This window comes from Sphingobacterium tenebrionis, assembly GCF_037126265.1.
Taxonomy (GTDB): domain Bacteria; phylum Bacteroidota; class Bacteroidia; order Sphingobacteriales; family Sphingobacteriaceae; genus Sphingobacterium; species Sphingobacterium tenebrionis.
Genome location: NZ_JAYLLN010000030.1, coordinates 1 through 51,884 on the forward strand (window position 1 = coordinate 1; position 51,884 = coordinate 51,884).

The following is a 51,884-nucleotide window of genomic DNA, read 5'->3' on the forward strand; positions in this document are numbered from 1 at the left end:
CAATGACGATTAAAAATCTTACTCCCTCTCTCGCTGTATCCTAAATGAAATACAAAATTATATTCTGTTTCTTTAATTCCTATAACTTCCCTACAAACTTACGATGACGAACCTTGTCAAGCTGTTTTTTGTTTCTCCTTACTATTCTTAACGATCAGCATCATTCCATTCTCAATTTCCAGAAAACCATATTCATAGCTAAAGTAATAGGTTTGCCCTTTATTCGTATTTAATATATGAGTGTGGTAATCAATAGAAAACCCTTCCGATAATAATTTCACTTTATTCACCTTTACCATTTTTTCTTCCCCCAGGTAGGTTTCCAAAATCCTCCTGTTCCTTTTCAATTTTCGGTTTATTTTTCGGAGTACATCCTCATCGTTACTGTTTTTCCGGTTATTGAACACATTACGGCAATTATCATCACAGAACTTTTTATCCGACCTTCCTCTAATGATCCGATGACATTCTGAACAGGTTTTCTCTTCCATATGGGTTTGTATAAGCTAATTAAACGATTTTAAACATTTATATCCAGCTATAATTAATTGATATCCGAGTGTTGCTGGCCATACGATGCAACTTTGAACTGTGTAATCAAGCCTTCTGGCAGTTAATATATAAAAACAAGTTAAAGTTATGATTATGAGTTCATTAAAAAATTCAGTACAATTATTAGGTAGATTAGGAAGAGATGCGCAGGTAAAGGTTAGTCAAAACGGGGTCCAATATTGCCATATCAGTTTTGTGACCAATTTAACCTACCTGGATAAAGATAAAAATGAGGTTTCCACCGTGCAATGGCACTCGTTGAGTATCTGGGGGAGCCTGACCAGGGTCTTGGAGAAAAAAGGGCAGAAGGGAAGCCTTTGGATTGTCCAAGGCAAGCTGGTCAATAACACCTACCTCGATAGAAATGGTATGGAGCAACGGAAAACCGAAGTTCGGGTAGACCGATTATTGTTCCTATCCAGCCCCAATGAAACCAACCTGCCTATAACAGAGGCCATGGCTGCGTCGGCAAAATCATAATAGACAAAATCATATTATAATATAATTCATTAGATAATATAATTCATAAGATAATATAAATCATAGAATAGCTTTTAAAGCACAAAAAAGGTGGGCCATTTCCGAATGGCCCACCTTTTTCATTTAACTGTTACAGTTACTTTTCTACTATAGTCATAGCAATTATTCTGGTAAATTCCAGCCGGCAATCTTTGCTACCGTTTTAGGAATATCGATATTATCCATTTTATTCTTGAACTGCTCCGCACCTACACCGATAGCAAATACCGGAATATAAGCCGCAGAATGGCTTCCAGATGCCCAACTCAACGAAGATGCTTTGTTCAACGCGTTTACCGCTAAAGAAGCAATCTTATCATTGGATGCATATAAGCTTTTTTGCGTTTCGTTCTGGTGGTTCACAAAACTTTTCTCGTAAGCTGCAAAGATTTCTTTTTCGTCTTTCTCTGCTACTTTAACATCTTTCCAAAGTCCAGTATGTTCTGTTAGGAAAGCTTTCACCTGATCCCAAGATGCTGATGCATTCTTAGTACGGAAGTCGTTGATCAATGTAGACATCACTTCCTGAGAGATCTTTTGGTTAGCAATGGTTTTCAAACGTAAGGTAGAACTTCCATTACCCAAAGCCAATCCTCCAGTTTCATGATCCGCTGTAACCACGATCAATGTTTCTTCTGGGTGTTTTTGGTAAAATTCGTAAGCCTTTGCTACCGCCGAATTGAAATCCAAAACCTCCTGAATCGTTGCGGCACCATCATTAGCATGACAAGCCCAATCGATCTTTCCACCTTCAACCATTAAGAAGAAACCGTTCTTTCCTTTGCTCAAGGATTCGATAGCTGCAGATGTGATTTCCGCCAACTTAAGATCACCAGGCTTTTGGTCGATCGCATACTTTAAGGATACATTATTTGCACCTTTATTGTTCATTAAAATGATCTTATCAGAAGAAGCTTTTGCCTGGTTGTATTCGGCAATACCATTCACCAATTTATAACCTGCTTTTTCCAATTGTGGCAACAAGGAAGGAACTTCCTCTTTTTTGGCATTGGTAGTTGGTTTTAGGAAACCTGAACCGCCAAAGAAATCAAATTTAGATTTGATGATATCCAAACCGATCTCATGATACATGTCGCGATCCGGTTGGTTTGCATAAAAAGAAGCCGGAGTAGCATGGTCGATACTCACGCTAGAAGTAATACCCACTTTCATACCTTTTTCTTTGGCAAGGTAAGCAATGCTTTTATAAGGTTTCACACCGGCACTATCCATACCGATCACTCCATTTTTAGTTTTATGGCCAACCGCCAAAGCCGTACCACCAGCTCCTGAATCCGTAACCCCATGCGATAGGGAATGGGATGTCGCGAAAGCAACATGAGGAAACTTACTGAAAACCAAAGGTAGGGTACCATTCTTATTCTGTTGAGCAGCTAAAAATGCTTCCGCTACATTTACTTGGCTAAGACCCATTCCGTCTCCAATCAAGAAAAAGATATACTTCGGTTGCTTTTGGGCATTGGCTATACCCGTGAAAAGAATTAATGCTAAAAATAAATTAAATAGTCTTTTATTCATGTCGTATTTCGAATATGTATAATATGTTTACAAAAATAGGGTTCAGAAGTTAAGTTAATATTAATTTAATAATGAAATCCCATGCAAACAAATTGTTACATGGTTTGTTACTGCATTATCACTAATCGTATTTATTATGGAAAACCGATTGCTAAATGCAGCCCGCTCTCTTTTTGATGGAGATACCATCAATGGATTAGCTCAACGCGAAGGGTTGACTTCAGAACAAGTAAATAAAGGATTGGATGCTTCGCTTCCAGCTTTATTTTTGGGCCTACAACAGCAACCAGAAGGTGCTTTGCAGGGAATTTTAGACAAATTTAAAGGAATGTTCACCGGAACAAATGAACCCGGGCAGGACATCAATGTTCCTATAGACCGCCCAGATTCCGGATTTGGAAATGAGACCCAAGGATTGATCGGCCAATTATTTGGCGGAAAACTAGACCTCGTTCTAGAGAAATTATCAGGGTTTTTGGGGATGAACGGAGGTTCGGTCATGAACTTATTAAAAGCTGCAGTACCATCTGTTATTTCAGCCTTGACCATGAACGGGGTGAATTGGAATGCTAGCCGTATTTCCAGCGACCTAAACGAAAACAAAGCCGGATTTTTGAGTGCATTACCAGCTGGCCTTTCCTTAGGCCTATTCGGAGATGGAATTTCCCGTACGGAGCCAATCGTAGATCCTGTAAAAGATGTATTGGTAGAAGAACCAGTAGTGCCTGTAAGAGAACGCGTTGAACCAGTTACGCCGGTAAGAAACATCAATGAACCGGTGGTGGTAGAAGAAGAACGTAAGCGCGGGGGTGGTCTTTGGTGGCTTCTGATTCCATTATTGTTATTGGCACTATGGTTCCTGTTTGGTAAAAACTTCCGCAATGATGACAAAGCGGCGACCACTGATACCACGGTTGTTGTTAATCCTGTGGAGCCAGATACCATCACAACAACGGTTCCAGCTCGTGAATCGATCATGGTTACCCTTCCTGATGGAAGTACGTTGAACGCTTACAAAGGCGGAATCGAAGATCAGTTGGTTCAGTTCTTGACCGCTGGTTACAGCACCATGTCGGATGATGACCTGAAAAACCGTTGGTTCGATTTTGATAACCTTAATTTCGAAACCGGTACATCGACCATCGTTCCGGAAAGCCAAGATCAGGTAAATAACATTGCTGCCATCTTGAAAGCATTCCCCGATACCAAAATCAAAATCGGTGGATATACCGACAAGACTGGTGATGAAGATCTTAACAAGAAATTATCTAATGATCGTGCCGTTGCAGTGAAAAATGCATTGGATGCGAAAGGGGTAGGAGCTCAAGTTATTGAGACCGAAGGTTATGGTTCTGAATTTGCGAAGTATGATGCTTCAGCACCAGAGTCTGACCGTATCCTAGACAGAAGAGTTTCTGTGAGTGTTCGTAAGTAATTTTGCTCAACATTAATTAAGCAAGAGAACGCTTATATACAACCATACCGTTCTATGCTTGCATAGAACAAAACGGGGATAGTAAAGATTATCTAATCTTTTTACTATCCCTATTTTTATTTAATTATTTTTGGGACATGCTAACAACGACCCAGAAAAACATGATTCAGGATGATTTTGAAAAATTCATCAAGCATTTAGGTGCCGAAAGAAGGGGATTGGATTTTCAATTGTTTGGCGAATATGCCGGATCCATATTGAACTTCTATGTGGGGAGTTCTTTGCTCAGCCTAGCTGAAAAGCCTGAGGCGGCCCTTCAGCTAAGTAAGCTATTCAATGCGGGCATGAAGAACATCATTTCCGCTACAGACCTGCAAGAAATAGCCGAGGCGATCTCACAGGATACTACCTTAAATTATTCCGTTATTCAGCCAGTATTTGGCTAGTTTGATCCACAAGATCTTCTTGATTGGTCCAAACGAGGTTCTGGATCTGGTAGCCATAAGCTAGGGCATAATCCAAATAGATTTTCTTTCTATCTTCCGAAAGCTCCTTGCTGCGGGATAAAATCCACATATAATCCAGATTTTCGCCAAAGATCAATACATCCTCGTAATTTGGATTTAATTGAACGATGTTATACCCGGAATAGAACGGTCCGAAAAAGGAAACCTTTAATGCACCTTCCGTCTCACTGTCAATAAATTTCGCTTTTCCTGTCCTTTGCTTTAATTCTCCGGTACGCATATCTATACCTTGATTAAGTACCTTGATACTGCCATCTTCATTGAATTCATAGGTCGCACTTACATTCCTTAAGTTCTTTTCATGCTTGAAATCCAATCGGGCAATTTCATACCATAAACCTAAATATTTGTTGATATCGAAATTGCGAACAACTTCCACGTTAGAGCGGATGGGTTTCAGGTAGTTGTATAGCACAGACCCTAATGCAACGGCAGATAATGCGATAAGTGATTTTTTCTTGTTCATTGTAATTTTTTAATAATAAACAACCTAAAGTGGATAAAAGTTTAGGGAGATTCCTAGCTTTGCCTAAAATTAACGATTTGTACTCAAGAGAAGAAGCGAAGAAGATAAAAGAAAACTTTTGGACCAGTTTCGGCCAATATATGTCCGTGGTTCCTAATGTAGATGGGGAGAAGGTCACTTGGGTAAACTATAAAACCGGTATCAAACACCTGTTTTTCAGGATGGACGCCGATAATAAACACGCGACAATTGCTATTGAAATCGCTAATCCTGACGAAGGCATCAGGGCATTGATTTGGGAGCAGTTCAAGGAATATGAACAAATGCTTTTAGAGGAACTCCAAGAAGAATGGATCTGGGATTTTGATTATTACGATGAGTACGGAAAAGCAAAGTCCAGGATATTCATTGATATAAGGGGTGTTAGTGTTTTCAAACAGGAAGATTGGCCACAGCTGATTTCCTTTTTCAAACCAAGGATCATGGCATTGGATAGTTTTTGGTCTTCCGCGCAGTATGGTTTTGAACTCTTTAAATAATATCAATAAATAATAACAGTATATATGAAACTAGTAGGTAGAATTCTAGTGTTTTTTATGATCCTGACAAGCAGCCAGGATGTGATGGCTTGGGGAATGACCGGGCACCGGGTGATTGCAGAGATTGCCGAAAAACACCTCAACCGCAAAGCTAAGCGAAACATAGAGAAATTGATTGGTCACCAAAAACTGGCCTATTGGTCCAATTGGGCAGACTTCATCAAATCATCTCCGGATACCCTGATCAATCGTACCGGATCTTGGCATTTTTTGAATACAGCCGGAAACCTGACCTACGAGCAGTTTTTAGTTGCCTTGCAGAATTCACCAGAAGAGAACCTGTACAAAGCCTACAACCGGGTCAGAAAACAGGTGGTCAATAAGGAGTTGACCTTGGAACAAAGGCAGCAAGCTTTTTATTTTTTGGTGCATCTCTTGGGCGATGCGCACCAGCCGATGCATGTCAGTCGGGCGGAAGATTTAGGTGGAAATCGGATCTCCATTACCTTTTTTGGTCGTGAGGGCAATATTCATCGCGTTTGGGACAGCGACCTTGTTGACAATGAAAAATGGTCCTATACCGAGTTTGCTCGGGTATTGGACTATGAGAAATATTTCTATAAGCAATACACCAATTCCACATTGGAGGAATGGCTATATGAATCGCATAAGCTTGCGAATATCATCTATGATGATGTAGCAAAAAACAACAAACTTTCCTATGACTATATCTTTAAGTTCAAGAGTCCAATGGAAGAGTGTTTATTGAAAGCTGGCTTGCGTTTGGCCAAGGAACTGAACAGTATCTTTGGTTAAAAGCGTAACAAACCTTAAAGAAAAATGCCCTGAGGAGTTAATCCTTCAGGGCATTTTTTATTTCAACATTTCATTCATGCTCTAGAACACATGGGAATCATTCATCTGCTTGGTCAATGTAATATTCTTCTTATTGAACGTAATGCTTTTTTCAGTTTTATCAACTACATACGGACTGCTTTTTAACTTTCTGAAAGAGATCTGTGAAATCAAAAAGCCAAGTTCCTCTTCCCAGTGGGAGACCCTGTTCAATATAAACTGTTCAAATATTTTTCCGGCTATTTTCTCCTGGAGTTTTTCTTCGTTTATGATTTCATTCTTTTTGATCTGGCAATAAACCATATCACCCTTTTCAAAACAGTCGAACTTGTTTCCTCGGGTGATTTTTACAGCTGTTTTTTTATCAAAAAGTTCCATGTGCATGAATTCCAGGGCGATACCACTTTTTTCATTCGCTGGGAACCTGAAAGATTGCTGCCGGATATAGGTTTTAACCTCTTCCATGGAGATCAGGGGATGTGCATAGATTGTTGGTAAGGCAGGGTTCTTCAGATCCAGGATGATCCCTTCCTCCGTTGAACTGACCAATTCATAGCCTTTACCGTCGATTTCTAAATACATAGCGCAAATTAACCATTTTGGGTTAGAATTCTTATGTTTGTAATAAGAACGTTCTTCGTTCTATTACTATAAAACAAAAGGTTTAATTATGAAACAATATGTATTTATGGCGGCTTTGATGGCCAGCACAGGATTCTCCTATGCACAGCAACATCAAGCGATCAATCCGTCGTACATGGACAAAACTGTCCGCCCACAAGATGATCTGTACAATTACGTAAATGGTAATTGGATGAAAACGGTTCAGATCCCTTCCGATAAAGCGCGTTGGGGTTCTTTCGACGAGCTTAGAGAAAATACGGATAAGGCGTCTTTAAAGATCCTAAAGGAATCTCTGGACCAGAAGTTCGAGAAAGGTTCGGATGGACAGAAAATCGCTGACCTTTACCGTTCCTATGTGGATTTCGAAACCAGAAATAAATTAGGATACGAGCCAATCCGCCAACAATTAGCGGATATCGATAAGGTGAACAACCTGAACGACCTGTATAATTACTTCGTGAAATATGGTGCTACCGGCGGAAACCCATTCTTTGGGGCATATGTTTATGCGCACATGAAAAACAGTAAAATGAATGCTGTTTATCTTGGTGGTGGAGGTTTAGGCCTTGGGCGTAACTATTACCAAAAGGTAGATGAGAAAAACACCGAAACGTTGGGTAACTATAATCAATACATCAATACCCTATACAACAAGATCGACCCAAGAACTAGAGATCTGAAAGGTCCTAAAGTAATCGAGTTCGAAAAGTTGATCGCTGCTAACCTAAAAACGGTAGAAGAATCCAGAGATGCACAGAAACGATATAACCCAGTTGCGGTGAAGGATCTAGGCAAAATGGTGAAGAACATCGATGTAGCGAAATATGTGAAAACCTTAGGTTTCCAAGCTGACACGGTGATCATTGGCGAAATTAAATATTACCAGAATCTGGATAAGATCGTCAATCAGGAAAACCTACCGGTGATCAAGGAATATCTGAAATTCCATGTAATGGATGATGCTACAGGCTACCTGACCAAAGAACTGGATGAACTTTCCTTTAATTTCTATGGTCGTACCTTAAAAGGTCAGCAAGAACAACGTGCCTTGGATATGCGCGGATTGGAGTTTGTGAATGGTACAGTGGGTGAGCTTTTGGGAAAAATCTATGTGAAGGATAATTTCCCGGCAGAAGCGAAACAGGCCTGTGAGGAATTGGTTCAATACCTGATCAAATCATTTGATCTACATATCAAGAACTTGGCTTGGATGTCGCCAACTACGAAAGAAAAAGCATTGGAGAAATTGTCAAAATTCAATGTGAAGATCGGTTACCCGGACAAGTGGAAAGATTATTCTTCTTTAACGATCGGTACTTCGTTGGTAGAGAATGTAAATAATGCGAAATTATGGTCATTTAAGGAGAACTTGGCGAAACAAGGAAAGCCAGTGGATAAGTCGGAGTGGGGTATGACACCTCAAACGGTAAATGCGTACTACAATCCAATGTTCAACGAGATTGTATTCCCGGCAGCTATCCTTCAGCCGCCTTTCTATGATTACAAAGCAGATCCTGCAGTAAACTTTGGCGGAATTGGTGCCGTAATAGGTCACGAATTATCCCATGGTTTTGATGATTCAGGTTCGCAATATGATGGTAATGGAAACCTGAGCAACTGGTGGACCAATGAAGACCGTGCTAAATTTGAAAAAGCAGCAGATGCCTTGGTTGCACAGTTCGAGTCTTATGAACCGGTACCAGGTGTATTTGTAAATGGTAGATTTACCTTGGGCGAGAATATCGGTGACCTTGGTGGATCATCGGTTGCTTTTGATGCTATGCAAGCTTACCTAAAAGATAAAGGGAACCCAGGTCTGATCGATGGTTATACCCAAGATCAGCGTTTCTTCCTTTCATGGGCAACCATCTGGAGAGCGAAAACCACGGATGAATTTGTGGTGAACCAAGTGAAAACAGATCCACATTCGCCAGCGCAATACCGTGCGATTGGACCAACCATCAACTTGGACGCATTCCATAAGGCATTTGGAACCAAAGAAGGCGATAAGCTTTATGTTCCTAAAGATAAAAGGATTGTTATTTGGTAATCAGACCAAATGAATATAAAAACAAAAGGTCCTGATCTCACATCAGAACCTTTTGATTATACAGGAGCTGCCTCAGGGCGGCTCTTTGTATTAATGAGTTGTTGTATCATCTACAGGCCCATCTGGAGCATTCTCCATAACAGATTTAATACCGTTTGAGCGACCTGCTTCACTTTCGTACATTTCACTTGTACCGATGATCTGACCATTTCCAGCTTTCAGATTGAAATAGAACTTACCGTTCTTCGCTGTCAATTTGTCGAACTTACTTTCATCTGCAGCATTCTTCTTTACTGATGCAATGCCATTTTCACAAGCTGCTTTGGTGGTGTAGCCTTCGCTACTTAAAATAACCTGGCCGTTGGAAGCCTTTAGGTTGAATTGAAATTCTCCGTTTTTCCTAGTAGAGATTACAAACTTTCCCATAATCGATTTTGTTGTTTATAACCTAATTTACTAAATTTCAATAAATAGTAGATAGGCTTAAAAAACTTTTTTCTTAAGCAAGGAGCTTTCCATCTACATAATACCATATTCCTTGCAGTTTTTTGAAATTGGATTTCTCGTGATGCTCCTGCAAAACCATATTCCTATCCAAATAAATGGCTTTGAATTCAACTGTTGATGGGGTGGTTTTCAGGATGTTAAGTTCCTGCCAATTAGATTCGCGACTCCATTGTTCAATTTCTTTTTTGTTCTGAAACCTTCGGGTCTGGGGATGGAAAGTTTCATAGATAAAATCTATCTTTTGTAACACAAATGCTGTATACCGAGCACGCATCAATTGCTCGCATGTTTCGGCATTCTTAAGATTCGAGTGCACCAATTCACAACATTGCCCATAAGGTAGGGCAGACCCACAAAAACAATTTTCGCTCATCATCAGCGAAGATAAAAAGGAAATTTTGCTATCGAAAATTTGTATATAAAGAATGTTACAAACTATTAATGAATTTTCACCGTTATTCACATAAACAATAATACCCTAAATGACAACATTGAAAAATGAGTTAGTTGGCACTTGGTCACTACTTTCCTATATAGAAGTCCCATTGAATGGTCTCGATTCCACTTTTCCCATGGGCAAAAATCCGAAAGGATCCCTAATTTATGGTCCAGATGGACATATGTCTGTCCAGATTTCCAGTTCCGAACGAGGTCTGTTCAGTTCCAATGATCGTTTCATTGTGAACGAAGAGGAATTGCTTTCCTGCGTAAAAGGTTTTATTGCTTTTGCCGGATCCTATCAGATTGATAATAATACAGCGACGGTTACCTATGCTATTCAGACTTCTTCCTTCCCCAATTGGGAAGGACAATTGCAGGTGCGAAAAATAGATTTCGAAGGCGATATCCTTTATCTGAAATCAGTTGAACCTATTTTGTCCGGAGGGAGTTATGTGAACAGTTACATGACCTGGCAGCGATTGGAGAAAATGGAATTACAGTCCCGTAGGGAGAGATTTGTGGAATACAATGCCTTAAAACGCGAAAAAACAGCTTTTGAAGACTAATATAATCTATTTGTAAAAAGCAGATTTTTCACGACATTTTTTACCCCTTTATGTATAGGAGATTTTTTCAAAAATCCGTACCTTTGCAGCATCAATTCAAGCTATGAGTGACGCTATAAAACACGAGTGCGGGATCGCATTTATCCGACTGTTAAAACCCCTATCTTATTATCAAGAAAAATATGGTACGCCCTACTACGGGATCAACAAGTTGTACCTGCTTATGGAAAAGCAGCACAACCGTGGTCAGGATGGGGCAGGGATCGCGACGATTAAATTCGACGTGCCTCCCGGCAACCGTTATATTTCCAGATACCGAGCGATGGGTTCATCTGCAGTAGCTGAGATCTTTGAATATGTTCAGAAGAAATTTGCAGCTGTACAAAAGGCTTATCCAGAGGAGTCGAAAGACACTCAATGGTTAAAAGAGAACGTAAGTTTTACGGGCGAGGTTTTACTTGGTCACTTACGTTATGGAACCCATGGTAAAAACAGCATCGAAAGCTGTCACCCATTCCTTCGTCAGAACAACTGGATGTCCAGAAACTTGGTAGTTGCTGGTAACTTCAATATGACCAATGTTGATGAGCTTTTACAACAGCTTTACGACCTGGGCCAGCATCCAAAGGAACAAGCCGATACCGTTACGGTATTGGAAAAAATCGGACACTTCCTGGACGAAGAAAACCAACAATTGTTCGATAAGTTCAAAAAAGATGGCCTGTCGAACATTGAGATTTCTGCGCAGATTGCCAAAAACATTGATGTTTCCAATATATTGACCCGTTCAGCCAAAACCTGGGATGGTGGTTATACCATTGCTGGGATCTTTGGACATGGGGATGCATTCGTGATGCGTGACCCAGCGGGGATCCGTCCGGCATTCTATTACCAGGACGATGAAGTTCTTGTGGTAGCATCGGAAAGACCGGTGATTCAAACAGCCTTCAATATTCCATTGAATGCGGTGAAAGAGATCAAACCAGGTCATGCCTTGATCGCGAAAAAAGATGGAACGGTTTCAGAAGAAATGTTCCGTGAGCCCGTTGAACAGAAATCCTGTTCTTTCGAGCGTATCTATTTCTCGAGAGGTTCGGATGCGGATATCTATCAGGAACGTAAATCCTTAGGACGTTTGCTTTGTCCGCAGGTGTTGAAGTCCATCGACAACGATATCAAGAATACGGTATTCTCTTTCATTCCAAATACGGCTGAAGTGTCTTATTATGGGATGATGGATGGTATCAATGCCTATGTGAGAAATTGCCAAAAGGATATCCTTTTAAATAGAGACGATAAGATCACCGACGAGGAAATGGAAGAGGTATTGAGCATGAAACCACGCTTCGAGAAATTGAACGTGAAAGATGCTAAATTACGTACGTTCATCACGCAAGATGCAGATCGCCAGGATATGGTTCAACATGTCTATGATACCACATATGGTATCGTTCGTGACCATGAAGATACCATTGTTGCCATCGATGACTCCATCGTACGGGGAACGACCTTAAAACAAAGTATTTTAACCATCTTGGATCGTTTGCATCCTAAGAAGATCGTAATCGTTTCTTCAGCCCCTCAGATCCGTTACCCGGACTGTTATGGTATTGATATGTCCCGCATGGGTGAGTTTGTTGCTTTTGAAGCTGCGATCTCCCTATTGCGTAAAAAAGGATTGGCACATATTATTGAGGAGGTTTACCAGAAATGTCTGGCATCGACGACGCTTCCAAGAGAAAAGGTGCAGAATTATGTGAAAGCGATCTATGAACCATTCACCGATGAGGAGATATCTCAAGAGATTGCTAGGATTATTAAACCACATAGCCTAAAAGCAGAGGTTGAAGTGATCTTCCAAACATTGGAGAATTTACATGAAGCATGTCCGAACCATAAAGGGGATTGGTACTTCTCCGGTAATTATCCGACTCCAGGAGGAAATAAGGTGGTGAACAAAGCCTTTATGAACTGGATGGAAGGAAAGAATGTAAGGGCTTATTTTAGTAGTTAGGTATTGTTTAGTATCAAGTAGATAGTATTTAGTAGTTAGACACTACAAGCGCTTAAACAGGCTGAATCATGATAAATGGTTCAGCCTTTTTTTGTTTGTAATGTTTTTTTTGCCTCACCGCGTCATTGCGAGATGTCCTCCACGTCATTGCAAGATGTCCTCCGCGTCATTGCGAGGAGTTCTACACGTCATTGCGAGGAGTTCTACACGTCATTGCGAGGAGTTCTACACGTCATTGCGAGGAGGCACGACGAAGCAAACTTTGAACACTGTCATCCTGAGCATCGTCGAAGGATCTGTACGCTGATAAACGAACAGATGGTTCGACTACGCTCACCATGACATATCGAAAGATTGCTTCGTTCCTCGCAATGACGTGGGTGTCGCAATGACGTGGGTGTCGCAATGACGTGGGAAGTTCAAGACATAGGAAGAGCCCCTATGAACCGATATTGTCAGTAGGCTGCAAGTAGTATGTAAGTGCCTAAAGTCACTTACAACTCACTTACAGGGCACTTACATGGCGCTTGCACCTCGAAGCAGGTAATGATAAAATATGTATTGTCCTATTATAACAATAAAGCTTTTAAAACAGCAGAGGCTGTATCGGTATATTGATACAGCCTCTGCTATGATATTTTATTGTTATGTTCTTAATCTTAGTTCAGAACGCCTTTACCTTTATCCAATTCTGCGTCGTGTTGTGTCGCAATCATAGTATTGGTAGGTTGGTTCAATTTCGGCGCTTTGATGATTTTTGTACTGGCCAAGTATTCTTTGTTCTGCGAATAGATGAACAATAAGCTGCCGTCTTTGATGGTGTTGATGATCGGTTTGTTCAATTCTCTTGGTAGGGCAGGGCAGCCATAGCTTCTTCCTAACCTTCCAGTGGATTTGATGACGTCTGTGCTGCAGTAATCTGCACCGTGGATAACGATCGCACGTGGTCTAGCCTGATCATTGATTCCTCTTTCCAAACCGTTCAAGCGTAAGGAAAATCCGTTTCCGCCGTTGTAGGTTTCCTGTGTTTCATAGAATCCTAAGGAGCTTTGGAAAGATCCATGTTTGTTGGAGAAAGAAGTAGCGTATTTTTCGCCACTGTTTCTTCCGTGGGATACGATGTTATGGAATAATAATTTTTTCGCTTTCAGATCGATCACATACATCCGCTTTTCGGTAGATGGTAAGGTGAAGTCGATCACGGTAATGATGTCTTTGTTCTTTGCTCGGAGTTGGTTGTATCCTTGCATGGCCTGCTCGAAAGCTTCCCATTTTAAAATCGATGAAAGTTTCATTTCATCATAAAGTCCTCTGATAGGGTCTTTGCTAACCTCAGTAGTTTTAACAATTTCTGATGTCGATTCCTGAATAATGTTGGAATGGTTTTGGTTTACGTTGAATCCTGAAGTTGCGATTGCCCACAGGGATAATAGCAATAATTTGTTCATAAGCACTTTTCCTAATCTTCGGGTACAAAATTAGGAAAAAATTGACAATCAAAATGTTAAATAGTATTAATCAATCACCACCACCAAGGATTGGAAGGGCTTAAAATTGTCGTACACATACTTGGCATGAGAGGACGCATTCCGCACACACATATGCGATCGTGGCGTGGTTCCCAAGGACCAACTATACTCAATGATTTTTCCTTTCGGATTATTGACCGGAACACCGTGAATATAGCCTCCATTCGTGAATCGGGACGCATATGGGGCATATCCCTCGATCGATTTCGTGCCGTCTTTGAAGTAGAACATCTTGGCTTTTTGCTCCTGAACGAAGAAGATTCCTAGCGGAGTTTCCATCGCATGAGGAGGCTTATGACGGCCCGAAGTTGCCGGGTTCATCGACCTGATTTTCCATTCATTTTCACCCGTTCTTTCCAGCACACAAATATTTTGGTTTGTAACATCTACCACCGCAACATGGGCAATTTTCACCGAATCTCCCTTCGATTTGACATATCTTTTCGGCACATACCAAGTACCTTCAAAGGATAAACCGGTCACTTTAACCATGTCCAAGGTATCACTGCTTTCAATGGCCACTAAGGAACCATCGCGCCCATATCTACTCGGTTTCTTACTGTTTTCTGATTGATATAAAGGAGCAGATTGGTACTTTTCATTCCCCAAGGTGTCGGAAACCCGTTTATAGGCGTTCCTTACAAAATTCTCTACAACCGCAGCTTCGCCATTCCGGTTTTTATAATTGTCCAGGACACCATAGACATGAGGCATCCTCATGAAATTCTCGATATGGGCTAGTTTTTCTTTTATCTTATCAAACTGAAATATCCGGGTAGTATCCTCATAAGGATAAACATCTTCCAAAGTATATTTTTCAAACTGGATGTCCTTGTCCAGTTTGATGTCCGCAGCTGTACGAGGCTTTTCTCTTTCAGCCTTTTCAGCTGCTTCTTTAGCTTCCTTTACTTTTTCTAGGGAATCTTTTCTCCGAAGTTCCGCAGCACTGCTGTTTTTAGATGAATTTTTACAGGCAGCTGTTGCTATAATAACAAAAAGAAAGATAAAGAAAATCGTATTTCTCATTCGAATAGTTTGGTAATGTTTAGTGTTTTTGTCAATTTTAGTAAAAATATCAAAACTTTTGATACTAAAACTGTTTCTTAAGCTTTAGAGCCTAAAAATCATTCCAAGTTTGCGGATTTCGAAAAATTTAGCTTTTTTTTGTAGTTATGGAGCCAAATGGATTTATAAAGATTGCTGTTGCCATCATCATCAATAAAAAGAATGAGCTGCTAACGGTGCGTAAATTCGGATCGACCTATTATCAACTTCCTGGTGGAAAGATCGAGAGCAATGAACGACCAGTGGATACCCTGATCCGCGAATTGGAAGAGGAGATAGGTCTAAGCCTTAGAGAGGAGCAGTGTTCCTTTTTGACCGTGCATGAAGCCCAAGCGGTGAATGAAAAAGGAAAGACGGTAAGGGGGTTTGTATTCCGATGCCAATTAGCTGATTCGGATAAAGTGTGGCTTGCGCAAGCAGAAATTGAAGAGGTCAGGTGGGTGAAACCGGAGGAGAGCTCAACAGTTAACCTCGCCAATCTCCTCAAGCAGATCGCCCTACCTATCTGGATTTCTTAATACAGTCCGGAAACCTAAAAGGAGAATTAAATAATGTTAATTAACAAAAGTTAACATATTGATATACAAATTGTTAATCTAAGTTAAAAATATTAATATCTACGAGTGGTAACCTATTTTTGATGTATTCTATTACATGTTTAACGCATTAAATAATCATCAAAATGAAAAAATTTACATTAATTTTTGTTTTTGGCGCTGTTTGTTTAACAAGCCATCTTAAAGCTCAAACCTTAGATCTTCCCGAAAAGCATCGATTAGGTCTGGGACCAATTGCTGGATATGACTTCAAATTAAAGGGGCCATCCTATGGAGCGGGGTTGATGTATGAGTATAAACCTTTCCGATCAGTAGGTTTTACTGCAGGCCTAAGTTATGAACAGACCAGAAAAGAACTGACCGGTTCGGATTTTTCCAGTGATGATGAAGGCCTGCTCAAACACCATCTGTACTCGGCCAGTTTAGGCGCAAGGTATTATGTGGGTTCCTTTTATTTAGGAGGTGCGTTGGGCTACGCTTACGAGTATGGTGAATCCCAAATGGATAATGGCACAATCATTAAAGGAGGAAGTATCAATAGCCTGTATAGCTCCTTGGGAGTCGGCTATCAAGCGCCCTTGAGAAATGGCGACTTATTAGAAATGGAACTGGGTTCATTTGGAACCAAAAACTCCATGAAATTAGGGGGAACCGTAAAATATAAGTTCCTGAAATAGTCTATATAAAAAGGGTTGGTCCAATTGGAACCAACCCTTTTCTATTCACATTTATCTCTATTTGCTATTAAAAGTGGAAAGTAACACCTACAGATGGAGCGAATGAATCAGCATTTAAGCCGTATTTATTCACTGTTGTAGAGGTATTTGTAGCATCCACTTCACTTTTTTCAGAGTTGAAGTAAAGACCTTTTACTTTAAAATCGATACCGATGTTGCTAGTTGGGAAATAAGCGATACCTGGAGCCAATTCTACACCATAGCTTGATGTATTTCCAATTTTAGTACCATCTATTTCATGATTACCCCATGCCATAGGAACTGATAATTGTCCGAAGAATTTAACAGGACCTTGGTTAGCGGAGTACATTCTACCAAAAGGTGCTAAAGTGAAGGCATTGTTTGTGTTTTTTACACCAGCTTCAGTTTCAGTTTCTGACCAGCTGTAACCAATACCAGTACCTACCGCGATATTATCTGCTACGAAATAACCCACTTGTGGAGCAATTCCAAACTTGTTATCTTTTGCATCGTTATCTTTAATGCTTGTTCCTTCGTAATTAACTGTACCACCTAATAAGAATTTTCCTTTTTCAGTTTGTGCGTTTGCTGCTAATGATAATGCTGAAACAGCTGTTAAAGTAAGTAATAATTTTTTCATGATTATTTATTTTAATATTTGACTTAATTGTCATGTACGGTCAATTATTCAATACCTGTGCCAAAGTGATAGGATGTATGTTTCTGCCATTGTCATTAAATTTTTATGATTTTGTAAGCGATTGATTGATAGCGCAAAAAGAAAAAGTCTCTCCAAGGAGAGCCAGATTTCGTGACAATAGGACTACAATAGCTTTAAAGCATGATTTTATGCCAAAACTGACAAACACCTTAAAAAGGTCAGTTTGTCAGTGCACATTTGTCTGCTTTTATTTATATAGGTAAATTTTACTTTTCCAAGTTCAGCGCATTCAATCGTAAAGAATTTAAAATTACGGAAACCGAACTCAAACTCATGGCGGCTGCTGCGATCATTGGCGACATCAGCAAACCTGTTGCGGCGTATAATACACCCGCTGCAATAGGAATTCCAATTACATTATATAAGAAAGCAAATAAAAGGTTCTGTTTGATGTTGCTCAACATAGCCTTACTCAATCGATAGGCTTTATGCACGCCTGTAAGATCGCCTTTCACCAAGGTGATTTCAGAACTTTGGATAGCAACATCCGTTCCTGTTCCCATGGCAATGCCGATATCGGCTTGGGTCAAGGCAGGGGCATCGTTGATTCCATCGCCCACCATAATGACCTTTTTACCTTCCGCCTGCAGTTTCTTTATGCCCTTCAATTTATCTTCAGGCAATAGGCCTGCTTGTACATGCTTTATACCGGCTTCTTTAGCCACGATTTCTGCGGTATTTTTATTATCCCCGGTGAACATATAAACTTCAATGCCCTCTTCCTGAAACTTCTTCAAGGTTTCGACACTGCTCTCCTTTAGTGCATCGAAGGCAGCAACAATACCGGCAAACTGCTTGTCAATCGCTAATACCGATACCGAGTTACCTTTTTTCTGTAATTCTTCGATCTGCGCTTCTTGCTCTGCGCTAAGCGATACATGCTGTTCCTTCATCAATCGAGGTGTACCCAACAGGGCCGAAAGGTGGTGGATTTTTCCAGAAACTCCTTTTCCGGCAATGTTTTCAAATTGGACCACATCCAATACCTGTAATCCTTTTTCATTGGCTTTATCAAGCATGGCCTGTGCAAGGGGATGGGTACTGTTTTTATTTACGGATGCTGCAATCTGAAGGATATCGTCTTCCTTGAACTTTGGATTTCCAGATATCACTTCCGAAACAGAAGGTTTACCTTTTGTGATCGTACCGGTCTTATCGACGATCAGCACATCTGCTTTTTCCAGTTTTTCCAATGCTTCGGAATTCTTGATCAGAATTCCTGATTTCGCACCTTTTCCGATCCCCACCATGACAGACATTGGAGTTGCCAAACCCAGTGCACATGGACAGGCTACGATCAGAACAGCCAGCATATTGGAGAATGCCATGGCTGTACTGTTCGGAATGTCCATAAAATTCCAGACCAAGAAGGTAAGGATCGCAATAACGATCACCGTTGGTACAAATATTTTAGAGATCCTATCCGTTAACTTTTGGATGGGTGGTTGACTTCTACTGGCGTCATTCACCAATTGGATGATCTGGGATAACAAGGTTTCGCTACCCACCCGATTGGCTTTCATCAATATTTCATGGTTACCATTAATGGTACCTGCTATTACTTGGTCTTCGGCATTCTTTTCTACCGGGATAGGCTCACCGGTGATCATGGATTCATCGATGGAAGTAGAACCTTCAGTTACCAAGCCATCTACCGGTATCTTATCACCCGCACGTACGCGAAGCACATCACCCACTTTCACATCATGAATGGAAACCTTTCTTTCTTTTCCATTTTCTACCAGAATAGCTTCTGCAGGGCTCAATTTGATCAATTCCTTGATGGCTGAATTTGTCCGGGAATGGGCTTTAGCTTCCATGACCTGGCCGAGAAGGACTAAAGTCAGGATAACGGCTACCGATTCAAAATAGAGATGCACCTCGCCATGATGGCCTTTCAGTTCTGCTGGGAAAATCTGCGGAAAGAAAAATGCCAATAGACTGAAGATAAAGGCAGCGGCAGCACCCAGTCCGATTAAGCTGAACATATTCAGGTTCCAGGTTTTAAAGGAAGTCCATGCACGTTCAAAAAACATCCAACAGGTATAGAATACGACTGGAAGCGTCAGGATCAATTGGATCCAGGCATTGATATGATAGGGGATGATCTTGCTGATGGGTTGTCCAGGAAGCATGTCGCCCATGGAAAGGATGAAAATCGGAACGGTACAAGCTACACTGATCCAGAATTTCGTTAATAGACTTTTATAATGTTCGTCGTCGGCCTCCGATACTTGGTTTGCCACCAGGTCCATCCCACAGATGGGGCAATTGCCCGGATGGTCCTGCACTATCTCTGGGTGCATGGGACAAGTATATTCCACCTTAAGGGTTATTTCTGGAATCTTTTCCAGGTTCATCCCGCAGACCGGACAGGAGCCAAATTTATCATAGACCTTGTCGCCTTCGCACATCATCGGACAATAATATTTCCCCGCATTACTTGCAGTCGTTTTCGGTTTTTCGCTGGTTGCTTGATGGGATGGGGCATTAAAGTCCACCTTTTCGATAGGGCGTAAATGCATATTACAAACAGGACAACGCCCTGGTTCCGTATAGATCTTATCTTTTCCTTCACAGAACATCGGACAGATATATTGCCCACTTTCGGACAATTCCGGCTCTTTGTGCTGATGCGCTCCATGATGCTGATGGGCATGTGCATCCGAATGTATCTGGTAGGCGCCGCCTAGTTCATCTAATTTTTCCTGGAGCGCGTTTTCATCCAGCTCCTCCTCCGAATGGATTTTTGCTTCCCCTTTCGAAAGATTTACTTCGGCATGTACTCCCTCCAATTCATTGAGTTTTTTCTCCACGTTTGTCCTGCAACCATTACAGGTCATGCCTGACACTTTATATGTTTTTTCCTTGTTCATGGTTTATCCCTGTTAATATAGTAACAAAGGTCGCTAGAAAGGGGTTTGAAATTGTTACACAATTTCCAGTTAAAGTTATATTATTATTGGATTAGGCTCATTATTTTAGTATTTCAGAAAAAACCTAAACATTATGACGCTTTCCAGAAGAGATTTTATCCAAAAGTCCGTTTTGTTGATACCTGCTTTACAGTTATCTTCCCTTTATGCCAAGAATTTGGGTTACGCAGGGAAAATAAGAGTTGCTGCAATCGGCATCAAAGGGATGGGTTGGTCTAATCTGAATTCCTTGTTGAAACATCCGGATGTCGTTTGTACAGCCATTTGTGATATCGATGATCAGGTCATCAGTGACCGATTGGCCCAGTTGAAAAAGCTTGGTCAGAACCCCAAAGTCTATAAAAAACACGAGGACCTGTTGAAGGATAAGGAGGTGGATGCGGTGATGATAGGTACACCAGATCATTGGCATTGCTTACAGATGATTGACGCGGTGAAGGCGGGTAAAGATGTATATGTCGAAAAGCCTATTGGGAATTCCATTGTGGAATGCAATACCATGCTGGCTGCCAGGGATAAATACCAGCGGATTGTGCAGGTAGGCCAGTGGCAGCGATCGCAGCAGCATTTCCGGGACGCCATAGACTTTGTGCATTCCGGTAAATTGGGAAAGATCAGGTTGGTGAAGGCTTGGGCTTATCTTGGCTGGAAGCAGCGTGTTCCTGCGATGGCAGACAGCGAGGTGCCTCAAGGGGTTGATTACCAACGCTGGATCGGTCCTGCAAAATCAAGACCCTTTAATGCCAATAGGTTCCATTATAATTTTAGGTGGTATTGGGATTATGCCGGCGGCCTGATGACCGACTGGGGGGTGCATCTATTGGATTATGCCCTGATTGGAATGAAAGTCTCCGATCCAAAATCCATCATGGCGGCGGGAGGTAAATTTGCCTATCCCGATGATGCAGGAGAAACTCCTGATACCTTGACTACTGTTTATGAGTTCGACGGATTTAACCTCCTGTGGGAACATGCTGCAAGTATTTCCGGAGGACCATATAACAGGGAACATGGTATTGCCTTTATCGGTAATAATGGTACGTTAGTGGTCGATCGGAATGGCTGGGAGGTGATTCCGGAAGGAAAGAAAATGGAGCCTGTACCTTTGCAGAAGAAAGTGGATAATGGATTGGATCTGCATACCTATAATTTCATTGAAGCGGTGAAGGCCAAGAATCCAAGCTTATTAAATGCACCCTTGGAAATCGGGAGCCATATTGCCAAATTATCCCAAATGGGAAATATTGCCTACCGGACCGGTAAGAAAATCTATTGGAACAAAGAGCGACAGCAATTTAAAGAAGCGGAAGCGAATAGACTGCTTGCAGCTCCATACCATAATGGCTATAAGCTCCCAAAGATCTAAAAGATAGCCGAAGCCATTAGATCATGGGGAAGAGGGAAGACTTTTGCGCGATGGTGTAGTTATCCTTTATGGATTGAAAGAATCGTTTATTAAGTGGGTTTTCCTCCAATAGAAAGGGAATATACAAGGGGTTGTTCTGGACGATGAGTTCATAATAACCAAACAACACCTTATTATTTTTTTGGATAGCTTTCACAGATCGTATGCCTTGAATATCCCTTAGAAGGTTGAAGCGGATCTGATTGCCGCTTGTCCATTCCACTAATACATCACTATTTTGCGGGTTGAACCAGATCTCCTGTTCTTTGGCATACTTGAGGTGGTTGTTCAGGATCAGGATCTGCCCGATCAGGTATAAGCTGATCGGAAGCATCAACAATAGGATTTTGACCTTCATCGCCAAAAATAACGTAATGGCCAAAAGGATTACACCAATACCCACACTATATAAACAGCTTTTTATGACTTTATTGATCAATTGCTCATTGCTGTCTACCAATACATAACCTTGTTTGGCCTGTCTTTTTATGGCCATGGATTTCCCAGCCTTTATGATTTTATTGGAGATAAAATATAAAAGGATTCCCAACAGGGCGATGATCAATAAGAACTTTTGCATGGATTAATACTGTTCAGACTCGTTCGGGTAATCGCCAGCCTTCACATCAGCCACATAAGCTTTCGCCGCATTCCCGATCTGCTCTGCCAGGTTCACATATTGTCTTAAGAACTTAGGTTTGAATTCCTGGGTAATGCCCAACATGTCGTTTACGACCAATACCTGTCCGTCACAACCGTTACCCGCACCAATACCAATTGTTGGGATATCGAGCATTTTGGAAACCTCTGTAGCTAATTCGGCAGGGATTTTTTCCAAGACGATGGCAAAACAACCGGCTTCCTGAAGCGCAAGGGCATCCGATTTCAGTCGTGCAGCTTCTGCTTCTTCTTTTGCCCGAACACCAAAATCTCCGAATTTATAGATGGATTGCGGTGTTAAGCCCAAGTGTCCACATACCGGAATCCCCGATTGAACGATCTTTTTGATGTTATCGATGATTTCCTCGCCACCTTCCATCTTCAGGGCATGGACTCCAGATTCCTTCATCATACGGACCGCTGCTTTATAGGCATCATCCGTAGCACCCTGGTATTCGCCGAAAGGCATATCTGCGATGACCATTGCGCGGGAAGCCCCTCTAGCAACGGCAGCAGCATGATAGATCATATTATCCAAAGTAATGGGTAGGGTCGTTTCAAATCCTGCAAAAACATTGGCTGCCGAATCGCCAACCAATAATACTTCCACACCGGCCTGATCCAAGATCTTGGCCGTAGAATAATCGTAGGAGGTCAACATACTGATTTTCTCTCCCCGGTGTTTCATATCGCGCAAGGCGGATGTGGTAACTCTCTTGATTACTTTATTAACTGACATATGCTCTATCGTTTCCTGCAAAATTAGCTTTTTTTATAGGAATAGAAAATTACCGTTTAATTCTTATTTTTGCGGGATGATTCCACAAGAACAAAATCACTTTAAATATCCAAAATTTCAGGACCTGATCATTCACGAAGATGATAATCTGATCGTCATCAACAAACCTCCTTTTATTCCATCCTTGGATGCTCGCGAAGGGGGAGAGGTGAATATTTTACGTTTGGCGAAGAAATACCATCCCGATGCGCAGGTTTGCCATCGCTTGGATAAAGATACTTCCGGTATCTTATTGATCGCCAAGAATCCAGAAACGTACCGATTGATGTCCATTGAATTTGAAAAAAGAAGAGTGGATAAAATTTACCATGCCATTATCGATGGTACCCATGTTTTTGAAAACCTATTGGTGGATCTTCCGATCCTCAATCAGGGAAACAAGAATGTTACCATTGATCGGTATAATGGAAAACCTTCAGAAACAATCTTTAATAGCTTGAAGTTTTTCAAGCATTATACCTTGGTTGAATGCAAGCCGATCACTGGTCGCATGCACCAGATCCGGATCCATTTGGCGACACAACATGCTGCCATTGTAGGGGATAGCATGTATAGGGGGAAGCCGGTATATCTTTCGCAGATCAAGAAAAGGGGATATACCCTATCCAAAGACCAGCAGGAACAACCGATCATGAAGAGGTTTGCCCTTCATTCCAAGTCAGTGAAATTCGTACTTGACGGTAAAGAATACAGTTTTGAGGCGGAATACCCTAAAGATTTTGCTACCTTACTGAAGCAATTGGAGAAATTTGATGCTTAATTATGGAAAAAAAGAAGGTTTCTAAGAAAGATATTACCTATTATGTGGTTTTTGCCATTTTAATAGGCTTAATGATATGGCCTACAAGTCGTACCTATATGCAACAGGGTCTGATGAAGATCGGCTTGTTCAAACCTAATATTGAAAAGGGCCAGGTGAATACCGAGGGCTCTGCAAGTCCGATGGTCCTGACGGAGACGATGAGTATTTCGGATCAACAAGGGAATCGCCTGAGTACGCATGACCTGCGCGGAAAAGTAGTGTTCATCAACCTTTGGGCTACCTGGTGTGGTCCCTGTCGAGCAGAAATGCCTTCCATCCAAAAATTGTATGATAAGTACAAGGATAACGATAAGATCGCTTTCCTTTTGGTGGAGATCGAACATGATCAAGAAGGTGCCATAAAGTTTTTAGAGAAAGAGAACCTGAACCTTCCGATCTATTTTCCGGAAAGCCAGATCCCTGATACCTGGATGAGCGGTGCGATCCCAAGTACGGTCGTGCTGAATAAAAATGGAACCCGGGTTTTTGAGCATAAGGGTATGGCCGATTACTCGACCAAAGAATTTGAAGATTATATTATTTCGCTTATCAACGAATAAAAATGACCAAGCAAGAGCTAATTGAACAGATAAAACGTAAGAAGAGTTTTTTATGTGTAGGATTGGATACTGATCTCAGCAAGATCCCTTCACATCTATTGGAAGAAGAAGATCCGATCTTCGCCTTTAATAAAGCGATCATCGAGGCAACGGCTGATCTATGTGTGGCCTACAAACCCAACATCGCTTTTTATGAAAGTTATGGGGTGAAAGGTTGGGAAGCTTTAAGGAAGACCAGCGAGGTACTCCCAAAGGATTGTTTCAGCATTGCTGATGCGAAGCGTGGGGATATCGGTAATACCTCAAAGATGTATGCGCAGGCATTTTTTAATCCGGAGGTTTCGGGTTTGGATTTCGATTCCATTACGATTGCACCTTATATGGGCGAAGATTCTGTTACGCCATTTTTGGATTTTAAAGGGAAATGGGCGATCGTACTGGCGCTTACCTCTAATCAAGGAAGTCTTGATTTTCAGAATTTCAACAATGCGGATGGAAAGCAGTTGTTTGAGGAGGTGATCGATAAGGTGAATACCTGGGGTACATCAGAAAACATCATGTATGTGGTGGGAGCTACCCGTGGGGAAGCTTTTCTTAAGATAAGGGAACATGCTCCAGATCATTTCTTATTGGTTCCTGGAGTGGGTGCGCAGGGCGGTTCATTGGCTGATGTTTGCCAATATGGTATGAACAAGGATTGTGGTTTATTGGTGAACAGTACGCGCGGGATCATCTATGCTTCTCAAGGGAAGGATTTTGCGGAAAGAGCGCGTCAGGAGGCTATCATCCTTCAAAAGGAGATGCAGCAACAGCTTGAATTGCACGGTATTATTTAAGCTTTCGCCAATAAAATCTTACTTTTTGTTAAAATTGTAAGATTTGGCATAATAATTTGTAGAGTAGGGAGACTATTTTCAACTATGAATATTAAAAGATCTCCAATAAAGGCATTGGCGTTGTTATGCGGGGTAGGGTTTCTGAGCAGTTGTAGTTCAGTTTATCTACCGAACGTTCCAGCAACGCCGATGTTCAATAATAAGGGTGAGGGTTATTTAGCAGCTCATGTTAACCTCAAGGGCAATCTTAGCGGAAATGCGGGTGTTGCCATCATAGATAACCTAGCGATCATCGCCAATGGTTCCTACAGCGATTATAAATCCAGTAATCATGATTTTAATCAATACCTCTATGAAGGGGGGCTGGGCTATTATACCTTGGTCGGAAAGTCCAAACGTAGTGTGTTGGAATTTTATGGCGGTTATGGTCTGGGATCTACGTTGGATGTGGATAAAAGAGCCAGTACTACAGGGGCTGATCCGGTGGAATCCAGGGACCTGGATTTCAACAAGATCTTTGTTCAGGCGAATTTTTCATCGACTCGGAAAAACAAGATTAATCTTTTTGGTAAGAAGCGGAGTCTGAATTATGGGACGGCCATTCGTTTGAGCAGAATTAAAATGGATAGTTTTAAGCTGAATGGTGTTGATCATGCTCTGGAGGAGAATGTGTTCGTGGAACCGGTGTTCTTTACACGGATGGAATTGAGCAAGGGACTGCAATTGCAATATACCAATGGCTGGAATATTGGCTTGATGAGCAATGAGTTTTTAAAACCGGGAAATGCGGTTTTTACCTTGGGGCTGATCTATAATTTTGGCAGGAAATAGTATTTAGGAATTATATTAACTAGTTTGGATATGAAAAAAATAGCAGGTTTAATTGTTTTATGTTCGGTATTGTTGCTTTCGGGCTGTCAGGTGAACAAGAAGGCGCAGATAAAAGCCTTGGCTGATTGTGAATATGATGTAGCTTCGGTGGAGCAGGTGAAGTTCAATGGAAAGAACCTTTCGTCGTATAAGGGGGCAGATGGGAATTATAATATCTCTTCTTTGGCAGGATTGGCAGTGGCATTGTTCAGTAAGGAACTGCCTTTGGAAGGAAAGGTGAATTTGAAGATTACCAATCCGGAGGTAAAGAAAGCGGCTTTTAATTCTTTTAAGTATATTATTGAGGTGCAAGGATCGCCTTTGTTTGAGGGAAAGGTGGATCAGAATGTGAATTTAGGGCAGGGGGAGAGTGCTATTGTACCGATGACCTTTAAGGCTAATATTTTTAATAAGGCGAAAGAGAATGGTTTTGAGAATTTCTTTGATGAATTGTTTAATAAGAAGTCGGAAGGGTTTATTGCGCTGAAGATTAAGCCTTCGATTAATATTGCCGGGCAGAATATTTATTATCCTTCTTATATTACGGTGGATAAGAATTTCGGAAAGAAATTATTTGATTTATTTGGGAAGTAGAACGTCATTGCGAGGCCCCCGTCATTGCGAGGAACGAAGCAATCTTTAATCATTGCGAGGCCCACGTCATTGGGAGAAACGAAGCAATCTTAACTCGTCATTGCGAGGAACGAAGCAATCTTCCTTCATGTCATCCTGAGCGCAGTCGAAGGATCTGTTCGGGTACCAAATGTAGATGCTTCGACTTCGCTCAGCATGACAAGTGGAAAGAAAGATTGCTTCGTCGTACCTCCTCGCAATGACGGACCGACCTCCTCGCAATGACGGACCGACCTCCTTGCAATGACGCGGACCCCTCACTCAATCCTACTTATAATCCCTATTAAACGTATACCCCAGCGTCCATTCTATAAAGTCTGCTTTTCCCATATGCGCCTTAATAGAAACCCCCGCATTTAAATTCTTATACACATAATACCTCGCGCCAGCCCTCAAGAAAAACTTCTTAATTTCCCCATTAAACCGTTGGTTGTGAATATAATACCCCACATTCCCATTCAACACCAATCGTTCATTCAATACATGCGCCACATAAAACGAAGGCCCTCCCGACAACTTGGATGCTAATTCCCCCGACTTATCCCCAGCAATCTCTTCATCATTTCCAGACGAAGAATAAAAGAGATCCACCCCCGCACCCAATCGCCACTTATAGGAAACAAACCTACTCGCATACCCACTCAAGGTCGTTTTGAAAAAACGATGATCCAAATCATCCCGCAGTTGCTTAAAACCAACCCCATAATTCAAATGATAATAGATTTTCTTGCTGAAAGGCTCCAGGACAGAATCCCTATGGATCTTCACATCCGGATTAAATTGATAATTAACCGATACCGTAGCCGGTATCAAATTCACGCCTTTATTGGGCAGTGCAAGTGCCCCATTTGAAAAGTGATGAAATGCCAATCCAGCTCCCACTTTTAAATGGTCTGTCAAGCGGTATTGCGCCCGTATCCCCAAATCAATAAACACATTGTTCTTCGATCCAATAACTAGATTCAGAGGGTTTTCCTGTGCGTTATAAGGTTTAAAATTTCCAGAAAGCCCCAACCCCAAACGATAGTCATAGCTCCATTTGCTGTTTTCCTTCGGATAGATAGGTGTTTGTACAAAACCATAAATCGCATAGGGACTTCCGATAATAGGAGAGTTGAACGTGCTGGAATAAATTCCGATACCGTAGATCGGATAATTATATACCTGATAATATTGATCTCTTTTTGCCCTTGATTTAAAACCTACTTTAAGGTTCAAACCGTTATAATATGCCCCCTCATAGGTGGTGTTTTTTAATCCTTTTTGCTGCAATATCCCACCGTTCTCCATCTCAAATTCCAATACCAACGGGCTTTTTACAATTTTTTCTTTGATTTCCTCTACTTGAGCAAAAAGAAAAGAGGGGATTAGGAATGATGATAGGAATAAGAAAAATAGCCTCACGTAGTAAAACAATAACAGTTAATGATAAAGAGCCCAAAAATAGTAATAACTTTGGCTGTGTCCAATTTTATACTCATCATATTTTGTTTGGCTGCTGGCGTGCTCAGTAGGCGGATGAATTGGGTGGCCAAGGATGGATTTAAGGCGTTGAATGCCTGGGTGCTCTATTTTGGTCTACCAGCCTTGTCATTTCGATTTTTACCTCATCTGAAATGGGATAATAACTTGTTGTTTACCATGTTATGTCCATTAATTGTGTTATTAGGCAGTGTTGGATTTTTCTATTTGCTGAGCAGGCAACTTCAATTGTCAAAGCGGTCTAGCCATACCCTGATGTTGGTGGGAGGGCTTAGTAATACCTCCTTTGTTGGCTTTCCATTGATCACAGCCTATTTTGGGGTAGAGGGTTTACCCATCGGCATCGTCAGTGACCAGATGACCTTTTTTCTCTTGTCGACCATTGGGATCATACTGGCCACAAAAGGCGCGCTCAAGCCTAAGAAGAAAGTGGGGGCAGCATTTATTTTAAAACGTGTCTTAACCTTCCCACCGCTGATCGGCTGTTTGTTGGCTTTGACCATTCCCAAATTGATCGATATCAGTCCCTTGGATGACTTCTTTTCTGTTTTAGCATCTACAGTATCTCCCGTGGCCCTATTTTCCATTGGGCTTCAATTGAACTTTGCCATACAAAAAAGTGAGGTTCTCCAGATCTGTTATGCCCTAATCTATAAATTGCTCCTTGCACCAGCTATTGTCTTTGGGCTGGCCATGGCCTTGTCGGCAAAAGGGGAGATCATCAGCATCTCTATTTTTGAAATGGCGATGCCGAGTTTGGTAGCCACCAGTATCGTGATCAACCAATTCAAATTGAATGCTAAATTAGGCAACAGTGTGATCGGCTTGAGTATCCCAATTAGTTTGCTAAGCACCTATTTTTGGTATCAAATTTTGAATTCTTTCTTACTGTAACCGAATTGTTATCAATAATTATATGATATTACTTATCTTTATTGCAATTTAATCAAGCTAGACTTAGTCATTTTTTATTTTAAGGATTATTCATTACAGTTTATGAAAAAAGTACTATTCTTTGCCTTATTGGCAGGAATGCAGATTTCTCAGGCTCAAACTAAACATGAGCGTTTCACACAAAAAATTAATGGAACTAGTCTGGAGTTCACGATGGAAGCCATCCCTGGCGGTGAATTTGAAATGGGGAGTGCAACATCAGCTAAAGCTGACGAAAAGCCTGTTCACAAAGTAAAAATTGACCCATTCTGGATGGGTACCTATGAAGTTACCTGGAATATTTTCGAACCATTTTTATATAAAGATTACGAAGTTACCAAATCGGATGGTGGAAAGGTGCCTGCCAACGTAGATGCAGTGACCAGACCGACCAAACCGTATTTGGATATGACTTTTGGCTATGGCAAGGATGGACAACCAGCCTTGGCGATGACCCATTATAATGCTATTCAATTCTGTAAATGGCTTTACGTTAGGACAGGGGTGTTCTATCGCCTTCCAACAGAAGCGGAATGGGAGTATGCTGCGAGAGCAGGAAGTAAAACGGCCTATTTCTTTGGCGATGATGCCAGCAAGTTAGGTGAATTTGCCGTATACAAAGACAACAGTGGCGGCAAAACAGCGAAAGTAGGACAGAAGAAGGCAAATCCATGGGGATTATTCGATATCTATGGCAATGTAGGCGAATGGACCTATGATCAATATCAAGAAGATTATTACAAGCAATTTGAAGGGAAAGTTGCGGATAATCCGGTGAATGTGCCAACTACTTTATACGCACATTCCGTTCGTGGCGGTTCTTATGAAAGTGAAGCGGTTGATCTACGGTCTGCTGCCCGTCACTTTTCAGATCCTTTCTGGAAGCAGTTGGATCCTCAGATCCCAAAATCGAATTGGTGGTTCCCAGAGGCGCCATTTGTAGGGATGCGTTTAGTAAGACCTGTTAAGCAGCCTAGCCATGAGGAGATTATGGCTTATTACGATAAGGCTCCAATCAAGGATTTTTAATCAACCTAATATATTTCATTAACTCAATTTAAACCTTAAATGGAAAGTTTAAAACGTAGAGATTTTATAAAATCTTCTTCAGCACTGGCAGGCGCAACAGTTTTAACTGCAAGTTCTGTGGGACAAGTGTTCGCTGCGGGAAGCGATGTGATCAAAGTGGCATTAATTGGTTGTGGAGGTCGCGGGACAGGCGCAACATTTGATGCTTTCAATTCAGGCCAAAATATCCAGTTGGTAGCGATGGCAGATGCCTTCAAAGACAACTTGGATGCTACTCATAAAACCTTAGTAGAGAAATTTGGGGACAAGATCAATGTTCCGGATAGCCGCAAATATGTAGGCTTTGACGGCTATAAAGCCGCCATCAAAGATGCCGATGTGGTAATCTTGACGACTCCTCCGGGATTCCGTCCGGACCATTTTGCTGCAGCTGTAAAAGCAGGAAAACATGTTTTCATGGAAAAACCTGTTGCTACTGATATTCCAGGTATCCGTAAGGTGTTGGAAGCTGCCAAAGAAGCGAAAGCGAAGAAATTGAACGTTGTTGTTGGACTTCAACGCCGTTACCAAACAAACTATCGGGAAGCAATCAAACGCATTCAGGATGGCGCTATTGGCGATGTGGTGTCGGGGCAGGTATATTGGAATTCAGGTGGTGTATGGGTAAGACCACGCAAACCTGGACAAACAGAGATGGAATACCAGATGCGTAACTGGTATTATTTCAACTGGTTGTGTGGCGATCATATTGTAGAACAGCATGTTCACAATATCGATATTGCCAACTGGATCAAAGGAAAATATCCGGTTTCCATCCAGGGAACAGGAAGCAGGGCCCATCGTGATGGAAAGGATTATGGAGAGATCTATGATAATTTCGCGATTGAAATGACCTATGATGATGGCGCCGTGGTTTACAGTCAGTGTAGACACTTCGAGGGAATTTCCAACCGAGTGGATGAGACCTTCCAGGCAACAAAAGGGCGGGTTTACCTTTCTGCAGGAAACCAAGCTGTCCTTTGGGATGCGCAAGGAAAGGAAATCTATCGTCATGATCCTAAAGGCAATCCGAATGCCTACCAACAAGAGCATAAAGAGTTATTTGCTGCTATTGCCAACGGAGAATATAAATTTGATAATGCAGAGTATGGCGCATACAGTACTTTAACAGGTATTATTGGTCGTATTGCTTGTTATACCGGAAAGGTAATCAAATGGGATGAGGCAATGCAATCCAATATCGATATCATGCCGGCACAATATTCATTTGATGCGCAGCCGAAGATTGTTCCGAATGCGGATGGTCTTTATCCAGTAGCGGTACCTGGTATCAACGTGGAAAAATATATTTAATAGTGTTGAGGATTTTAGGTTCGATCCTATTGATGGTAATTGGTTGTTCGGCTTATGGCCAACAACCAATTTCTGATTTAGAGCGTTTTGAACTTTTTGGCAAGGCGCAGGGGACAACCTATACGATCAGCTATTATGCCGATGCAGCACGGGTGAAGGTGGAATCGATCGACAGTATTTTCCGGGTGATCGATGCTTCCATGTCCCTTTATCAGCAGGATTCCAAGATATCCAGCTTTAATCTTGCTTCCAGCAGCAAGATCGACATGGACAAGCACTTGCTTCAGGTCATTAAAAAATCATTCAAAATCAATAAGGAATCCAAGGGGCGGTTTGATATAACGGTTAAGCCTTTGGTTGCTTTGTGGGGTTTTGGAACGGAGAAACAGGATGGTCTTCCGGATAGCACTTTGGTTCAACAAACGCTTCAGGTGGTTGGGATGGACAAGCTGAAAAGGAGAGGGAATACATTGATTAAAAAGCTACCAAGTGTTGAAATCGACCTGAATGGAATTGCCCAAGGATATACCGTTGATGTACTTTACGATTTCTTGAAGGGCAAAAAGATCAGCAGTTTTATCATCGAGGTAGGCGGGGAGATTAGGACTTTCGGAAAGAAGCCAGACGATTCATCCTACCGGGTATTGGTTGCTCGACCAGAACAGGCCAGCGCTGTTCCTGATTATGTGATCAATCTCCAGGATAAAGCCATTACCACTTCTGGGAGCTATGAAAAATACCGAACGGTAGACAAGTATCGTTTTTCCCACCATATGGATCCTAAAACAGGTTATCCACTGCAATCGAATATTATTTCCGTGACGGTGATTGCTGAAAATGCGATGGATGCCGATGCCTATGACAATGTATTCATGGCCATGAAACCTTCCGATGCTATTGCATTTGCGAATAAAAAAAATAAAATGGATATTTATTTAATCTACGAAGAGGCCGGGCAAGTAAAAGAAGCCTTTTCTTCTGGATTTAAGAGCTATCTTATAACCGATTAATAAGAAAAAAATTATAAACTAAACCTTACATGAAACGATCAGACTTTTTGAAAAATGGATCACTATTAGTGGGCGGATCATTATTGTCAAGTAAATTAGCAGCGAACGAATCAACTACATCAACTCAAACCATGACGTCAGCCAATCAGCCTTTTAAATTGGATTATGCTCCACATCAGGGCATGTTCAGCGCTACTGCAGGAAAAAATTTCTTAGATGAAATTAAGTATATGCACGAATTGGGTTTCCGTAGCATCGAGGATAATGGGATGCCGGGTCGTTCGGTGGAGGACCAGAAAAAAGCCGGTGATCTGTTGGCGAAATTAGGCATGCGTATGGGTGTTTTTGTAGTCCCTAAGGGCGGAAATGGTGCGAATACATTAGCCGCGGGAAAACAGGAACATATTGATGTTTTCTTGAAGGGATGTCGTGATTCGGTGGAGATTGCCAAACGCTGTAATGCCAAGTGGGTGACCGTGGTACCAGGTGATTACGCTAGGAACCTACCTTTGGGTGTACAAACGGCCAATGTGATCGAAGGATTGAAGCGTGGAGCTGAGATATTTGAACCACATGGTATTACGATGGTCCTAGAACCTCTTAGCGATACCCCAGACCTTTTCCTACGTTTTACCGATCAAACTTATGAAATCTGTAAAGCGGTAGACAGCCCATCCTGTAAAATCCTTTACGATGCTTATCATCAACAGAAGAACGAAGGGAATTTGATCAATCTGATGAACCTTTGTTGGAGTGAGATCGCGTACATACAGGTAGGGGACAACCCAGGCCGAAAAGAACCAACTACCGGAGAGATCAACTATAAAAATGTGTTCAAATGGTTGTATGAAAAAGGTTACAAAGGGATTGTGGGCATGGAACATGGCATGTCCAAAGGCGGGAAAGAAGGCGAAACTGCCCTTGTGAAAGCCTACAGAGAGGTAGACTCCTTCTAATGCTAAAGGGTTTTAGTATTGAAACAAATTCGTTATTAAATTTTGATATTGATTTTATATCGCTATCTTTAATTAGTTACTTTTTAATAAACCTTAAATAATGACTTCATCTATAAAGTTTAAATTGTCCTTCATGATGTTCTTGGAGTTTTTCATCTGGGGATCATGGTTTGTAACGTTGGGTACTTTCTTGGGAAATACCCTTAAAGCATCTGGATTGGAAATATCCAATGTGTTCTCTACCCAATCTTGGGGAGCGATCATTGCACCATTCATCATCGGTATGATTGCCGATCGTTATTTTAATGCTGAGCGCATTTTGGGTATTCTACACCTGATAGGCGCTTTTTTAATGTGGCAATTATATAATAGCGACTCCATTGCCAACTTTTTCCCGTATGTATTGGGCTATATGATCCTCTATATGCCGACCCTATCCTTGGTCAATTCCATTTCCTTCCGACAGATGAAGAATCCTGAAAAGGAATTTTCCGTTATCCGGATGTTTGGAACCATCGGTTGGATCGTGGCCGGATTATCCATTTCCTACTTATTTAAATGGGATTCAGAGGCTGGAATTCAAGAAGGTTTATTAAAAAATACATTTCTGATGGCTGCTGTTGCCTCCTTAATCTTAGGTCTGTTCAGTTTTATCCTGCCTAAGACGCCACCTGCAAAAGTGGAGGCTGGTCAAGGCAAGGAGAGCATCAGTAAAATGCTTGGCTTTGATGCCATCAAACTATTGAAAGATAGAAACTTCTTTATATTCTTTGTTTGTTCTATTCTAATCTGTATTCCATTAGCATTCTATTATCAATATGCCAACCCATTCCTTACGGAAATCGGCTTGGAGAATGCGACAGGAAAGATGACCATCGGACAGATCTCCGAGGCTTTATGTCTTTTGTTATTGCCGGTGTTCTTTACCCGTTTTGGATTTAAGAATACCATCTTATTGGGTATGCTTTGTTGGGTATTGCGTTATCTGTTGTTCGCATTTGGTGATGCAGGCGAGCTTACCTTTATGCTGTTGTTAGGTATTGCCCTGCACGGTATCTGTTATGATTTCTTCTTTGTATCCGGACAGATCTATACCGATTCGAAAGCAGGAAAAGAATATAAGAGTGCGGCGCAAGGATTGATCACTTTGGCAACCTATGGGGTTGGTCAATTGATCGGATTCTGGGTTGCGGGTTATGTAAGTGATATGTATGTAGATCTGAAAGCCACTGATCTTCCACAATTCTGGAACCAATTATGGATCGTTCCTGCGGTAATCGCATTTGTGGTATTCGTTATCTTCTTGATCTTCTTCAAGAAAGAAACCGTGAAAAATCAATCTGAAACTATATAAAACTAAACAATAATGGTAGAGAATAATGTATATGATGCTATTGTTATTGGATCTGGAATCAGTGGCGGTTGGGCTGCCAAAGAATTAACTGAAAAGGGTCTGAAAACAATCATGTTAGAACGTGGAAGAAACGTTGAACATGTAAAGGATTATCATGCAAATAAGGACACTTGGGAATACCCACACCGTGGCGGAAGGACCAAGCAGATGGAAGAAGATTATCCTGTCCTTAAGCGTGATTATCCATTGAATGAAAAGAATCTTGATTTTTGGGTGAATGAGAAGGAAAGTCCATACACCGAAGTAAAAAGATTCGATTGGTTCCGCGGATACCATGTAGGTGGTCGTTCTTTAATGTGGGGCCGCCAGTCTTACCGTTTTGGGGATCTGGATTTTGAAGCGAATTTAAAGGATGGACATGGCGTAGATTGGCCAATCCGTTATGCTGATATTGCACCTTGGTACAGTTATGCTGAAAAGTGGGCTGGTATTTCTGGAAACCGTGATGGTTTGGATGTATTGCCGGATGGCGATTTCCAACCCGCTATGGAATTCAATGTGGTGGAAAAGGATCTTGCAGAACGCCTTAAAAAGCAATATGGTGGTAATCGCCACTTTATCATGGGTCGTACCGCAAATATTACGAAACCACATACCGGGCGTATCAATTGTCAGTACCAAAACCAATGTTGGTTGGGATGTAATTTCGGAGGATACTTCAGTACGCAGTCTTCGACTTTGCCACCAGCCATGAAAACTGGTAATTTGACCTTACGTCCTTTTTCCATCGTGACCAAGATCATTTACGATAAGGATACCCAAAAAGCAAAAGGGGTAGAGATTGTGGATGCGGAAACAAATAAAACCTATGAGTTCTATGCCAAGGTTATTTTCGTTTGTGCATCGGCTTTCAATTCCACTTGGGTATTGATGAACTCGGCAACCGATGTTTGGGAAGGTGGATTGGGAAGTAGCTCGGGCGAATTGGGCCACAATGCGATGGACCACCACTTCCGTTTGGGAGCAGGAGGAAAGGTAGAAGGCTTTGAAGATAAATATACCTTCGGAAGAAGACCTACAGGATTATATGTTCCGCGTTTTGTGAATGTTCCTGGAGATACCAAAAAGCGTGATTATGTGCGTGGATTTGGATACCAAGGATCGGGAAGCCGTGGCCGCTGGTCGGGTGAGATTGCGGAGATGGCTGTTGGTGGTGCTTGGAAAGATGCGATGTGTGAGCCAGGAAACTGGGGGGTTGGTTTTACCGCCTTTGGTGAGATCCTTCCCTACCATGAAAACCGGATCTTCTTGGATAAAACCGTGAAGGATAAATGGGGCTTACCTGTCTTATCGATGGACATGGAGATCAAGGACAATGAGCACAAGATGCGTAAAGACATGACCGAAGAAATGAAGGAAATGTTGGAATCCATTGGTGTGAAGGATGTGTATACCTACGATAGTGGTTACAACTTCGGTATGGGTATCCATGAAATGGGAACTGCACGTATGGGTCGTGATCCAAAAACATCCGTACTGAATGGTAACAACCAGGTTTGGGATGCTAAAAACGTATTCGTTACGGATGGTGCTTCCATGACTTCGGCAGGCTGTGTGAACCCTTCATTGACCTATATGGCATTGACGGCAAGAGCTGTTGATTTTGCTGTCAGTGAGCTTAAAAAAGGAAATCTATAAACAACTAAACCGTAAAATATGAGTAATTCAAATTCTAGAAGAACGTTCCTAAAGAACACAGCGATTGCTGCTGCTGGAATCAGCATTGTCCCAAGACATGTTTTGGGGGGTACTGGATTTACAGCACCAAGTGATAAATTGGTGGTTGCAGGTATTGGTGTAGGTGGAAAAGGGGAGAGTGATATCAACGAATTCTATAAAAGTGGAAAGGCTGACATCGCTTATCTATGTGATGTGGATGACCGTCGTGCTGCAAATTCTGTAAAACGTTTCCCGAAAGCGAAATATTATAAGGACTTCCGTACGATGTTGGATAAGGAACACAAACACATTGATGCGGTTTCTGTTTCTGGTCCAGACCATAACCATGCTTTACATGCTTTACCTGCTATGCAATTGGGTAAGCACGTATATGTTCAAAAGCCATTGGCACATGATGTATGGGAAGCACGTGTATTGACACATGCAGCTAAAAAATATAAAGTTGTAACCCAAATGGGTAACCAAGGCGCATCAAATGATGGCCCTCGATTGGTCAAAGAATGGTACGAAGCTGGTTTGATCGGTGATGTGCATACAGTTTACTGTTGGACTGACCGTCCGGTATGGCCTCAAGGTATTGCTTGGCCATCCCAAAAGGCGGAGATTCCGAAGGAATTGGCTTGGGATCTTTGGTTAGGAACTGCTCCTAAAAAGGATTTTGTGGATAAATTGGTTCCATTCAACTGGCGTGGCTGGTGGGATTACGGAACAGGTGCATTGGGCGACATGGGATGTCACTTATTGGAAGTTCCATTCTCGGTATTGGGCCTAACGTATGTGCAGGATGTACAGGCATCTGTAGGTTCGGTATATGTGGATGAGTTCAAACGCGGATACTTCCCTGAAAGTGCGCCACCTTCGAGCCATGCGACCATGACTTTCCCGAAAACTGCCAAAACAGCTGGACCGGTTACTTTACACTGGATGGACGGTGGTATTCAGCCTGCTCGTCCGGAAGAATTGGGTGCAAACGAAATCTTTGGTGATGGTGGAAATGGTATCTTGATGGTCGGTACGAAAGGAAAGATCCTTGCGGATACCTATGGTGATAAGGCTCGTTTGTTACCAACATCCAGAACAGAACAAGTAGCACAGAAATATGCACGTGTACCGGGACAATCTGGTGGACACTATGCACAATGGGTGGATGCTTGTATCGCTGGATATGGTAAGAAAGAAGTTTCTGCTCCATTCGAGATTTCAGGTCCATTGACTGAAGCTTTATTGATGGCTAACCTTGCTATTCGTGGTGCTGATCTAAGAATTGATGGTGGATATCCTGGACGTAACTTGAAGTTGTTATGGGATAACGATAATATGAAAGTGACGAACTTTGATATTGTTAATCAGTTTGTGAAACGTGAGTACCCTCAAGGTTGGGAAGTTAAATATACGTTATAATTTTTAAAGAGATGATGAATAGAAGAGAAGCATTAAGACGCGTAGCTTTTATTGTCGGCGGAACGGTGATTGGCTCCAAATTGTTTTTGGAGGGCTGTTCTAGACCTGCATCTAAAGATGTTGCGGCATTGTTCGAAGGTGATTCACCTGCATTTTTAGGTGAGTTGGCGGAGGCTATTCTACCCAAGACATCCACACCTGGAGCTAAGGAAGCTGGCGTAGGTGATTTCATTCCGGTAATGATCCGTGATTGTTACGATGAGAAGGATCAAAAGGCATTTTTAGATGGCTTTAACGGAGTGGATAAACGTGCGCAGGATGAGTTCAAAAAAGGTTTCAATGAATTGACTGCGGATGAAAAGCTGAAATTTGTTGATAAGTGGGATAAAGAGGCGAAAGAATACCAAAAGAATAAGAAGGAAGAGGAAGCTAATCATTTCTTTACGATGATGAAGCAATTGACCTTAACTGGTTTCTTTACTTCGGAGGTAGGCATGAAGCAGGCTTTACGCTTTGTGAAGATCCCTGGAAAATATGATGGGGCTTATCCTTATAAAAAAGGGGATAAAGCCTGGGCTTTATAAGGAAAGGTTTTTGGTAAAGCGATAAGGCTTAAACACCGTCATTGCTAGGCCATACGTCATTGCGAGGAGGTTTTTCCGTCATTGCGAGGAGGTACGACGAAGCAATCTTTGAACTTTCTCATCCTGAGCGTTGTCTTTTTGTAAACCTGAGCGGAGTCTTATTGTCATACTGAGCGGAGTCTTTTTGTCATCCTGAGCGTAGTCGAAGGATCTGTACGGTTACTCACGAACAGATGCTTCGACTCCGCTCAGCATGACATGTGGGAAGATTACTTCGTTCCTCGCAATGACGTTTGGCCTCGCAATGACGGATTTATAGATTGCTTCGTTCCTCGCAATGATGTTTGGCCTCGCAATGACGTTTGGCCTCGCAATGACGTTTAAATTTTCCTTCTACCCACCTTCATTAAAAAATGAATCCTACCTTCCTTTTCAATATTAAAGGTCGTATAACCATCTTTCTCCTCACTTTTATTAATATCCACAACCTCCCCAAACTTCAACTCCTTCAAAAAATTCATTTCCAACGATTTGATCGATCCATCCAAAACCTCCTTCGGATTCATCGCATCAAAACACCATTCCATATATTTCACATTATTCGCATGATTCACAATATCCAGATCCGATAATTTAATCTGATGCTCTGCAATCTTCTCAAAATCAATATTTCCATCTATTTTCGCAACCTGCTCCCTAGTACTATACCTATCCCCTAATACATGATCATAATCCGTCTTAATAGCGATATGATCAGCTCTTCTGGTAGCCATATTAAATACTACCCATAAACTGGATGCTCTAACCAATACCTTATCATGCTGGATCACCTCAAAATTCCTTAAAGACCTGGTTCCAGTAAATTCCTGTATCCAGGTACGGATGGTAATTTTCTCCATATATCTCGGCAAGGCATCCACTTCGATCAACATCCTGCTCAATACCCAAGACTGCTTGATCTTCAGCATCTCCCGGTATCCAAAGCCAATTTCCTCCGCGTGTTCACTCGCTGCTAATTGTAAAAGGTTATTCAATTCACTAAACTTTACCTGCCCATTGGAATAGCATTGGGTAAAGTTCATCCAATTCTCCTTTTCGAAAATTCCCATAATTATTTTTATTATAATGCGAATGTAACTAATTTAATATTCTGCTTTAAAATCTTGTCTAAATATATTTAAATGGCTAAATTAACGTTAACCTTAATAAACATAAATAATAATGATTGGAACATTGATACAAAAAGAAGACGTCGATAAATTTAGATTTATCCCCGCCGAAATCGACAACAGCGCACCATTCATGAGTAAATTGCAGAATGCCTTGCGATTAGGTAATGAGTTTAAGTCGAAGACTTCTATTGTTTTTAATACGGAGGATGGACCAAAACGCATTGAGACTACTGTCTGGTCGTTAACCGATCGATATATCCAGATCAAAAATGGAATTCTGATTCCTTTGAGATCGCTTATTGAAATTGACTACTAAAAAAGAGAGGTTCAACCTCTCTTTTTTCTTTCCCCATAAAAGCTCGTATTTTTGATCCATTGAGCCAGAACCTTAATCATGAAAAAAATTCTTTCTACATCTGCTTTAAAACAACTTGATCTGGCCACTATCCATAATCAAGAAATCAGTTCATGGGAATTGATGGAACGGGCGGCCTTTGCTGCTTTTCAAGCAATATTCCATGATTATCCGGATATTCTTCAAGCGGAAGTTAGTATCCTCTGTGGAAAGGGCAATAATGGGGGCGATGGATTGGCGATGGCAAGGATGATGCGAGGAGTAGGAATTAAGGTACAGGTATTTCTATTGGAATCAGTGGACTATTCAGCGGATAATCAAGAGAACCAAAAGCTTTTGGATGAATTCCAAAAGGTTACTCTAAATGAACACCTAGTCCTAAACACATCTACCTATCTTATCGATTGCCTGTTTGGTTTTGGTCTAAACAAAGGCCTGGATCATTCCTGGAAATATCTCATCGAACAGATCAATGCATTTGAAGGAACTGTCCTTTCTATCGATATGCCCTCGGGGTTGCCGGTTGATTTTCCATTGGAAGAAAATCCTATTGTTGTAGAAGCGGATCGGGTCTATAGCTTTGAACTTCCCAAACTTTCTTTTTTCATGCCGCAAAATGGACGTTACGTCCTGGATTTTACCTTGATTCCCATCCAATCAGACCAAGCAACCTTAGAAGATTTAAGCAGCAACTACTACTACCTAGAAAAGGAAGACATCAGGAAATTGCTGAAAAATAGATCCAAATTCTCTCATAAAGGGATTTATGGACATGGCTGTATTATTGGAGGAAGTCTTGGAAAAATGGGAGCAGTGATACTTGCTAGCCGTGCAGCGCTGAGAACCGGATGCGGTTTGGTCAGTAATCTCACCCCTACATGCGGCCATCAGATCCTGCAGATAAGCCATCCAGAAACCATGGTCATAATGGACTCCGGAGAAGAAAACCTTCGTGATTTTCAGCTCCCACAGTCCTACCAAGCCATTGCCGTCGGTATCGGAATGGGGACCTCAGAAGAAACAGAAAGGGGGTTAGGTTTGTTCCTGCAATCTCTGGATAAAGATCAGGCTTTGGTATTGGATGCTGATGCATTGAACCTATTGGCTCTAAATCCCCATTGGTTGGGTCATTTGCCTGAAAATAGTATTTTATCACCTCATCCTAAAGAATTGAAACGCTTGATCGGCGAATGGGATTCTGATGAAGATAAGTTAATGAAGGCGGTAGATTTTGCTATTGCACATAAGGTTGTATTGCTTATCAAAGGAGCAAATACGGCCGTCATCAATAGTGAGGGGACTGTGTATTTTAATAGCAGTGGAAATCCTGGAATGGCCACGGGTGGAACTGGAGATGTGCTCACGGGAATTTTAGCGGGTTTAAAAGCACAGGGCTACACCGCTTTAGAAGCGGCATTGATAGGTGTTTATGCACATGGTCTGGCCGGAGATCTTGCAAGTACGGAATTAAGTGAAGAAGGCATGATCGCTGGCGATCTGATAAACTACTTGCCAAAGGTCTGGAACATTGTCCGACAGGATTAGATGTCCAAACCTTTCTGTTCTTCCATTTCAAAAACAGAGTCAATTTTCCAATTTGCCTTGTCCTTGGATGCTTTAACCGCCAATTGATCACACCGTTCATTCAGCGGATGTCCGGCATGCCCCTTTACCCATACCAATTTGATCTGGTGATGCTTGTATAGATTCATCAGCCTTAACCAGAGATCCTTATTTTTCTTGCCCTGGAATCCTTTCTGCATCCAGCCGTATACCCAACGCTTATCAATGGCATCGATCACATATTTGGAATCTGAAAAAATAGTGACTGTTTGGTTCAGGTTTTTTAATGCTTCCAAGCCAACGATGACCGCCAGAAGTTCCATTCGGTTGTTGGTTGTTCTACGAAATCCTCCATAAAATTCCTTTTCCAAAAGTTTTCCTTGAAATTCTGGGTTTGCACCTTGATAAACTGCTCTTAAAATGGTTCCATAACCACCCGGTCCGGGGTTACCACTTGAAGCGCCATCAGTATATAGTTCAATCATTGCTGTTCGGATTTTGTTGGATATGGTATTTTTCTTTTAAATAATGGATGATTCCTGAAGTGATGATCACAATGGCCAAGCCTATGAAACAGCCCAATCCTGTCGCTAATGCACGATAGATAGGGGTGAAGGTCAATTGGGTATGATGCGGTTCGATCATGATGATCAACAATGCGACGATGGCTACCCTCGCCATGTTCATGATCTTAAATATTCGACAGAAGATAATCGTGATCACTATCCCCACCATGATGGTATAAACTGATTTGGGCATGAGCCAAACACAACCCATCGCTACAATGGAGCCCACAAAATTAGATTTAAAACGTTCGATGGATAATCTCTTGGAATCCTTTTCTTCGGGAGATATCACTAGGATTATCGATAACAAGGCCCAGAAAACTTCGAATTGTTTAAACTTTAGGTATAGTAAATACCCAATTGCAAAGCCAATTAAGCATCGAATGATATAAATCAAAAGGGCAGAGCTGACCGCTCGTTTAATGAATTGAACCTGTTTGTCCGATACTGTCATCAGCGCAAAAATACGGCTTATAAATTATTAAGGGAATATTAAATGTAAAAACTGGGTTTTCTATGGGAGAAGCACCCAGTTTTAAGTGGAATGATTATTTATTACTATAAATAGTGGGTGGGCAATTTCAGGTTCTGTTAGTCTGTTTCAGGTTAGTGTTTTACTTTGTTTAAATCTAAGTTAAATAAAAAAAGTGAGCAATGGTTTGAACCAGCTCACTTTTTTTAAAATTTTTATTGTAATTATTCTCGAATTAAATCTTTCGGATTTTTTACCTTACTACTCAATAAAGCAAGTTGTATCACTTCCCTCATCTCCGTTACATAATGGAAGGTAAGGTCTTTAACATAATCTTCCTTGATCTCTTGGATATCCTTCTGATTGGCTTTACAAAGAATAATTTCCTTGATGTTGGCTCGCTTAGCGGCAAGGATTTTCTCTTTGATACCCCCAACAGGTAAAACTTTCCCTCTCAAGGTAATTTCTCCCGTCATAGCTAACTTTTGTTTCACCTTGCGTTGTGTAAATAAGGAAGCCAGCGCCGTCAGCATGGTGATACCTGCTGAAGGACCATCCTTAGGTGTTGCACCTGCAGGTACATGCACATTCACATCCCATTGGTCAAAAACTTTATAGTCAATGCCGAATTCATCAGCATGCGAACGTAAATAAGCCATGGCGATCAAGGCAGATTCCTTCATTACCTCCCCTAAATTCCCTGTTAAAGAAAGTTTGCCTTTCCCTGGACTTAGGCTGGATTCGATAAATAAGATATCTCCTCCAACAGAGGTCCAAGCTAAGCCTGTAACCACACCTGCTGTATCGTTGTTCTCATAAAGATCTTTATCGAATATAGGCGCGCCTAAAATCTCTTCGATCAGTTCTGCATTCAAATTACGATCATACGGCTTTTCCATCACGATTCGGGTCGCAATTCCGCGCACCACCGATCCGATTTTCTTTTCTAAACCACGAACACCGGATTCACGCGTATATTCTTCGATGATTTTTTCGATCATCTTTGGTTTCAACGAAATATCCTTGGCCTGAATCCCATGCATTTCCCTTTGCTTCGGCAACAGGTGTTTTTTCGCAATCTCGATCTTTTCCTCAATGGTATACCCATTCACTTCGATGATTTCCATACGATCCAACAGAGCCGGCTGAATACCACTCAGTGAATTTGCCGTTGCTATGAACATCACCTTGGATAGATCATATTCCATTTCTACATAATGATCGTAAAAATGGGTGTTCTGTTCCGGATCCAATACCTCAAGAAGAGCTGAAGAAGGATCTCCTTTAAAATCAGAACCTATCTTATCGATCTCGTCCAATACAAATACTGGATTAGATGTTCCTGCTTTCTTCAAGGATTGAATGATCCTACCTGGCATAGCACCAATATAGGTTTTACGGTGTCCACGGATCTCCGCTTCATCCCGAATACCACCCAATGCCATTCGGGTATATTTTCTGCCCAATGCTTTAGCTATGGATTTACCAAGGGAAGTCTTACCAACTCCCGGAGGGCCTACTAAGCATAAGATCGGAGCTTTCATATCATTCTTTAGCTTTAATACCGCCAAATATTCAATGATACGTTGTTTTACCTTTTCTAATCCATAGTGATCCTTATCCAAGATCCTTTCTCCACGATGCAGGTCGAAATTGTCTTTGCTGTATTCTCCCCAAGGAAGATCTAGCATTAACTCCAGGTAATTCAGCTGTACTGAATAATCTGCAGCAGCAGGATTTATCCTTGCTAGTTTTTCCAATTCTTTCTGGAAATGTTTAGCAACTTCCTCTGGCCATTTCTTAGATTTAGCTCTTTTCTTAAGCTCCTCCAATTCCAGGTCAGGCGTACTTCCACCCAATTCTTCCTGAATGGTTTTCAATTGCTGGCTTAGGAAATAATCACGTTGCTGTTTATCCAAATCCACCCGTACCTTATTCTGGATCTGGTTTTTCAGCTCCAACATCTGGATTTCGGTGGTCAGGTGCTCCAGCAATTGCTGCGTGCGTTTTACAAAGTCGCGGGTTTCCAAAAGATCCTGTTTCTGCTCTAGCTCCAAAGAAAGGTTCGAAGAGATGAAATTGACCAGGAAAGTAGGACTCTCAATATTTTTGATTGCTATCCCCGCTTCACTTGGAAGGTTTGGAGAAAGCTGGATGATCTGAAGTGCCAATTCTTTAACCGAAGAGATCAAAGCTTTGAACTCTTTCGATTTTGTCTTTGGTTTTTCTTCAGGAAATTTCTCTACGGTCGCGATCAGATAAGGTTCTGATTGGATCAATTCCTTAAGTTTCACACGTTGTTTACCTTGGATGATGACCGTAGTGTTTCCATCAGGCATCTGAAGGATCTTGATGATATGGGCTACAGTTCCTACTTTGTTCAACTGATCGAAAGTAGGATCTTCCACATTCATATCTTTTTGCGAAACCACCGCGATTGTCCGATCACCCTTATAGGCATCCTTGATCAATTTGATGGATTTGTCCCTTCCAACGGTAATGGGAATAACCACACCTGGAAAAAGCACTGTATTTCTTAAAGGTAATATGGGTAAGGATTCTGGTATTTCAGCATTCCTCAATTCATCTTCATCTTGCTGGGTCAACAAAGGGAAGAATTCGGTTTCCTCGTTGATGATGGGCATGGATTGGGTGAAGTTGAATGGATCATTTTTGCTCATAAGCGTTATATCATACAGCCGACAAGTTGTCAGTAAGCCGACCTATTATTCATTTCTAATTTTATGTACCCAAGTATTGCAAGTGCAATGCCAAGGTTTTATTTTGGTACTATTTATGCTATTAAAATGGTATTGCTGTTAAAACGTCAGTTTAGGCCTCTTTTTTTGTCATTTGCTGGATTAATTCCAGTTTTTAGGATAAGCAGGACGAAATGTGGAAATGTTTATAATTATTGATTGACTACTTAAACTATTTAACAGATTTTTACTCTATAACGGGAGAATAGAAATTAATTGGAAACATTTATATAATTGGACATGAATTTAAGATTTATTAATACAAAGATGAAAACGATGAGATTAGGATTGGCTGCTGTTGCGATTGCCTTAGCAACTATGGGTGCTCAGGCACAAACACAGAAACATACAGATGCGAATGTGGCTGCAGGAGAAAAAGCAATCAATGCAAATGATTTCAAATCTGCGGTGACGCATTTTGAAAAAGCAACAACTACTTCAGCAGATGATGCAAATGTTTTTCATTTGTTAGGTCTTTCGTATTACCAATTGGGTGATTATAAGAAAGCTAACACTAACTTTTCAAAAGCGATTGCTTTGGATGCGAAACATTCATCGGCTTATTATTACAGAGCAAAAGCGAATAATAACTTAGCGGTAAATCGTGAAGCGAAAGTATCTGCAGCAGATCGTGAATCATTATTGAAATCTGCGGTTTCAGATTATTCAAAAGCGATTGCATTGAAACCAAGTGAGAAAAACCTGTATCAGAATAGAGCGATTGCAAACCGTGATTTAGGAGTATTGACAGGTACTGCAGGAACTGCTAATTACAACAAGAAAACAGCTACTGATGCTTACAACGCAGCTATCGCTGATTATCAAAAAGTATTGAGCTTAGATGCTTCTCGTAAGGATATCCAAACAGAAGTTAAAAAAGCTACAGTTTATAGAGATAACCTGAAATAGGTTATTTTCCATAAAAAACGAAGTCGAACAATCTGCATCTCCATGAGAACAGATTGTTCGACTTTTTTATTTATGATCCGTTTAGGATAGCAAAATTAAACTGCCTTTTTATACTCCGATGGGGTCATCCCAGTAACCTTCTTAAATTGGCTGCTCAAATGCGCCACACTGCTATAATTCAATTTCGTAGCAATTTCCGACAAGGACATATCATACTGAAGAAATTCTTTTACCTTCTCGATCTTCAGCTTAATCAAATACTTTTCAATACTTTCGCCAGCCAATTCCGAAAAAAGACTGCTTATATACGTGTATTCCAAATTAAACCGATCAGTTAAAAAAACGGAAGTTTTAAGATGTTGATCTTCTGATTTCCCCAAAAACTCCTGCAGAGCTATTTTGATCTCCTCCAACAATCGTTCTTTACGATCTTGCAGCACCTCAAATCCAATAGCACCTAATGCAGTATCCAATTGATCAGTTTCCTTATCGCTCAACTCCCTTTGCAGATTGACCAATCCTATCTTCACATCCTGGAAAGGGATGTTCAAATTGTTCAAGATCTGTTCAACTGCCATTACACAGCGTGGACAAACCATATTTTTAATAGCCAATTGCATATCTTTCATTTAAATCAATCCTGCACGTTTTAATAAGGCATCAACCGATGGCTCTTGTCCCCTAAACTGCTTGTACAATTTCATCGGATGAGCTGTTCCACCTTTACTCAAGATATTCTCCTTGAATTTATCCGCTACTTCCTTATTGAAAATCCCTTTTTGTTTGAAATAATCAAAAGCATCCGCATCCAAGACCTCTGCCCATTTATAACTGTAATATCCAGATGAGTAGCCACCATTGAAAATATGCGAGAAAGAAGGGCTCATCGCATTATCCTGAACATCGGGATAAAGCGATGTAGAGGCGAATTTTTCGACCTCAAAAGCCTTAATATCCTGAATTGAGGATGGATCCTGTCCATGCCAGCCCATATCCAACAGACCAAAGCTGATCTGACGTACCGTAGCCATACCTTCCATAAAAGCAGCACTCTCCTTGATCTTCTCCACATATTCCATTGGAATGGTTTCTCCAGTTTCATAATGCTTTGCAAACAGTTTCAAGGCTTCTTCTTCATAACACCAATTCTCCATGATCTGGCTTGGAAGTTCCACAAAGTCCCAAAATACAGAAGTGCCGGATAGGGTAGGATATACCGTATTGGCCAACATCCCATGCAGGGCATGACCAAACTCATGGAATAAAGTCAACACTTCATTAAAGGTCAATAAAGAAGGTTTACTAGCTGTAGGTTTCGTGAAATTACAAACAATTGAAACATGCGGACGCTCGTCCTTTCCAGCTTTTTGGTATTGGGATTTAAAGGAAGTCATCCAAGCGCCATTCCGCTTTCCTTTCCTTGGGAAAAAATCAGCATAGAAAATAGCAACCAATTCCCCAGCATCATCCTTCACTTCAAAGGTTTGCACATCCGGATGGTATTTATCGATGTTATGGACCTCATTAAAATTCAATCCATAAAGGCGATGTGCAATCTCAAAGGCACCAGCCAACACCTTCTCCAATTGGAAATAGGGTTTTAGCTTTTCATCTTCCAGGTTAAAACGTTGTTGTTTTAATTTTTCGGTATAATAGCTGCCATCCCATTTTTCCAGGTTTTCAAGACCATCCAACTCTTTGGCAAATTCACTCAATTCCTTAAATTCTTTTTCAGCAGCGGGTTTACCCTTTGCTAAAAGATCGTTCAAAAATTTCGTGACCTGTGCTGGATCCTGGCCCATTCGTTCTTCTAGCACAAAATGTGCATGCGATGCATACCCCAATAGTTGGGCTCTTTGATGCCGTAGATTGACAATTTTTAGGACGATCTCCTCATTATTGTTATCATTTTGCTGATATGCCTTTTTACCTGCTGCCAACGTGATTTCCTTCCTCCGCTCCCTATTTTTTGCATAAGTTACAAAAGGGATATAACTCGGATAATCCAACGTGAATAGCCAACCCTCTAGGCAAGCTTCTGTTGCCATTTCTTTGGCAGCTTCTATGGTACCTTCCGGCAAACCTTCTAGTTCGTCCGGGTTTGTGATCAACATCTGGAAGGCATTATTATCCGCAAGAACATGTTCCCCAAATTTTAATTTGAGCACAGATAATTCCGAATCAATATCCCTTAATGTCTGTTTTTTATCTTCTGGTAATAATGCCCCGTTTCGGACAAAATCCCTGTAATTTTTGGTCAACAAAGTTTTTTGTTCTTCCGTTAGGTCCAATGAATCCATTTTATCATAAACCTGTTTAATCTTTTCGAACAAGGGAAAGTTTAACGTAATGTCGTTTCCGAGTTCAGCCAATTTGGGCGCCACTTCATTGGCAATCTTGTCCAACTCATCATTGGTTTCTGCTGAATGTAGATTGAAGAATATATTGGAGATCCGATCCAGCTGCATTCCAGAAAAAGAAAGTGCAGCAATCGTATTTTCGAAGTTAGGTTCCTCCTTCAATTGCACAATAGCATCGATTTCTTGACGGGTTTCTGCAATCGCAGCATCAAAGGCAGGAACGTAATCCGTTATATTGATTTTAGAAAAAGGAGCGGTATCGTGGGGGGTATCAAATGATTGATTTAAAATATTCATAAAAGTAAAGTTACAACAAAAATTATCCTAATTTTAACCCAGCATACACAAGTTTATAGATTTTACCAAAACATTACTAAGCTAAAAAGGTTTATTTAATAGAAGGAAACACAAGAAGATGAAAAGAATGAGCAATGCTTTGGCTATAGCATTGACAATAGCTGGTTTGAGTGCGTGTAATTCCAATTCAAATCAAAAACAGGAGATAGTCCATTCTCCAAAAAATCAAGAACACAATCTCGAAGACTTTGTTGGTACCTACGAATATCAAGAAAAGAGGGATACCATTCGTTTGGCTTTAGCCTTAGAAAAGGATTCCTTGGTAGGCGACCTTACTTATTCTTTATTTGAAAAGGATAAGAATGTAGGGACGTTCAAAGGGGTTATCAAGGACTCCCTAATCGTGGGTGAATACCGATTCATGTCGGAAGGAATGGAATCAACTTGGGAAAAAGTTTTTGGGATTGTTCCAAGTGGTTTAATAGAAGGATTCGGCGATATTATCGACGAAAATGGAAAGGTTAAATTTGTTGACAAGAACAATCTTCGTTTTGACCATGGGATGCTTCTCAAAAAGAAAGAATAAAAAATGAGGTTGATTTTTTTCAACCTCAATCAATATTATTCCACCATTCTGAAAATTGGTTCGCTTTACCTAGATATACCACCTGCCCAATCTGTGGTGTCCATATCGGTCTATTCTTTCGTTTAGCTTCATTCGTAACCCTAATCAACGGTTCGTCCCAGGCATGGTTTGCTAATGGGAATTTCCCTGAGTGTACTGGAATCAAATCTTTTGCCCGAAGATCTTCCGCTGCTTGTATCACCTCCTCCGGCATCATATGGATGTATTTCCAATATTCATTGTACTGTCCATTCTCAAGAAGAACCAGATCAAATGGACCATGTTCCTCACCAATGGTTTTGAAATGCTTTCCATATCCACTATCTCCACCCAATAATAGTTTGTAGGTTTGGCTTTGCAGAACAAAGGCCGACCAAAGGCTGGTGTTTCGCTTGAACCAACGGCCAGCAAAATGCCTGGCAGGAGCTGCCGTAAACTTTAAGGAGTCTACTTGGAAACTTTCACCCCAATACAGCTCATGAATTTTATCCGAGGGATAGCCCCATTTTTCAAAATGGGCACCCACGCCAAGACTCGTTACAATCTGTTTGGTTCTGCCTTTTATTTCCTCAAAAGTGGAATAATCCAGGTGGTCAAAATGGTCATGGGTGACGACCAATATATCGATATCGGGCATATCAGCAGCCGTATAATTATAGGTCATCTGAAATGCCTTGATTCCAAACGGAACAGGAGAGGCATATTTACTGAATACCGGATCCACCAAGATCCTTTTTCCATCCAATTGCAATAAGTAAGAGGAATGCCCAAACCAAACCAACAAGTTCTCGTTGATGTCCAGATTCTTGAAGTCGGTCTTGATCGATGGCAATGGCTTACTAGGTACGTTTCTTTTGTCTTTTCCGAAGAAAAAGGAACGCAGCATCTCGAAGGAAGAAACACCTTCTTTTATAGCTGGCGTTACTTCCAGGTTTTCATATACCCCATTTTTAAAATTAGGGTTCGAGGACATTTTCTCCAAACGCTCGCCTGTGGCGAGGGTTCCGATTGGCGCCGATCTGCCCAATAGGAAGACAGCAATAACGATGATAACGATGATGGCCAAAAGGATATACATGATTCTTTTTAATGTTCTTTTCATAAATGCGAGGCGCAAGTTAAAAGATTCTTTTTCATCTGATTGTCATGAATATAAAAAATGTAGTTTTTGAGCGATAAACTTAATCTTTTGCTATTTTTTTAAACAACGCGTTAAGAAATCATTTAACTTAAATAAATAAAAAAATATTTTTTTTGAGGAATGTTTTTCTAGCCTAATAAATATTGTATAATTGTAAAATTTTATTCACTAAAAACCAATATGTTAACAAATTTTTCTAATAAAACCGACTCGTTACTAGAGGAGTTGGAAATCTTTGATATTAAATATCAAGACTATTTACGCAGAGATGGAAGGTGGCTCATCGGAGGATTCAAATCCATTGTTTCTATAAACCAAGATCCCAAAGATAATGACAAGCAAGTTATTCGAATAAAAATGGAAGTATTCAATATGCTTCCAGCAGCAATAAGAGAAGATTTAGCTCAACTGTTTCGTTTATAGTATATTAATGGATTAATAGTCCTTAGTTGTTTGATTATTTAAATAAAGAATTGGTCAACTCGACCTAACTTAAACCTTTTTTTGCCATAATTACCAATACTATAATAATAAATTAACATCTTGATTATAACAATAATCGAACTTTGGCGTTAAATGTAATAGTGAAACAGAATAATATGGTTAATAGTTATACATCAAATTCGAACGAAATCCTAGGCGCGTTAAAAGCCTTAAATGCTAAATACAACGATTACTTAATAGGAGAGGGTAGATGGTTGAACGAAGGGTTTGAATCAATCGTAAGCATTGAAGAAAATCCAGCTGATTCACGTCAAGAGAACCTCATCCTGAAAAAGGAAATCTTTATGATGCTACCGGTGCATATCCGCGAGGATATTGCAACATTCATGGTTATCGATTAATGAAATCATAGATAATATTAAAGAATAGGGTTTTTGGGGTTTATTATATGCCATTACGAAAGCTTTGCTAAAGCAGTTTAAATTCCGATCAGTTCAAAGAACAATTGTTCATTTGAATAATTAACCTCGAATTCCCTTCATGAAAAAAGCCTTAACAATATCGGAGGGCACTGAAAAAGTCCCCTTTTAGAATGGGCTAAAAAAAGGAGTGGAAAACAACAGTTTTCTGCTCCTTTTTTCGTATCTTAAAGTAGGCTTTAACGGATATCAGGA

The 51,884-nt window shown here is 41.0% G+C and carries 51 protein-coding genes; 31 read left to right on the plus strand and 20 right to left on the minus strand.

Going from position 1 to position 51,884, the window contains the following annotated elements; translation table 11 throughout:
• Nucleotides 1-116: 116 nt before the first annotated feature.
• The gene (locus VJ786_RS11920; RefSeq protein ID WP_134776879.1) at nt 117-491 is read right to left on the minus strand and encodes a hypothetical protein; all 375 of its coding nucleotides are present in this window, start codon (nt 489-491) and stop codon (nt 117-119) included.
• Between the two features lie 154 nt (nt 492-645).
• On the opposite strand from VJ786_RS11920, the gene VJ786_RS11925 reads away from it, so the two are divergent.
• The gene (locus tag VJ786_RS11925; protein ID WP_167554251.1) at nt 646-1,032 is read left to right on the plus strand and encodes a single-stranded DNA-binding protein; all 387 of its coding nucleotides are present in this window, start codon (nt 646-648) and stop codon (nt 1,030-1,032) included.
• A gap of 162 nt (nt 1,033-1,194) precedes the next feature.
• Here the strand turns inward: VJ786_RS11925 and VJ786_RS11930 are convergent, their stop codons facing one another.
• Nucleotides 1,195-2,610: an alkaline phosphatase gene (locus VJ786_RS11930; RefSeq protein ID WP_134776877.1), complete on the minus strand. Its 1,416-nt coding sequence runs from the start codon at nt 2,608-2,610 to the stop codon at nt 1,195-1,197.
• A 136-nt stretch (nt 2,611-2,746) separates the two neighbouring features.
• Between VJ786_RS11930 and VJ786_RS11935 the strand changes: the two genes are divergently transcribed.
• Together VJ786_RS11935 and VJ786_RS11940 are read left to right on the plus strand one after the other, a co-directional pair.
• The gene (locus VJ786_RS11935; protein WP_134776876.1) at nt 2,747-4,045 is read left to right on the plus strand and encodes an OmpA family protein; all 1,299 of its coding nucleotides are present in this window, start codon (nt 2,747-2,749) and stop codon (nt 4,043-4,045) included.
• 137 nt (nt 4,046-4,182) lie between these two features.
• Nucleotides 4,183-4,491 carry a hypothetical protein gene (locus VJ786_RS11940; RefSeq protein WP_099367333.1) on the plus strand — a complete coding sequence of 103 codons (309 nt, stop codon included), beginning with the start codon at nt 4,183-4,185 and terminating at the stop codon, nt 4,489-4,491.
• Here the strand turns inward: VJ786_RS11940 and VJ786_RS11945 are convergent.
• On the minus strand, nt 4,469-5,038 hold the full coding sequence (locus VJ786_RS11945) for a lipocalin family protein (RefSeq protein WP_099367332.1): 570 nt from the start codon (nt 5,036-5,038) through the stop codon (nt 4,469-4,471). The two genes, VJ786_RS11940 and VJ786_RS11945, sit on opposite strands and share 23 nt — an antisense overlap.
• Nucleotides 5,039-5,067: 29 nt before the next feature.
• On the opposite strand from VJ786_RS11945, the gene VJ786_RS11950 reads away from it, so the two are divergent.
• Together VJ786_RS11950 and VJ786_RS11955 are read left to right on the plus strand one after the other, a co-directional pair.
• Complete coding sequence (locus tag VJ786_RS11950; RefSeq protein WP_336557789.1) at nt 5,068-5,577, plus strand: DUF4268 domain-containing protein; 510 nt, start codon at nt 5,068-5,070, stop codon at nt 5,575-5,577.
• 24 nt (nt 5,578-5,601) lie between these two features.
• Nucleotides 5,602-6,393: a S1/P1 nuclease gene (locus tag VJ786_RS11955; RefSeq protein WP_209023115.1), complete on the plus strand. Its 792-nt coding sequence runs from the start codon at nt 5,602-5,604 to the stop codon at nt 6,391-6,393.
• Between the two features lie 81 nt (nt 6,394-6,474).
• Here VJ786_RS11955 and VJ786_RS11960 read toward each other — a convergent pair whose 3' ends face one another.
• Nucleotides 6,475-7,014 (minus strand): hypothetical protein, encoded by a 540-nt coding sequence (locus tag VJ786_RS11960; protein WP_336557790.1) that lies wholly within the window; start codon nt 7,012-7,014, stop codon nt 6,475-6,477.
• 88 nt (nt 7,015-7,102) lie between these two features.
• Here VJ786_RS11960 and VJ786_RS11965 point away from each other — a divergent pair, with 88 nt between their 5' ends.
• Nucleotides 7,103-9,106, plus strand: a complete 2,004-nt coding sequence (locus VJ786_RS11965) for a M13 family metallopeptidase (RefSeq protein WP_134776874.1) — start codon at nt 7,103-7,105, stop codon at nt 9,104-9,106.
• Between the two features lie 90 nt (nt 9,107-9,196).
• Here VJ786_RS11965 and VJ786_RS11970 read toward each other — a convergent pair whose 3' ends face one another.
• Both VJ786_RS11970 and VJ786_RS11975 read right to left on the minus strand, forming a co-directional pair.
• Complete coding sequence (locus VJ786_RS11970; protein ID WP_099367328.1) at nt 9,197-9,532, minus strand: YegP family protein; 336 nt, start codon at nt 9,530-9,532, stop codon at nt 9,197-9,199.
• Nucleotides 9,533-9,605: 73 nt separating this feature from the next.
• Complete coding sequence (locus tag VJ786_RS11975) at nt 9,606-9,989, minus strand: YchJ family protein (protein ID WP_245153303.1); 384 nt, start codon at nt 9,987-9,989, stop codon at nt 9,606-9,608.
• Between the two features lie 106 nt (nt 9,990-10,095).
• Here VJ786_RS11975 and VJ786_RS11980 point away from each other — a divergent pair, with 106 nt between their 5' ends.
• Both VJ786_RS11980 and VJ786_RS11985 read left to right on the plus strand, forming a co-directional pair.
• Nucleotides 10,096-10,620, plus strand: a complete 525-nt coding sequence (locus VJ786_RS11980) for a lipocalin-like domain-containing protein (RefSeq protein WP_134776873.1) — start codon at nt 10,096-10,098, stop codon at nt 10,618-10,620.
• Between the two features lie 103 nt (nt 10,621-10,723).
• Nucleotides 10,724-12,634, plus strand: a complete 1,911-nt coding sequence (locus VJ786_RS11985; RefSeq protein WP_134776872.1) for an amidophosphoribosyltransferase — start codon at nt 10,724-10,726, stop codon at nt 12,632-12,634.
• Nucleotides 12,635-13,293: 659 nt separating this feature from the next.
• Here VJ786_RS11985 and VJ786_RS11990 read toward each other — a convergent pair.
• Together VJ786_RS11990 and VJ786_RS11995 are read right to left on the minus strand one after the other, a co-directional pair.
• A complete protein-coding gene (locus VJ786_RS11990; protein ID WP_167554250.1) occupies nt 13,294-14,082 on the minus strand; it encodes a murein L,D-transpeptidase catalytic domain family protein in 789 nt (262 codons plus the stop codon).
• Between the two features lie 66 nt (nt 14,083-14,148).
• Nucleotides 14,149-15,189 carry a L,D-transpeptidase gene (locus VJ786_RS11995; RefSeq protein ID WP_134776871.1) on the minus strand — a complete coding sequence of 347 codons (1,041 nt, stop codon included), beginning with the start codon at nt 15,187-15,189 and terminating at the stop codon, nt 14,149-14,151.
• A 146-nt stretch (nt 15,190-15,335) separates the two neighbouring features.
• On the opposite strand from VJ786_RS11995, the gene VJ786_RS12000 reads away from it, so the two are divergent.
• Both VJ786_RS12000 and VJ786_RS12005 read left to right on the plus strand, forming a co-directional pair.
• Entirely contained in the window at nt 15,336-15,746 is a 411-nt protein-coding gene (locus VJ786_RS12000) for an NUDIX hydrolase (RefSeq protein WP_099366627.1), read from the plus strand.
• Between the two features lie 164 nt (nt 15,747-15,910).
• On the plus strand, nt 15,911-16,462 hold the full coding sequence (locus VJ786_RS12005; protein WP_134776870.1) for a porin family protein: 552 nt from the start codon (nt 15,911-15,913) through the stop codon (nt 16,460-16,462).
• A gap of 67 nt (nt 16,463-16,529) precedes the next feature.
• On the opposite strand, the gene VJ786_RS12010 is transcribed toward VJ786_RS12005, so the two are convergent.
• On the minus strand, nt 16,530-17,123 hold the full coding sequence (locus tag VJ786_RS12010) for an outer membrane beta-barrel protein (protein WP_134776869.1): 594 nt from the start codon (nt 17,121-17,123) through the stop codon (nt 16,530-16,532).
• Between the two features lie 287 nt (nt 17,124-17,410).
• The gene (locus VJ786_RS12015; protein WP_134776868.1) at nt 17,411-20,080 is read right to left on the minus strand and encodes a heavy metal translocating P-type ATPase; all 2,670 of its coding nucleotides are present in this window, start codon (nt 20,078-20,080) and stop codon (nt 17,411-17,413) included.
• A gap of 133 nt (nt 20,081-20,213) precedes the next feature.
• Here VJ786_RS12015 and VJ786_RS12020 point away from each other — a divergent pair, with 133 nt between their 5' ends.
• The gene (locus VJ786_RS12020) at nt 20,214-21,506 is read left to right on the plus strand and encodes a Gfo/Idh/MocA family protein (protein ID WP_134776867.1); all 1,293 of its coding nucleotides are present in this window, start codon (nt 20,214-20,216) and stop codon (nt 21,504-21,506) included.
• Nucleotides 21,507-21,522: 16 nt separating this feature from the next.
• Here VJ786_RS12020 and VJ786_RS12025 read toward each other — a convergent pair whose 3' ends face one another.
• Nucleotides 21,523-22,125 (minus strand): PH domain-containing protein, encoded by a 603-nt coding sequence (locus VJ786_RS12025; protein WP_134776866.1) that lies wholly within the window; start codon nt 22,123-22,125, stop codon nt 21,523-21,525.
• A 3-nt stretch (nt 22,126-22,128) separates the two neighbouring features.
• On the minus strand, nt 22,129-22,944 hold the full coding sequence (panB, locus tag VJ786_RS12030) for a 3-methyl-2-oxobutanoate hydroxymethyltransferase (protein WP_134776865.1): 816 nt from the start codon (nt 22,942-22,944) through the stop codon (nt 22,129-22,131).
• 76 nt (nt 22,945-23,020) lie between these two features.
• On the opposite strand from panB, the gene VJ786_RS12035 reads away from it, so the two are divergent.
• From VJ786_RS12035 to VJ786_RS12055, 5 genes are all read left to right on the plus strand, one after another.
• Entirely contained in the window at nt 23,021-23,764 is a 744-nt protein-coding gene (locus tag VJ786_RS12035; protein ID WP_099366620.1) for an RluA family pseudouridine synthase, read from the plus strand.
• Nucleotides 23,765-23,766: 2 nt separating this feature from the next.
• Nucleotides 23,767-24,366, plus strand: coding sequence for a TlpA family protein disulfide reductase (locus tag VJ786_RS12040; RefSeq protein ID WP_099366619.1), 600 nt, complete (start codon nt 23,767-23,769; stop codon nt 24,364-24,366).
• Between the two features lie 2 nt (nt 24,367-24,368).
• The gene (gene pyrF / locus VJ786_RS12045) at nt 24,369-25,202 is read left to right on the plus strand and encodes an orotidine-5'-phosphate decarboxylase (RefSeq protein WP_134776864.1); all 834 of its coding nucleotides are present in this window, start codon (nt 24,369-24,371) and stop codon (nt 25,200-25,202) included.
• A gap of 84 nt (nt 25,203-25,286) precedes the next feature.
• On the plus strand, nt 25,287-26,033 hold the full coding sequence (locus VJ786_RS12050; protein ID WP_134776863.1) for a hypothetical protein: 747 nt from the start codon (nt 25,287-25,289) through the stop codon (nt 26,031-26,033).
• 30 nt (nt 26,034-26,063) lie between these two features.
• Nucleotides 26,064-26,666: a hypothetical protein gene (locus VJ786_RS12055; protein WP_099366616.1), complete on the plus strand. Its 603-nt coding sequence runs from the start codon at nt 26,064-26,066 to the stop codon at nt 26,664-26,666.
• Nucleotides 26,667-26,972: 306 nt separating this feature from the next.
• Here VJ786_RS12055 and VJ786_RS12060 read toward each other — a convergent pair whose 3' ends face one another.
• Nucleotides 26,973-28,109, minus strand: coding sequence for an acyloxyacyl hydrolase (locus tag VJ786_RS12060; RefSeq protein ID WP_245153302.1), 1,137 nt, complete (start codon nt 28,107-28,109; stop codon nt 26,973-26,975).
• A gap of 57 nt (nt 28,110-28,166) precedes the next feature.
• Here VJ786_RS12060 and VJ786_RS12065 point away from each other — a divergent pair, with 57 nt between their 5' ends.
• The 9 genes from VJ786_RS12065 (at nt 28,167) to VJ786_RS12105 (ending at nt 38,547) form a co-directional block, all read left to right on the plus strand.
• Nucleotides 28,167-29,081: an AEC family transporter gene (locus VJ786_RS12065; protein WP_167554249.1), complete on the plus strand. Its 915-nt coding sequence runs from the start codon at nt 28,167-28,169 to the stop codon at nt 29,079-29,081.
• A 102-nt stretch (nt 29,082-29,183) separates the two neighbouring features.
• Nucleotides 29,184-30,149 (plus strand): formylglycine-generating enzyme family protein, encoded by a 966-nt coding sequence (locus VJ786_RS12070; RefSeq protein ID WP_134776861.1) that lies wholly within the window; start codon nt 29,184-29,186, stop codon nt 30,147-30,149.
• A gap of 39 nt (nt 30,150-30,188) precedes the next feature.
• Complete coding sequence (locus tag VJ786_RS12075) at nt 30,189-31,502, plus strand: Gfo/Idh/MocA family protein (RefSeq protein WP_134776860.1); 1,314 nt, start codon at nt 30,189-30,191, stop codon at nt 31,500-31,502.
• 2 nt (nt 31,503-31,504) lie between these two features.
• Nucleotides 31,505-32,512: an FAD:protein FMN transferase gene (locus VJ786_RS12080; protein WP_134776859.1), complete on the plus strand. Its 1,008-nt coding sequence runs from the start codon at nt 31,505-31,507 to the stop codon at nt 32,510-32,512.
• Between the two features lie 29 nt (nt 32,513-32,541).
• Entirely contained in the window at nt 32,542-33,468 is a 927-nt protein-coding gene (locus tag VJ786_RS12085; RefSeq protein WP_134776858.1) for a hydroxypyruvate isomerase family protein, read from the plus strand.
• A gap of 100 nt (nt 33,469-33,568) precedes the next feature.
• Nucleotides 33,569-34,822: a nucleoside permease gene (locus VJ786_RS12090; RefSeq protein WP_099366610.1), complete on the plus strand. Its 1,254-nt coding sequence runs from the start codon at nt 33,569-33,571 to the stop codon at nt 34,820-34,822.
• Between the two features lie 12 nt (nt 34,823-34,834).
• The gene (locus VJ786_RS12095) at nt 34,835-36,520 is read left to right on the plus strand and encodes a GMC oxidoreductase (RefSeq protein ID WP_134776857.1); all 1,686 of its coding nucleotides are present in this window, start codon (nt 34,835-34,837) and stop codon (nt 36,518-36,520) included.
• 18 nt (nt 36,521-36,538) lie between these two features.
• Nucleotides 36,539-37,963: a Gfo/Idh/MocA family protein gene (locus tag VJ786_RS12100; protein ID WP_336557791.1), complete on the plus strand. Its 1,425-nt coding sequence runs from the start codon at nt 36,539-36,541 to the stop codon at nt 37,961-37,963.
• Nucleotides 37,964-37,974: 11 nt separating this feature from the next.
• Complete coding sequence (locus tag VJ786_RS12105; RefSeq protein WP_245153301.1) at nt 37,975-38,547, plus strand: gluconate 2-dehydrogenase subunit 3 family protein; 573 nt, start codon at nt 37,975-37,977, stop codon at nt 38,545-38,547.
• 380 nt (nt 38,548-38,927) lie between these two features.
• Here VJ786_RS12105 and VJ786_RS12110 read toward each other — a convergent pair whose 3' ends face one another.
• Entirely contained in the window at nt 38,928-39,656 is a 729-nt protein-coding gene (locus tag VJ786_RS12110; protein ID WP_134776855.1) for an acyl-[acyl-carrier-protein] thioesterase, read from the minus strand.
• A gap of 112 nt (nt 39,657-39,768) precedes the next feature.
• Here VJ786_RS12110 and VJ786_RS12115 point away from each other — a divergent pair, with 112 nt between their 5' ends.
• Together VJ786_RS12115 and VJ786_RS12120 are read left to right on the plus strand one after the other, a co-directional pair.
• Complete coding sequence (locus VJ786_RS12115) at nt 39,769-40,035, plus strand: hypothetical protein (protein WP_180268466.1); 267 nt, start codon at nt 39,769-39,771, stop codon at nt 40,033-40,035.
• 78 nt (nt 40,036-40,113) lie between these two features.
• Nucleotides 40,114-41,619, plus strand: coding sequence for an NAD(P)H-hydrate dehydratase (locus VJ786_RS12120; protein WP_134776854.1), 1,506 nt, complete (start codon nt 40,114-40,116; stop codon nt 41,617-41,619).
• Here VJ786_RS12120 and rnhA read toward each other — a convergent pair.
• The 3 genes from rnhA to lon form a co-directional block, all read right to left on the minus strand.
• Nucleotides 41,616-42,122 carry a ribonuclease HI gene (gene rnhA / locus VJ786_RS12125; protein ID WP_099366603.1) on the minus strand — a complete coding sequence of 169 codons (507 nt, stop codon included), beginning with the start codon at nt 42,120-42,122 and terminating at the stop codon, nt 41,616-41,618. The two genes, VJ786_RS12120 and rnhA, sit on opposite strands and share 4 nt — an antisense overlap.
• Nucleotides 42,115-42,657: an FUSC family protein gene (locus tag VJ786_RS12130; protein WP_099366602.1), complete on the minus strand. Its 543-nt coding sequence runs from the start codon at nt 42,655-42,657 to the stop codon at nt 42,115-42,117. The genes rnhA and VJ786_RS12130 overlap by 8 nt, the downstream gene beginning before the upstream one ends.
• A 242-nt stretch (nt 42,658-42,899) precedes the next feature.
• Nucleotides 42,900-45,356: an endopeptidase La gene (gene lon / locus VJ786_RS12135; RefSeq protein ID WP_099366601.1), complete on the minus strand. Its 2,457-nt coding sequence runs from the start codon at nt 45,354-45,356 to the stop codon at nt 42,900-42,902.
• A 345-nt stretch (nt 45,357-45,701) separates the two neighbouring features.
• On the opposite strand from lon, the gene VJ786_RS12140 reads away from it, so the two are divergent.
• Entirely contained in the window at nt 45,702-46,343 is a 642-nt protein-coding gene (locus VJ786_RS12140; RefSeq protein ID WP_245153300.1) for a tetratricopeptide repeat protein, read from the plus strand.
• 95 nt (nt 46,344-46,438) lie between these two features.
• Here VJ786_RS12140 and VJ786_RS12145 read toward each other — a convergent pair whose 3' ends face one another.
• Both VJ786_RS12145 and VJ786_RS12150 read right to left on the minus strand, forming a co-directional pair.
• Nucleotides 46,439-46,921, minus strand: a complete 483-nt coding sequence (locus tag VJ786_RS12145; RefSeq protein WP_257213729.1) for a helix-turn-helix domain-containing protein — start codon at nt 46,919-46,921, stop codon at nt 46,439-46,441.
• Between the two features lie 51 nt (nt 46,922-46,972).
• Nucleotides 46,973-49,000 (minus strand): M3 family metallopeptidase, encoded by a 2,028-nt coding sequence (locus VJ786_RS12150; protein WP_134776853.1) that lies wholly within the window; start codon nt 48,998-49,000, stop codon nt 46,973-46,975.
• Between the two features lie 118 nt (nt 49,001-49,118).
• Between VJ786_RS12150 and VJ786_RS12155 the strand changes: the two genes are divergently transcribed.
• The gene (locus tag VJ786_RS12155) at nt 49,119-49,586 is read left to right on the plus strand and encodes a hypothetical protein (RefSeq protein WP_134776852.1); all 468 of its coding nucleotides are present in this window, start codon (nt 49,119-49,121) and stop codon (nt 49,584-49,586) included.
• A 25-nt stretch (nt 49,587-49,611) separates the two neighbouring features.
• On the opposite strand, the gene VJ786_RS12160 is transcribed toward VJ786_RS12155, so the two are convergent.
• On the minus strand, nt 49,612-50,727 hold the full coding sequence (locus VJ786_RS12160; RefSeq protein ID WP_245153298.1) for an MBL fold metallo-hydrolase: 1,116 nt from the start codon (nt 50,725-50,727) through the stop codon (nt 49,612-49,614).
• 219 nt (nt 50,728-50,946) lie between these two features.
• Here VJ786_RS12160 and VJ786_RS12165 point away from each other — a divergent pair, with 219 nt between their 5' ends.
• Both VJ786_RS12165 and VJ786_RS12170 read left to right on the plus strand, forming a co-directional pair.
• Nucleotides 50,947-51,189, plus strand: a complete 243-nt coding sequence (locus VJ786_RS12165) for a hypothetical protein (RefSeq protein ID WP_134776851.1) — start codon at nt 50,947-50,949, stop codon at nt 51,187-51,189.
• A gap of 176 nt (nt 51,190-51,365) precedes the next feature.
• Nucleotides 51,366-51,611 carry a hypothetical protein gene (locus VJ786_RS12170; RefSeq protein WP_099366633.1) on the plus strand — a complete coding sequence of 82 codons (246 nt, stop codon included), beginning with the start codon at nt 51,366-51,368 and terminating at the stop codon, nt 51,609-51,611.
• Nucleotides 51,612-51,884: the final 273 nt, after the last annotated feature.

What these genes read in the sequence shown, in the direction of transcription:
- VJ786_RS12130 (WP_099366602.1), bottom strand. Translation starts at nt 42,657, where the DNA reads ATGACAGTATCGGACAAACAGGTTCAATTCATTAAACGAGCGGTCAGC.
- VJ786_RS11930 (WP_134776877.1), bottom strand. Translation starts at nt 2,610, where the DNA reads ATGAATAAAAGACTATTTAATTTATTTTTAGCATTAATTCTTTTCACG.
- VJ786_RS12110 (WP_134776855.1), bottom strand. Translation starts at nt 39,656, where the DNA reads ATGGGAATTTTCGAAAAGGAGAATTGGATGAACTTTACCCAATGCTAT.
- VJ786_RS12085 (WP_134776858.1), top strand. Translation starts at nt 32,542, where the DNA reads ATGAAACGATCAGACTTTTTGAAAAATGGATCACTATTAGTGGGCGGA.
- VJ786_RS11980 (WP_134776873.1), top strand. Translation starts at nt 10,096, where the DNA reads ATGACAACATTGAAAAATGAGTTAGTTGGCACTTGGTCACTACTTTCC.
- VJ786_RS12000 (WP_099366627.1), top strand. Translation starts at nt 15,336, where the DNA reads ATGGAGCCAAATGGATTTATAAAGATTGCTGTTGCCATCATCATCAAT.
- VJ786_RS12160 (WP_245153298.1), bottom strand. Translation starts at nt 50,727, where the DNA reads ATGAAAAGAACATTAAAAAGAATCATGTATATCCTTTTGGCCATCATC.
- VJ786_RS11990 (WP_167554250.1), bottom strand. Translation starts at nt 14,082, where the DNA reads ATGAACAAATTATTGCTATTATCCCTGTGGGCAATCGCAACTTCAGGA.
- VJ786_RS12100 (WP_336557791.1), top strand. Translation starts at nt 36,539, where the DNA reads ATGAGTAATTCAAATTCTAGAAGAACGTTCCTAAAGAACACAGCGATT.
- VJ786_RS11970 (WP_099367328.1), bottom strand. Translation starts at nt 9,532, where the DNA reads ATGGGAAAGTTTGTAATCTCTACTAGGAAAAACGGAGAATTTCAATTC.
- VJ786_RS12140 (WP_245153300.1), top strand. Translation starts at nt 45,702, where the DNA reads ATGAAAACGATGAGATTAGGATTGGCTGCTGTTGCGATTGCCTTAGCA.
- VJ786_RS12050 (WP_134776863.1), top strand. Translation starts at nt 25,287, where the DNA reads ATGAATATTAAAAGATCTCCAATAAAGGCATTGGCGTTGTTATGCGGG.
- VJ786_RS12040 (WP_099366619.1), top strand. Translation starts at nt 23,767, where the DNA reads ATGGAAAAAAAGAAGGTTTCTAAGAAAGATATTACCTATTATGTGGTT.
- VJ786_RS12025 (WP_134776866.1), bottom strand. Translation starts at nt 22,125, where the DNA reads ATGCAAAAGTTCTTATTGATCATCGCCCTGTTGGGAATCCTTTTATAT.
- VJ786_RS12095 (WP_134776857.1), top strand. Translation starts at nt 34,835, where the DNA reads ATGGTAGAGAATAATGTATATGATGCTATTGTTATTGGATCTGGAATC.
- VJ786_RS11920 (WP_134776879.1), bottom strand. Translation starts at nt 491, where the DNA reads ATGGAAGAGAAAACCTGTTCAGAATGTCATCGGATCATTAGAGGAAGG.
- VJ786_RS11985 (WP_134776872.1), top strand. Translation starts at nt 10,724, where the DNA reads ATGAGTGACGCTATAAAACACGAGTGCGGGATCGCATTTATCCGACTG.
- VJ786_RS12170 (WP_099366633.1), top strand. Translation starts at nt 51,366, where the DNA reads ATGGTTAATAGTTATACATCAAATTCGAACGAAATCCTAGGCGCGTTA.
- VJ786_RS11945 (WP_099367332.1), bottom strand. Translation starts at nt 5,038, where the DNA reads ATGAACAAGAAAAAATCACTTATCGCATTATCTGCCGTTGCATTAGGG.
- VJ786_RS12165 (WP_134776851.1), top strand. Translation starts at nt 50,947, where the DNA reads ATGTTAACAAATTTTTCTAATAAAACCGACTCGTTACTAGAGGAGTTG.
- VJ786_RS12055 (WP_099366616.1), top strand. Translation starts at nt 26,064, where the DNA reads ATGAAAAAAATAGCAGGTTTAATTGTTTTATGTTCGGTATTGTTGCTT.
- VJ786_RS12090 (WP_099366610.1), top strand. Translation starts at nt 33,569, where the DNA reads ATGACTTCATCTATAAAGTTTAAATTGTCCTTCATGATGTTCTTGGAG.
- VJ786_RS11975 (WP_245153303.1), bottom strand. Translation starts at nt 9,989, where the DNA reads ATGATGAGCGAAAATTGTTTTTGTGGGTCTGCCCTACCTTATGGGCAA.
- VJ786_RS12015 (WP_134776868.1), bottom strand. Translation starts at nt 20,080, where the DNA reads ATGAACAAGGAAAAAACATATAAAGTGTCAGGCATGACCTGTAATGGT.
- VJ786_RS12070 (WP_134776861.1), top strand. Translation starts at nt 29,184, where the DNA reads ATGAAAAAAGTACTATTCTTTGCCTTATTGGCAGGAATGCAGATTTCT.
- VJ786_RS12105 (WP_245153301.1), top strand. Translation starts at nt 37,975, where the DNA reads ATGATGAATAGAAGAGAAGCATTAAGACGCGTAGCTTTTATTGTCGGC.
- VJ786_RS12150 (WP_134776853.1), bottom strand. Translation starts at nt 49,000, where the DNA reads ATGAATATTTTAAATCAATCATTTGATACCCCCCACGATACCGCTCCT.
- VJ786_RS12035 (WP_099366620.1), top strand. Translation starts at nt 23,021, where the DNA reads ATGATTCCACAAGAACAAAATCACTTTAAATATCCAAAATTTCAGGAC.
- VJ786_RS12155 (WP_134776852.1), top strand. Translation starts at nt 49,119, where the DNA reads ATGAAAAGAATGAGCAATGCTTTGGCTATAGCATTGACAATAGCTGGT.
- VJ786_RS11935 (WP_134776876.1), top strand. Translation starts at nt 2,747, where the DNA reads ATGGAAAACCGATTGCTAAATGCAGCCCGCTCTCTTTTTGATGGAGAT.
- VJ786_RS11965 (WP_134776874.1), top strand. Translation starts at nt 7,103, where the DNA reads ATGAAACAATATGTATTTATGGCGGCTTTGATGGCCAGCACAGGATTC.
- VJ786_RS12120 (WP_134776854.1), top strand. Translation starts at nt 40,114, where the DNA reads ATGAAAAAAATTCTTTCTACATCTGCTTTAAAACAACTTGATCTGGCC.
- VJ786_RS12010 (WP_134776869.1), bottom strand. Translation starts at nt 17,123, where the DNA reads ATGAAAAAATTATTACTTACTTTAACAGCTGTTTCAGCATTATCATTA.
- VJ786_RS12020 (WP_134776867.1), top strand. Translation starts at nt 20,214, where the DNA reads ATGACGCTTTCCAGAAGAGATTTTATCCAAAAGTCCGTTTTGTTGATA.
- VJ786_RS11995 (WP_134776871.1), bottom strand. Translation starts at nt 15,189, where the DNA reads ATGAGAAATACGATTTTCTTTATCTTTCTTTTTGTTATTATAGCAACA.
- rnhA (WP_099366603.1), bottom strand. Translation starts at nt 42,122, where the DNA reads ATGATTGAACTATATACTGATGGCGCTTCAAGTGGTAACCCCGGACCG.
- VJ786_RS11925 (WP_167554251.1), top strand. Translation starts at nt 646, where the DNA reads ATGAGTTCATTAAAAAATTCAGTACAATTATTAGGTAGATTAGGAAGA.
- VJ786_RS11940 (WP_099367333.1), top strand. Translation starts at nt 4,183, where the DNA reads ATGCTAACAACGACCCAGAAAAACATGATTCAGGATGATTTTGAAAAA.
- VJ786_RS11960 (WP_336557790.1), bottom strand. Translation starts at nt 7,014, where the DNA reads ATGTATTTAGAAATCGACGGTAAAGGCTATGAATTGGTCAGTTCAACG.
- VJ786_RS11955 (WP_209023115.1), top strand. Translation starts at nt 5,602, where the DNA reads ATGAAACTAGTAGGTAGAATTCTAGTGTTTTTTATGATCCTGACAAGC.
- panB (WP_134776865.1), bottom strand. Translation starts at nt 22,944, where the DNA reads ATGTCAGTTAATAAAGTAATCAAGAGAGTTACCACATCCGCCTTGCGC.
- VJ786_RS12145 (WP_257213729.1), bottom strand. Translation starts at nt 46,921, where the DNA reads ATGGCAGTTGAACAGATCTTGAACAATTTGAACATCCCTTTCCAGGAT.
- VJ786_RS12115 (WP_180268466.1), top strand. Translation starts at nt 39,769, where the DNA reads ATGATTGGAACATTGATACAAAAAGAAGACGTCGATAAATTTAGATTT.
- lon (WP_099366601.1), bottom strand. Translation starts at nt 45,356, where the DNA reads ATGAGCAAAAATGATCCATTCAACTTCACCCAATCCATGCCCATCATC.
- VJ786_RS12075 (WP_134776860.1), top strand. Translation starts at nt 30,189, where the DNA reads ATGGAAAGTTTAAAACGTAGAGATTTTATAAAATCTTCTTCAGCACTG.
- pyrF (WP_134776864.1), top strand. Translation starts at nt 24,369, where the DNA reads ATGACCAAGCAAGAGCTAATTGAACAGATAAAACGTAAGAAGAGTTTT.
- VJ786_RS12005 (WP_134776870.1), top strand. Translation starts at nt 15,911, where the DNA reads ATGAAAAAATTTACATTAATTTTTGTTTTTGGCGCTGTTTGTTTAACA.